The sequence below is a fragment of the Brevundimonas sp. genome (genome assembly GCF_016742135.1).
GTDB lineage: Bacteria > Pseudomonadota > Alphaproteobacteria > Caulobacterales > Caulobacteraceae > Brevundimonas.
In genome coordinates this window covers 332,926-388,261 of the sequence record NZ_JACVCG010000003.1, presented here as the reverse complement: position 1 = coordinate 388,261, position 55,336 = coordinate 332,926, and the positions used below count along the sequence as shown (strand labels likewise).

General features: G+C 67.8%; 50 protein-coding genes, 1 tRNA gene and 1 pseudogene (1 of these 52 cut by a window edge). 22 read left to right on the top strand and 30 right to left on the bottom strand.

The features are described 5' to 3' along the window. The first annotated feature begins 82 nt into the window (after positions 1-82). The gene (locus IBJ06_RS08745) at positions 83-2,263 is read left to right on the top strand and encodes a M3 family metallopeptidase (protein WP_292159289.1); all 2,181 of its coding nucleotides are present in this window, start codon (positions 83-85) and stop codon (positions 2,261-2,263) included. 94 nt (positions 2,264-2,357) lie between these two features. Here the strand turns inward: IBJ06_RS08745 and ppc are convergent, their stop codons facing one another. Next, positions 2,358-5,081 carry a phosphoenolpyruvate carboxylase gene (ppc, locus tag IBJ06_RS08740; RefSeq protein WP_292159287.1) on the bottom strand — a complete coding sequence of 908 codons (2,724 nt, stop codon included), beginning with the start codon at positions 5,079-5,081 and terminating at the stop codon, positions 2,358-2,360. A 308-nt stretch (positions 5,082-5,389) separates the two neighbouring features. On the opposite strand from ppc, the gene ffh reads away from it, so the two are divergent. From ffh to rimM, 3 genes are all read left to right on the top strand, one after another. Then, complete coding sequence (ffh, locus tag IBJ06_RS08735) at positions 5,390-6,913, top strand: signal recognition particle protein (protein WP_292159285.1); 1,524 nt, start codon at positions 5,390-5,392, stop codon at positions 6,911-6,913. A gap of 28 nt (positions 6,914-6,941) precedes the next feature. Continuing rightward, positions 6,942-7,502 carry a 30S ribosomal protein S16 gene (gene rpsP, locus IBJ06_RS08730; protein WP_292159282.1) on the top strand — a complete coding sequence of 187 codons (561 nt, stop codon included), beginning with the start codon at positions 6,942-6,944 and terminating at the stop codon, positions 7,500-7,502. An 86-nt stretch (positions 7,503-7,588) separates the two neighbouring features. Continuing rightward, positions 7,589-8,113, top strand: coding sequence for a ribosome maturation factor RimM (rimM, locus tag IBJ06_RS08725; RefSeq protein WP_292159279.1), 525 nt, complete (start codon positions 7,589-7,591; stop codon positions 8,111-8,113). A gap of 5 nt (positions 8,114-8,118) precedes the next feature. Here rimM and IBJ06_RS08720 read toward each other — a convergent pair whose 3' ends face one another. Next, the gene (locus tag IBJ06_RS08720; RefSeq protein ID WP_292159277.1) at positions 8,119-8,937 is read right to left on the bottom strand and encodes an enoyl-ACP reductase; all 819 of its coding nucleotides are present in this window, start codon (positions 8,935-8,937) and stop codon (positions 8,119-8,121) included. A gap of 158 nt (positions 8,938-9,095) precedes the next feature. Between IBJ06_RS08720 and IBJ06_RS08715 the strand changes: the two genes are divergently transcribed. Further along, a complete protein-coding gene (locus IBJ06_RS08715) occupies positions 9,096-9,683 on the top strand; it encodes a hypothetical protein (protein ID WP_292159275.1) in 588 nt (195 codons plus the stop codon). 2 nt (positions 9,684-9,685) lie between these two features. Here the strand turns inward: IBJ06_RS08715 and fabB are convergent, their stop codons facing one another. The 3 genes from fabB to IBJ06_RS08700 form a co-directional block, all read right to left on the bottom strand. After that, complete coding sequence (fabB, locus tag IBJ06_RS08710; RefSeq protein ID WP_292159273.1) at positions 9,686-10,903, bottom strand: beta-ketoacyl-ACP synthase I; 1,218 nt, start codon at positions 10,901-10,903, stop codon at positions 9,686-9,688. 80 nt (positions 10,904-10,983) lie between these two features. Beyond that, positions 10,984-11,514 (bottom strand): 3-hydroxyacyl-[acyl-carrier-protein] dehydratase FabA, encoded by a 531-nt coding sequence (gene fabA, locus IBJ06_RS08705; protein WP_292159271.1) that lies wholly within the window; start codon positions 11,512-11,514, stop codon positions 10,984-10,986. Positions 11,515-11,592: 78 nt separating this feature from the next. Beyond that, positions 11,593-12,135, bottom strand: a complete 543-nt coding sequence (locus tag IBJ06_RS08700) for an SH3 domain-containing protein (protein WP_292159269.1) — start codon at positions 12,133-12,135, stop codon at positions 11,593-11,595. A gap of 80 nt (positions 12,136-12,215) precedes the next feature. Between IBJ06_RS08700 and IBJ06_RS08695 the strand changes: the two genes are divergently transcribed. Together IBJ06_RS08695 and IBJ06_RS08690 are read left to right on the top strand one after the other, a co-directional pair. Further along, positions 12,216-13,202, top strand: a complete 987-nt coding sequence (locus IBJ06_RS08695) for a D-glycerate dehydrogenase (RefSeq protein WP_292159267.1) — start codon at positions 12,216-12,218, stop codon at positions 13,200-13,202. 60 nt (positions 13,203-13,262) lie between these two features. After that, positions 13,263-15,308, top strand: coding sequence for an alpha/beta fold hydrolase (locus tag IBJ06_RS08690; protein ID WP_292159265.1), 2,046 nt, complete (start codon positions 13,263-13,265; stop codon positions 15,306-15,308). Positions 15,309-15,311: 3 nt separating this feature from the next. Here the strand turns inward: IBJ06_RS08690 and moeB are convergent, their stop codons facing one another. Both moeB and IBJ06_RS08680 read right to left on the bottom strand, forming a co-directional pair. Beyond that, positions 15,312-16,046 carry a molybdopterin-synthase adenylyltransferase MoeB gene (moeB, locus tag IBJ06_RS08685; protein ID WP_292159263.1) on the bottom strand — a complete coding sequence of 245 codons (735 nt, stop codon included), beginning with the start codon at positions 16,044-16,046 and terminating at the stop codon, positions 15,312-15,314. Positions 16,047-16,094: 48 nt separating this feature from the next. After that, positions 16,095-16,523 (bottom strand): BLUF domain-containing protein, encoded by a 429-nt coding sequence (locus IBJ06_RS08680; protein ID WP_292159260.1) that lies wholly within the window; start codon positions 16,521-16,523, stop codon positions 16,095-16,097. Between the two features lie 159 nt (positions 16,524-16,682). Between IBJ06_RS08680 and hslV the strand changes: the two genes are divergently transcribed. The 6 genes from hslV (at position 16,683) to IBJ06_RS08650 (ending at position 20,721) form a co-directional block, all read left to right on the top strand. Then, the gene (gene hslV / locus IBJ06_RS08675; protein WP_292159258.1) at positions 16,683-17,264 is read left to right on the top strand and encodes an ATP-dependent protease subunit HslV; all 582 of its coding nucleotides are present in this window, start codon (positions 16,683-16,685) and stop codon (positions 17,262-17,264) included. Beyond that, positions 17,261-18,571, top strand: a complete 1,311-nt coding sequence (hslU, locus tag IBJ06_RS08670) for an ATP-dependent protease ATPase subunit HslU (RefSeq protein ID WP_292159256.1) — start codon at positions 17,261-17,263, stop codon at positions 18,569-18,571. The genes hslV and hslU overlap by 4 nt, the downstream gene beginning before the upstream one ends. A 156-nt stretch (positions 18,572-18,727) precedes the next feature. Continuing rightward, entirely contained in the window at positions 18,728-19,438 is a 711-nt protein-coding gene (locus IBJ06_RS08665) for a hemolysin III family protein (protein ID WP_292159254.1), read from the top strand. 75 nt (positions 19,439-19,513) lie between these two features. Next, the gene (gene phaR, locus IBJ06_RS08660; protein WP_292159252.1) at positions 19,514-20,185 is read left to right on the top strand and encodes a polyhydroxyalkanoate synthesis repressor PhaR; all 672 of its coding nucleotides are present in this window, start codon (positions 19,514-19,516) and stop codon (positions 20,183-20,185) included. Then, positions 20,182-20,568: a hypothetical protein gene (locus IBJ06_RS08655; RefSeq protein WP_292159250.1), complete on the top strand. Its 387-nt coding sequence runs from the start codon at positions 20,182-20,184 to the stop codon at positions 20,566-20,568. The genes phaR and IBJ06_RS08655 overlap by 4 nt, the downstream gene beginning before the upstream one ends. A gap of 27 nt (positions 20,569-20,595) precedes the next feature. Further along, positions 20,596-20,721, top strand: coding sequence for a hypothetical protein (locus IBJ06_RS08650; RefSeq protein ID WP_292159248.1), 126 nt, complete (start codon positions 20,596-20,598; stop codon positions 20,719-20,721). Here IBJ06_RS08650 and IBJ06_RS08645 read toward each other — a convergent pair whose 3' ends face one another. Further along, positions 20,722-21,147 (bottom strand): hypothetical protein, encoded by a 426-nt coding sequence (locus IBJ06_RS08645; RefSeq protein ID WP_292159246.1) that lies wholly within the window; start codon positions 21,145-21,147, stop codon positions 20,722-20,724. A 114-nt stretch (positions 21,148-21,261) separates the two neighbouring features. Next, entirely contained in the window at positions 21,262-21,990 is a 729-nt protein-coding gene (locus tag IBJ06_RS08640; protein ID WP_292159244.1) for a glycosyltransferase family 2 protein, read from the bottom strand. Between the two features lie 101 nt (positions 21,991-22,091). Here IBJ06_RS08640 and IBJ06_RS08635 point away from each other — a divergent pair, with 101 nt between their 5' ends. The 3 genes from IBJ06_RS08635 to IBJ06_RS08625 are packed head-to-tail and all read left to right on the top strand — an operon-like array spanning position 22,092 to position 25,122. Further along, entirely contained in the window at positions 22,092-23,771 is a 1,680-nt protein-coding gene (locus tag IBJ06_RS08635) for a glycosyltransferase family 39 protein (protein ID WP_292159242.1), read from the top strand. Further along, positions 23,768-24,679, top strand: a complete 912-nt coding sequence (locus IBJ06_RS08630; RefSeq protein ID WP_292159240.1) for a hydroxymethylglutaryl-CoA lyase — start codon at positions 23,768-23,770, stop codon at positions 24,677-24,679. The genes IBJ06_RS08635 and IBJ06_RS08630 overlap by 4 nt, the downstream gene beginning before the upstream one ends. Beyond that, a complete protein-coding gene (locus IBJ06_RS08625; RefSeq protein ID WP_292159238.1) occupies positions 24,676-25,122 on the top strand; it encodes a hypothetical protein in 447 nt (148 codons plus the stop codon). The genes IBJ06_RS08630 and IBJ06_RS08625 overlap by 4 nt, the downstream gene beginning before the upstream one ends. 4 nt (positions 25,123-25,126) lie before the next feature. Here IBJ06_RS08625 and IBJ06_RS08620 read toward each other — a convergent pair whose 3' ends face one another. Both IBJ06_RS08620 and putA read right to left on the bottom strand, forming a co-directional pair. Beyond that, a complete protein-coding gene (locus tag IBJ06_RS08620; RefSeq protein ID WP_292159235.1) occupies positions 25,127-26,020 on the bottom strand; it encodes a hypothetical protein in 894 nt (297 codons plus the stop codon). Between the two features lie 4 nt (positions 26,021-26,024). Further along, on the bottom strand, positions 26,025-29,183 hold the full coding sequence (gene putA, locus IBJ06_RS08615; protein WP_292159233.1) for a bifunctional proline dehydrogenase/L-glutamate gamma-semialdehyde dehydrogenase PutA: 3,159 nt from the start codon (positions 29,181-29,183) through the stop codon (positions 26,025-26,027). A gap of 148 nt (positions 29,184-29,331) precedes the next feature. Here putA and IBJ06_RS08610 point away from each other — a divergent pair, with 148 nt between their 5' ends. Together IBJ06_RS08610 and IBJ06_RS08605 are read left to right on the top strand one after the other, a co-directional pair. Further along, complete coding sequence (locus IBJ06_RS08610) at positions 29,332-30,420, top strand: glycosyltransferase family 1 protein (RefSeq protein ID WP_292159231.1); 1,089 nt, start codon at positions 29,332-29,334, stop codon at positions 30,418-30,420. Positions 30,421-30,585: 165 nt separating this feature from the next. Beyond that, positions 30,586-31,044 carry a class I SAM-dependent methyltransferase gene (locus tag IBJ06_RS08605; protein WP_292159229.1) on the top strand — a complete coding sequence of 153 codons (459 nt, stop codon included), beginning with the start codon at positions 30,586-30,588 and terminating at the stop codon, positions 31,042-31,044. Positions 31,045-31,057: 13 nt separating this feature from the next. On the opposite strand, the gene IBJ06_RS08600 is transcribed toward IBJ06_RS08605, so the two are convergent. From IBJ06_RS08600 to IBJ06_RS08565, 8 genes and pseudogenes are all read right to left on the bottom strand, one after another. Next, positions 31,058-32,110 (bottom strand): substrate-binding domain-containing protein, encoded by a 1,053-nt coding sequence (locus tag IBJ06_RS08600; protein WP_292159227.1) that lies wholly within the window; start codon positions 32,108-32,110, stop codon positions 31,058-31,060. Positions 32,111-32,146: 36 nt separating this feature from the next. Further along, positions 32,147-32,971, bottom strand: coding sequence for a phosphonate ABC transporter, permease protein PhnE (phnE, locus tag IBJ06_RS08595; RefSeq protein WP_292159425.1), 825 nt, complete (start codon positions 32,969-32,971; stop codon positions 32,147-32,149). A 174-nt stretch (positions 32,972-33,145) separates the two neighbouring features. Next, positions 33,146-34,006: pseudogene (phnD, locus tag IBJ06_RS08590) on the bottom strand (phosphate/phosphite/phosphonate ABC transporter substrate-binding protein); the annotation flags it as partial. Further along, entirely contained in the window at positions 34,003-34,812 is an 810-nt protein-coding gene (gene phnC, locus IBJ06_RS08585; protein ID WP_292159225.1) for a phosphonate ABC transporter ATP-binding protein, read from the bottom strand. The pseudogene phnD and the gene phnC, both read right to left, overlap by 4 nt. Positions 34,813-34,988: 176 nt before the next feature. Next, positions 34,989-36,770 (bottom strand): PAS domain-containing protein, encoded by a 1,782-nt coding sequence (locus IBJ06_RS08580; protein WP_292159223.1) that lies wholly within the window; start codon positions 36,768-36,770, stop codon positions 34,989-34,991. A gap of 209 nt (positions 36,771-36,979) precedes the next feature. After that, the gene (locus tag IBJ06_RS08575) at positions 36,980-37,660 is read right to left on the bottom strand and encodes a TMEM175 family protein (RefSeq protein ID WP_292159221.1); all 681 of its coding nucleotides are present in this window, start codon (positions 37,658-37,660) and stop codon (positions 36,980-36,982) included. 124 nt (positions 37,661-37,784) lie between these two features. Beyond that, positions 37,785-37,859 (bottom strand) — tRNA-Gly (locus tag IBJ06_RS08570). Between the two features lie 118 nt (positions 37,860-37,977). After that, positions 37,978-38,760, bottom strand: coding sequence for an SDR family oxidoreductase (locus IBJ06_RS08565; RefSeq protein ID WP_292159220.1), 783 nt, complete (start codon positions 38,758-38,760; stop codon positions 37,978-37,980). 59 nt (positions 38,761-38,819) lie between these two features. Between IBJ06_RS08565 and IBJ06_RS08560 the strand changes: the two genes are divergently transcribed. After that, positions 38,820-39,218, top strand: a complete 399-nt coding sequence (locus IBJ06_RS08560; protein ID WP_292159218.1) for a YkvA family protein — start codon at positions 38,820-38,822, stop codon at positions 39,216-39,218. On the opposite strand, the gene IBJ06_RS08555 is transcribed toward IBJ06_RS08560, so the two are convergent. Together IBJ06_RS08555 and IBJ06_RS08550 are read right to left on the bottom strand one after the other, a co-directional pair. After that, the gene (locus IBJ06_RS08555) at positions 39,215-39,937 is read right to left on the bottom strand and encodes a 2OG-Fe(II) oxygenase family protein (RefSeq protein WP_292159216.1); all 723 of its coding nucleotides are present in this window, start codon (positions 39,935-39,937) and stop codon (positions 39,215-39,217) included. The two genes, IBJ06_RS08560 and IBJ06_RS08555, sit on opposite strands and share 4 nt — an antisense overlap. Continuing rightward, positions 39,934-40,935 carry an NADPH:quinone oxidoreductase family protein gene (locus tag IBJ06_RS08550; RefSeq protein ID WP_292159214.1) on the bottom strand — a complete coding sequence of 334 codons (1,002 nt, stop codon included), beginning with the start codon at positions 40,933-40,935 and terminating at the stop codon, positions 39,934-39,936. Before IBJ06_RS08550 ends, IBJ06_RS08555 begins: the two co-directional genes overlap by 4 nt. Positions 40,936-41,064: 129 nt before the next feature. Here IBJ06_RS08550 and IBJ06_RS08545 point away from each other — a divergent pair, with 129 nt between their 5' ends. Next, positions 41,065-41,940: an isoaspartyl peptidase/L-asparaginase gene (locus IBJ06_RS08545; protein WP_292159212.1), complete on the top strand. Its 876-nt coding sequence runs from the start codon at positions 41,065-41,067 to the stop codon at positions 41,938-41,940. Between the two features lie 2 nt (positions 41,941-41,942). Here IBJ06_RS08545 and IBJ06_RS08540 read toward each other — a convergent pair whose 3' ends face one another. The 3 genes from IBJ06_RS08540 to IBJ06_RS08530 form a co-directional block, all read right to left on the bottom strand. Next, positions 41,943-42,767, bottom strand: coding sequence for a serine protease (locus tag IBJ06_RS08540; RefSeq protein WP_292159211.1), 825 nt, complete (start codon positions 42,765-42,767; stop codon positions 41,943-41,945). Between the two features lie 9 nt (positions 42,768-42,776). Further along, complete coding sequence (locus IBJ06_RS08535; protein ID WP_292159208.1) at positions 42,777-43,220, bottom strand: DUF350 domain-containing protein; 444 nt, start codon at positions 43,218-43,220, stop codon at positions 42,777-42,779. A 1,147-nt stretch (positions 43,221-44,367) separates the two neighbouring features. Continuing rightward, the gene (locus IBJ06_RS08530) at positions 44,368-44,691 is read right to left on the bottom strand and encodes a metalloregulator ArsR/SmtB family transcription factor (protein WP_292159206.1); all 324 of its coding nucleotides are present in this window, start codon (positions 44,689-44,691) and stop codon (positions 44,368-44,370) included. A gap of 85 nt (positions 44,692-44,776) precedes the next feature. Here IBJ06_RS08530 and IBJ06_RS08525 point away from each other — a divergent pair, with 85 nt between their 5' ends. Next, positions 44,777-45,772 carry a hypothetical protein gene (locus IBJ06_RS08525; RefSeq protein ID WP_292159203.1) on the top strand — a complete coding sequence of 332 codons (996 nt, stop codon included), beginning with the start codon at positions 44,777-44,779 and terminating at the stop codon, positions 45,770-45,772. Between the two features lie 6 nt (positions 45,773-45,778). Here the strand turns inward: IBJ06_RS08525 and rlmN are convergent, their stop codons facing one another. From rlmN to glmS, 3 genes are all read right to left on the bottom strand, one after another. Continuing rightward, positions 45,779-46,933: a 23S rRNA (adenine(2503)-C(2))-methyltransferase RlmN gene (gene rlmN / locus IBJ06_RS08520; protein WP_292159201.1), complete on the bottom strand. Its 1,155-nt coding sequence runs from the start codon at positions 46,931-46,933 to the stop codon at positions 45,779-45,781. Positions 46,934-47,035: 102 nt separating this feature from the next. Continuing rightward, positions 47,036-47,914, bottom strand: a complete 879-nt coding sequence (gene galU / locus IBJ06_RS08515) for a UTP--glucose-1-phosphate uridylyltransferase GalU (protein ID WP_292159199.1) — start codon at positions 47,912-47,914, stop codon at positions 47,036-47,038. Positions 47,915-47,933: 19 nt separating this feature from the next. Next, positions 47,934-49,748 (bottom strand): glutamine--fructose-6-phosphate transaminase (isomerizing), encoded by a 1,815-nt coding sequence (gene glmS / locus IBJ06_RS08510; protein WP_292159197.1) that lies wholly within the window; start codon positions 49,746-49,748, stop codon positions 47,934-47,936. Between the two features lie 195 nt (positions 49,749-49,943). Here glmS and glmM point away from each other — a divergent pair, with 195 nt between their 5' ends. Beyond that, the gene (gene glmM, locus IBJ06_RS08505; protein WP_292159195.1) at positions 49,944-51,293 is read left to right on the top strand and encodes a phosphoglucosamine mutase; all 1,350 of its coding nucleotides are present in this window, start codon (positions 49,944-49,946) and stop codon (positions 51,291-51,293) included. Here the strand turns inward: glmM and IBJ06_RS08500 are convergent. The 3 genes in view from IBJ06_RS08500 to IBJ06_RS08490 are tightly spaced (at most 45 nt apart) and all read right to left on the bottom strand, a layout consistent with a single transcriptional unit that may run on beyond the window. Beyond that, positions 51,290-52,570, bottom strand: a complete 1,281-nt coding sequence (locus IBJ06_RS08500) for a cystathionine gamma-synthase family protein (RefSeq protein WP_292159193.1) — start codon at positions 52,568-52,570, stop codon at positions 51,290-51,292. The two genes, glmM and IBJ06_RS08500, sit on opposite strands and share 4 nt — an antisense overlap. A 10-nt stretch (positions 52,571-52,580) precedes the next feature. Beyond that, positions 52,581-53,882 (bottom strand): FAD/NAD(P)-binding protein, encoded by a 1,302-nt coding sequence (locus IBJ06_RS08495; RefSeq protein ID WP_292159190.1) that lies wholly within the window; start codon positions 53,880-53,882, stop codon positions 52,581-52,583. A 45-nt stretch (positions 53,883-53,927) separates the two neighbouring features. After that, positions 53,928-55,336: the 3' portion of a phosphomannomutase/phosphoglucomutase gene (locus IBJ06_RS08490; protein WP_292159187.1), read on the bottom strand. It continues 40 nt past the right edge of the window; 1,409 of the gene's 1,449 nt are visible here — the last part of the coding sequence; the start codon falls outside the window, past its right edge; it ends in the stop codon at positions 53,928-53,930.

Genomic DNA, 55,336 nt, shown 5'->3' with positions numbered 1-55,336 from the left:
CGAAAGCCATTACACGGCGTTCATGTGACGCCGGGCCCGCGGTAGCCTAGGGTATCGCGACACAATTCAAGGGAGCCATTTCATGGACAGACGCCAGCTTCTCGTTGCCGGAGGCAGCCTTTTCGCCCTTTCCGGCTGTGCCGGTATGGGCATGGGTGGCGCAGCCGCCACCGGCCTGAGCCCCGAGGCCTTGGCCCGTGACGCCGCCATCGCACGCGCCGTCCTGCCGCAGCAGACTCCGCGTGCGGAACTGCTGCAGCCGTGGACCGGCCCCTATGAAGGCGTGCCGCCCTGGCCGTCCGTGACCGCCGAGAAGCTCAAGGCTGCCATCATCGAGGGCATCGAGCTGCAACGGGCCGAGATAAACGCCATTGCCGACAACCCCGAGCCGCCCACCTTCGCCAACACCATGGTGGCCATGCAGATGGCCGGAGAGCCGCTGGGCCGCGCGCTCAGCCTGTTCGGCGTCATGACCTCCAACATCGGCTCAGCCGACTATCAGGCCGTGCAGCGCGAGGTGTCGCCCCTGCTGTCGGCCGCCAGTGACGAAACCACCTTCAACGCCAAACTGTTCGCCCGCATCAAGGCCGTGGCCGACGGTGCCCGCGCCGCAGGCCTGAACGCCGAACAGACCCGACTGGCCGAGCGCAGCCGCGACAGCTTCGTCCGCAACGGGGCCGCGCTGGATGCTGCCGGCAAGGCCGAGCTGGGCCGCATCAACACGGCCCTGTCCAGCGCCTTCACCAGCTTTGGTCAGAAGGTTGTCGCCGATGAGAACACCTGGACGGTGCTGACCGACGAGTCCCAGACCGCAGGCCTTCCGGCGTCGAACAAGGCGGCGGCGGCGGCCGCCGCCCGCGAGCGGAACATCGCGGGCTGGGCGATCGTCAACACCCGCTCCAGCGTCGATCCCTATCTGAGCTTTGCCGATGACCGCGCCATGCGCGAGGTGGTCTGGCGGAAATTCGTCAACCGCGGGGACAATGGCGACGCCAACGACACCAACGCTACCATCGCCGAGATCGTGAAGCTGCGGGCCGAGCGCGCCCGCCTGCTGGGCTATGCCCACCATGCCGAGTGGCGCATGCAGGACACCATGGCCAAGACGCCCGAGGCGGCCATGGACCTGATGATGCGGGTCTGGGAGCCGGCCAAGGCGCGCGTCACCGAAGAGGTCGCCGACATGCGCGCCATCGCGGGTCACGACATCGAGCCCTGGGACTATCTCTACTATGCGGAGAAGGTCCGGAAGCAGAAGTACGACCTCGATCAGAACGAGCTGAAGCCCTATTTCGAACTGAACGCGGTCAAGCGTGGCGCCTTCTATATGGCCGAGCGCCTGTATGGTTACACCTTCACCCCGGTGCCCGCCGGATCGGTGCCGGTGTTCCATCCGGACGTCGAAGTGTTCGAGGTCAAGGACAAGGCTTCGGGCCGCCACATCGGCCTGTTCTATTCCGACGACTTTGCCCGCCCGGGCAAGCGGTCGGGGGCCTGGATGACCAGCTATCGTCTGGGCTGGGCCTATGACGGGGGCGGCAATCAGCTGGTCTCGAACAACAACAACTTCATCAAGGCCGAGGCCGGCCAGCCGCTGCTGATCTCGCTGGACGACGCGGAGACCCTGTTCCACGAGTTCGGCCACGCCCTGCACTATCTGTCCTACAAGGTGACCTATCCCTCGCTGGGCGGGACCCCGCGCGACTATGTGGAATATCCATCCCAGGTGCACGAGCACTGGGTGCTGTCGCGCCCGATCCTCGACGGCTTCATGAAGCATGTCGAAACGGGCCAACCCATGCCGCAGGAGCTGGTGGACAAGATCGAGGCGGCCGCCACCTTCAACCAGGGCTATGCCACGGTCAGCTATCTGTCGTCGGCCCTGGTCGACATGGACCTGCACACCCGCGCCACTCCGCCGACCGACATCGATGCCTTCGAGCGGGAAAGCCTGGCACGCTTTGGCATGCCGAAGGAGATCGTGATGCGGCACCGCCTGCCGCAGTTCAATCACCTGTTCACCTCGGACGCCTATTCGGCGGGCTATTACAGCTATCTGTGGTCGGAAGTGATGGACGCCGACACCTGGGCCTATTTCGAAGAGTCGGGAGATGTCTTCAATCCGGAGATCGCCAGCAAGTACAAGGCGATCATTCTGGCCGAGGGCAACACCACCGACCGGGGCGAGGCCTATCGCCGCTTCCGTGGTCGCGATCCGGATGTCGCCGCCCTGCTGCGCGTGCGCGGCTTCCCGGTCAACTAGGGACGCTAACGCTCGCCGCGCGGCGGCTCGCTGCTTGAGCGTGATGAGCGTGAAGATACGGGGCCGGGGGAGCGATCCTCCGGCCCCTTTTCTGTCAGCCGCTGTTCCGGAGGCCGGCCGCAATGCCGTTCAGGGCCACGAGGATGCCCTCGCGCACGGCGGGGTCGTCGTCACCGGCCCGGCGGCGGCGGATAAGCTCGACCTGCACATGGTTCAGCGGCTCGATATAGGGCAGGCGCAGCTGGATCAGACGGGCCAGTTCAGGCTGTCGCTCCAGCAGGCTGGTCTGGCCGGTCAGGCGCATGACGGCATCGTGGGTCAGCTGCCATTCGGCGGCGATCCGGCCATGGATGTCGTCGGCCAGCGCCCGGTCGGGCACCAGGCTGGCATAGCGGCGGGCCACGGCCATGTCCGACTTGGCCATGACCATCTCCATGTTCTGGATCAGGGTCGTGAGGAAGGGCCAGTCCCCGACCAGACCCTTCAGCGTATCGACCTCGGCGTCATCCAGAGTGGCCAGCGCCGAGCCAAAGCCGAACCAGCCGGGCAGCATCACGCGCGACTGGCTCCAGCTGAACACCCAGGGGATGGCGCGAAGATCCTCGATCCGCGTCGAGGCACTGCGCGATGCCGGGCGCGAGCCGATCTTGAGCTCGGACAGTTCGGAAATCGGTGTGGCGGCGCGGAAATAGTCGATGAAGCCGTCGGTCTCGTAGACGAGGGCGCGATAGGCCTGCATCGACGCCTCGCTGAGGCGCGAGATCAGCGCGCCGTGCCGCTCGGCCGGACCTTCGCCGCTTTCCCTGCGCAGTGAGGCCAGGATCACGCCGCTGGTCAGGGCATCCAGATTGCGGCGGGCGACGCCGGGCTCGCCGTATTTGTTGGCGATCACCTCGCCCTGTTCGGTGACGCGGATGCGGCCCTCGACCGTGCCGCGCGGCTGGGCCACGACCCCGGAGAAGCTGGATCCTCCGCCCCGACCGACCGCGCCGCCACGGCCGTGGAACAGCTGCAGGCCCACGCCCGCCTCGCGCGCCACGTCGCGCAGCGCCCGCGAGGCGTGGTTCAGCTCCCAGGTCGAGGTGAGGTAGGAGCCGTCCTTGTTGGAGTCGGAATAGCCGATCATCACCTCCTGCACACTCCGCGCGCGGGCCAGCGCCAACGGCGCGGGTTCGGCCATCAGGGCCCTGAGGGTGGCGGGGGCGGCCTGAAGGTCGGTGATGGTCTCGAACAGGGGCACGGCCTGGATCGGACAGGTTTCCGGCCTTTGCGGGTCGAACAGGCCGACCTCCTTCAGTACCAGATAGACCTCCAGCAGGTCGGACGGGCTTTCGGTCTTGGAAACGATGTAGGTGCGGATGGCGTCCGGGCCGAAGGTCCCGATCGCGTCGGCGGCCGCCATCAGGATGGCGCGCTCCTTGAGGGTCTCCTCGGCATAGTCGGGGGCCCCGGGGACGAACAGGGGGCGACGGCTGGCCAGTTCGGCGCGCAGCAGGGCCATGCGCCCGGCTTCGTCGCGCGTGTCATAGTCATCGGCGACGCCCGCCACCCGGAACAGATCGGCGACGACCCGCTCGTGCACATCGGCATTCTGGCGCATGTCGAGCACCGCCAGATGGAAGCCGAAGGCCTCGACCCGGTCGATCAGCCGCGACAGGGCATCGTCGGTAAAGGCCCTGGCATCGGTCGCCAGCAGGGAGTCGCGCAGGACCTTCAGGTCGGCGATGAAGGGCTCCGGGCGGCCGTAGGGCTCCGCCGCGAATCCGGCCGGCCGCGGGGGCGGCGATCCGACCTTGGACCGATAATCCGCCGCCAGCCTCGCATAGATGTGGCTCAACGCCCGGCGAAAGGGCTCGCCCTCGCGATGCGGCGAGGTATCACCCGAGGTGTCCGACAGGGCCATCAACGCCGGGCCGGGATCGATCAGGGCATCGGACAGGCTGAGTTCGGCACCCAGGGCGTGAACCGACTCGAGATAGGCCCCGAGCGCCGCCCGCGTCTGGGTGCGGAAGGCCGCCTCCATGACCGAGGCATCGACATTCGGATTGCCGTCGCGGTCGCCGCCCACCCAGCTGCCGACCGTAAGAAAGGGCTTGAGCTCCGGCGCGTTAAGCCGCGTCCGCCAGGCGTTCAGATGCTCGGGCACCGCCTCCAGAAACACCTGCTCCAGAAAGGAGACGACGGTGTCGATTTCGTCCTGGACCACCAGCCCTGAGGTGCGCACCAGTCGGGTGGCCCACAGCAGGAAGACCTGCCGCCTGAGCGCCGGGCCGGGCCCCTGCCCCTCACCCCGCCCGTCCAGCAGGGCCGACAGGGCGGCGATCCGGTCCAGCACGCTCTTGCGCCGGACCTCGGACGGATGGGCGGTCAGCACCGGCGAGATCAGCCCCCGGGCCAGGATGTCGATCACGGCCTTGCGGTCCGCGCCATCCCCGGACAGCCAGGCGAGGGCGGCTTCGGGCGTGTCCTGGCGGTCATCAGGGGCCGCCCTGTGCCCCTCAGCCTCGCGGGCACGCCTGCGGGCCTCACGGTCCTCGGCGACATTGGCCAGCAGGGAGAAAACGGCAAAGCCATGCGTCAGGCCGACCGCCTGCTCCGAGCTGAGCCCGGCCAGCAGGCGCTCCAGTTCCGAGGCGTCGCGCGTGTCGGCTCCATCACGGTGATAGGCAACCGATGCCCGGCGGACGGCTTCGATCCGGTCATACAGATCCTGTCCACCCGCCTCGCGGATGACGTCGCCCAGCACCGCGCCCAGCAGGCGAACCTCCTCGCGCAGGAGGTCCGGAGTTCCGGAATCGCGGGACTGGGCGTCGGTCATGGGCTCTCCTCGAAGATCGACGATAGGCGCGCCGGGTCCATGAAGGACAGGCGGCGCGTCACTGCGTAACGGAATTTGTGCGGTTCCGTGCCCTGTGGCCCTGCGGAAGGGGCCCCGACTTGCCCTTTTCCCGGTTTTCCGCCATACACCGCCGCTTCCGGCGCAAGTTGACCTCGCGCCCTCCACCCGGACGACCCCCGCAGGCTACGCGGGATGAGCCGGGAGAGGCCCCCAGCCGACGTGATCGTCCGCTGGGGTCGATCTCGTTTGGAGGCCCTGGGTCATGAACGCCATGACTTGAGGTTCTGATGTTCGAGGCTCTGAACGAGCGACTGACAGGCGTCTTTGACCGGATCACCGGTCGCGGCGCCCTGTCCGAAAAGGACATTGCCGAGGCGATGCGCGAAGTGCGCGTGGCCCTGCTGGAGGCAGACGTCGCCCTGCCGGTGGTCAAGGACTTCATCGCCTTCGCCAGCGAGAAGGCCAAGGGCGAAGAGGTCATCCGTTCGGTCAAACCGGCCGATCAGGTGGTCAAGATCGTCTATGACGGCCTGATCGAAATGCTGGGCGGAGAGGCGCCGGTCGGCATCAATCTGAACGCCACCCCGCCCGCCGTGATCCTGATGGCCGGCCTGCAGGGCTCGGGCAAGACCACCAGCTCGGCCAAGCTGGCGCTGCGTCTGACGAAATTTGATCGCAAGAAGGTCATGATGGCCTCGCTGGACACGCGACGTCCGGCGGCCATGGAACAGCTGGCCAAGCTGGGCGAACAGATCGAGGTCGCGACCCTGCCGATCGTGGTGGGCGAGAGCGCGGTCCAGATCACGCGGCGCGCGCTGCAATCGGCGAAGCTTCAGGGCTTTGACGTCCTGATCCTCGACACAGCCGGTCGCATCACCCTCGACGAGGGGCTGATGAATGAGGTGGCCGAGGTCGCGGCGGTGTCGAAGCCGGTCGAGACCCTGCTGGTCGCCGACAGCCTGACGGGTCAGGACGCGGTGCGCACGGCCAAGGCCTTCCACGAGCGGCTGCCGCTGACGGGTCTGGTGCTGACCCGCGCCGACGGCGACGGGCGCGGCGGGGCCATGCTGTCTATGCGGGCCGTGACCGGCCTGCCGATCAAATACATCGGCTCGGGCGAAAAGGTCGACGCGCTGGACGTGTTCGACGCCCGGCGCGTCGCCGGCCGCATCCTGGGCCAGGGCGATATCGTGGCCCTGGTCGAGAAGGCCAGTCAGGATCTCGATGCCGCCAAGGCCGAGGCCATGGCCAAGAAGCTGGCCAAGGGCAAGTTCGACCTCGACGACCTGGCGGCCCAGCTGCAGCAGATGAAGCAGATGGGCGGCCTTCAGGGCATTATGGGCATGCTGCCCGGTGTGGCGAAGATGAAGGCCCAGATGGCCGAGACCGGCGTCGACGACCGGATGATCGCGCGCCAGCAGGCCATCCTCAGCTCGATGACGAAAACCGAGCGCAAGAAGCCGGATCTGCTGAACGCCAGTCGCAAGAAACGCATCGCCGCCGGGGCCGGCGTCGAGGTGCAGGACATCAACCGCCTGCTGAAACAGCACCGCCAGATGGCCGATATGGTCAAATCGCTGGCGCGCGGCGGTCCGAAGAAGATGCAGCAGATGGCCGCCATGCTGGGGGGGCTCGGCGGCGGACCCGGCCAGCCCGACATGGCCCGGCTGAAGGCCATGGGGGGCGGGCGGATGCCCGAGCCCTCGGCTGACGAAATGAAGGCCATCCAGGACCGGCTGTCCGGTCTGGGTGGCGGCATGCCCCCTGGTGGACTGCCCGGCCTGCCCGGTCTGCCCACCAAGAAATCCTGACCCTTTTCCCTAAAGAAAGAGACTGAAAATGCTGAAGATTCGTCTGTCGCGTGGCGGCACCAAGAAGCGCCCCTACTATCACATCGTGGTCGCCGACAGCCACGCCCCGCGCGATGGCAAATTTATCGAGCGTGTCGGCACCTACAACCCGATGCTGCCCAAGGACGGCGACAAGCCGCGCGTCACCCTCAAGGCCGACCGCATCTCGGAATGGCTGGGCAAGGGCGCCCAGCCGACCGACCGCGTGGCCCGCTTCATCAGCCTGAGCCAGGACGAAGCCCTGGTCGGCAAGGTCAAGTGGACCCAGGGCAACAACCCCAAGAAGGGTGAGCCGGGCAAGAAGGCCCAGGAACGCGCCGCAGAGCGCGCCCAGCGCGAAGCCGACCGTCTGGAAGCTGAAGCCGCTGCCAAGGTCGAGGCTGCCGAAGCCGCCGCCCGCGCCAAGGAAGAGGCCGAAGCCGCCAGGAACGCTCCGGCGGAAGAAGCGCCCGCCGAGGAAGCTCCGGCTGCCGACGCCGCCGCTGAGGAGGCTCCCGCCGAGGAAGCCGCTGCAGAAGAGGCCCCCGCCGAGGACAAGGCCGAGGGCTGATCGAGGCACAGGGTTTGATCAGGGGGCGGTGTCCGGGTGGCACCGCCCCTTTTTCATGGCCGGCCGGCTAATGTAGAGGCTGAGGGATGACGACAGACAGACTGATCCTGGTCGCCCAGGTGGGCGGATCGTTCGGCGTGCGGGGCGAGGTGCGGATCACCACCTTCACCGCCGAGCCCATGGCCCTGCTCGACTACCGGACCCTGTTGCGGGCCGACGGCTCCACGGGCCTGACCCTGACCACCGCCCGGCCCGACAAGAAGGGCATCGTCGCCCGTGCGGAGCAGATCAGCACCAAGGAGGACGCCGACGCCCTGCGCGGCCTGAAACTGTTCATTCCGCGCGACCGCCTGCCCCCGCCCGAGGAAGACGAATTCTATCTGGCCGATCTGATCGGTCTCGAGGCCCGCGACGCGGCTGACGTCGTAATCGGCACGGTGCGCGCGGTGCTGAATTTCGGCGCCGACGACATGCTGGAGATCACCCCGGCCGGCGGCGGCCAGACCTGGTACCTGCCCTTCACCCGCGAAGCGGTGCCGGAGATCCACTCCGCCGACGGCTGGCTGCGGGCGCTGCGCCCCGCCGAGGTGGGCGAGCGCGAACCGGACTGAGGCCCCTACTCCTCGGCGTCGCCCAGACCCATCATGTGGAAGCCGGCGTCGACATGGACCACTTCGCCCGTGGTCGAAAAGCCGAGGTCGGAGCACAGCCACAGGGCGGCGCCGGCGACGCCTTCCATCGAGGTGTCTTCCTTCATGGCCGACATGGCGCGGCCCTGGGCGATCATGCCGCGACCGCCCGAGATCCCTGCCAGCGACAGGGTGCGCATGGCGCCCGCCGAGATAGCGTTGACGCGGATACCCTTGGGCCCCAGGTCACGGGCGATATAGCGGGTCGCGGCCTCAAGCCCGGCCTTGGCCACGCCCATGGTGTTGTAGTTGGGAATGGCCCGCTCGGCGCCGAGATAGGTCATGGTGACCATCGACCCGCCGTTCGGCATCAGTTTCGCGGCCCGGCGGGCCACATCGACGAAGCTGAACACCGAAATGTTCATGGCCAGCAGGAAGCTGTCGCGGGTGGTGTTGTCTACGAAGCTGCCCTGCAGCTCATTCTTGTTGGCGAAGGCGACCGAATGGACGACGAAGTCGATCGTGCCGAAGGTCTTTTCCAGCTCGGCGAAGGCGGCGTCCATGGAGGCATCGTCGGTGACGTCGGCCTGGACGATCAGTTTGGCACCGACGCTCTCGGCCAGCGGACGCACCCGGCGCTCCAGCCCATCCCCCAGATAGGTAAAGGCCAGCTCGGCACCCTGGGCGGCCAGTTGCTGGGCAATGCCCCAAGCGATGGAGTTGGCGTTGGCGACGCCGAGGATCAGGCCCTTCTTGCCCTTCATCAGGTCGCCGGTGGGGAAGGTCCAGCCGCTGTCGGAAGCCATGGTCATCTCCTCGGAAATCAGGCGGCGAGGGTTAGCAGGGCCTCTGCCGGGGGGGAAGTATCAGTTTCGGTCAGGGCGTCGTCGACGCGTCTGGGCTTATGGGTTTGGACGGCGAAACAATCCTGCCAGAATGAGGGCAGAGAAAGCGGAGTTCCGGGATGCGCCTCGTGATGCTTCTGTTCGCCTTGGCCGTCTTCGGTCTGGCTGGCCCCGACCTGGCCCGGAGCCAGACCGAAGCCGAGACGACCCCGACACGCCCCCGGATCGCCGTCACGGTCGTCACCCTCGACGCGGTGCGCCAGGTCCAGACGAGATATGGCCGTGCCACGCTCAGCCTCCTGGGGGACCCACGCTGGGGACGGTTCGATTGGGCGGAACCGCCCTTTCCGCCCGATACCTTTGCGTCCTGCGAGGATGACAGGGCGGGCGGTCTTCTGGACTACTGCATTCGCTTCTATCTGACCCGTGCGGACATTGCCGATGAGGCCTCACCCACCGTGGTGGTGGTCTTCGACGACCACGCCCCGGAACGTCCGGATGGTCTTGGCGGAGAGATGAGAGTGACCTGTTACGGTCGGGGCGTCCTGCCCGCCGACCCCGTGGCACAGGACACCTGGCTTTGGCCCACGGCGAGCCGTATGCACGGCACGCGCCACTGGGACCGCGACGTCGATGCCCTGGCCCGATGCATTGCCGCCGCCGCGTCCGAGACCTGGATCGGCCTTCGGCAACCCGACGTCAACTGACGTCAGACCTTCGACAGGATCAGGGTGCCGTTGGTTCCGCCGAATCCAAACGAATTGGACATGACGTGGGTCAGTTCGCCGTCGTGCCGCTGGCGCAGGATCGGCATGCCCTCGAACTCGGGATCCAGGTTTTCGATGTGGGCGCTCTCGGCGGCAAAGCCGTTCTGCATCATCAAAAGGCAGTAGATCGCCTCCTGCGCGCCCGCCGCACCGAGGCTGTGGCCTGTCAGGGACTTGGTCGAGGAGATCATTGGCAGACGATCCCCGAAGACGTTGCGGACCGCGCCCATTTCCTTGGAATCGCCCACCGGCGTCGAGGTGCCGTGCGGGTTCAGATAGTCGATCCGCGGGTTGCCGGCCATTTCGAGCGCGATCTTCATGCAGCGCTCAGCCCCCTCGCCCGACGGGGCGACCATGTCGTACCCGTCGGAATTGGCGCCATAGCCGGTGACCTCGGCGAGGATGGTCGCGCCGCGCGCCCTGGCCCGTTCATACGCCTCCAGCACGACGATGCCGGCGCCGCCGGCGATCACGAACCCGTCGCGCGCCACGTCATAGGCGCGTGAGGCGACCGAGGGCGTCTCATTGAAGTTGGACGACATGGCGCCCATGGCATCAAACAGGTTCGACATGGACCAGTGGATGTCCTCGCAGCCCCCGGCGAAAACCACGTCCTGCTTGCCCCAGGCGATCTGTTCGGCGGCGGCCCCGATGCAGTGGGCGCTGGTCGCGCAGGCCGAGCTGATCGAATAGTTGATGCCCTTCATCTGGAACCAGGTGGCCAGAACGGCCGACGGGCCGGAAGCCATGGCCTTGGGCACGGCGAACGGCCCGATCCGCTTGGGTGAACCCCTGTCGAGTGTGGTCTGGGCCGCCTCGAGGATCACGCGGGTGGAGGGGCCGCCCTCGCCGACGATCAGGCCGATGCGGTCGTCCCGGATTTCCTCTGCGGTCATCCCGCTGGAGGCGAGCGCCTCTTCAAAGGCGACGTGGGCCCAGGCCGTCCCGTCGGCCAGAAAGCGCGCCGCGCGGCGATCGACCAGTTCGGTCCAGTCGCCGATCTTCGGCGGGGCCCAGACCTGGCTGCGGAATCCATGGGCGGTGTGGTCCGGGGCGGCGACCACGCCCGAGCGGGCCTGTTTCAAGGAGTCGGTGACCGCAGCGGCGCCGGTCCCGATCGATGAAACGATCCCCAATCCTGTAACTACGACGCGCCGCATGCTGATTTCCTGATCCTGTCCGTTATTCCGCCGCGTAATCCGCGATCCTTCCGGGGTATTCTGTGGGGCTATGACCCCGACTATTCAGCCCTGGTGTCCTGGCCGCCGAACAGGCCAACCCGCATGTCCGTGGCCGTATAGATAGGGACGCCATCGGCTTCGAGAACCCCGTCGGCGATGCCCATGACCAGGCGGCGGTTGATGACCCGCTTCAGGTCGATCTTGTAAACGACCTTTTTGACGTCCGGCTGCACCTGGCCCGTGAATTTGACCTCACCCACGCCGAGCGCGCGTCCCTTTCCGGGACCACCGATCCAGCCGAGGTAGAAGCCGACCAGCTGCCACATGGCGTCCAGTCCCAGACATCCCGGCATGACGGGGTCGCCGATGAAGTGGCATTTGAAGAACCAGAGGTCGGGATGGACGTCCAGCTCGGCCTCGACATAGCCCTTTCCGTGCGCGCCGCCGTCATCGTTGATCCGGGTGATGCGGTCGAACATCAGCATGGGCGGGGCCGGCAGCTGGGCATTGCCCGGGCCGAAAAGCTCGCCCCGGCCCGAGGCGAGCAGGGCTTCATAGTCATAGGAAGACTGGCGTTCAAACTGACTCAAGACGGCCTCCTTGGGCTGAGCGGCGGGCGTGGCACGTGAAATCGCCCCGGTCAACCGGCAACGGCCCGACCGAGGCCGTCAGGGCCTGCGAGGCGCGGGCCCGGCGGGGCGGTTGGGTTCGCACAGGGGGGACGCCTGGGTGCCGAAGACGGCACCTTCGCGCACCCAGCCCCGTACCCGGCCCGAGCGGACCTCGCACCAGCCCTCGTCGCAGTCGGTGATGGGCACCAGGGCGTGGGGGGACAGGCGCGCGCGAATGCCCGCGTCATCGCGGCGCGCCGAACGGACCTCAATCGCCGTATCGCCCCGGTTTAGGACCGTGCGGCGGCCCGACGTGGTGCTGCGGTGAACCCAGACCAGTGACCCCTCGGGATCGCAGATCTTGCGCCACTCAAAGGTCTCGGCGACCACCTGGACCGGCAGGCCGGAGACGCGATAGGTCCACAGGATCTGGTGATCCAGCCCCGGGCCCTTGCGGGCGTGGACCTGGCTGGCCTTGAGGGTGATCCAGCGCGGCACGGGATAGCTGCTGGGGGTCGGCCGACCGTCCGGCCGCACGGCCTGTCCCGACAGCATCAGCGCGAGACCGAGAGCAGCGGCCGTGACACCGGCGAGCCGCATCCCCCTTTGGCCTGGGGTCCGGGGTTTGCTAGACACCCTTTCCATTCCGCCTTCGCCCTCCAGTTCCAAAGTCCCCGCCAATGTCGAGCCGCAGGCTTAAGGTCGTGTTAACCAGACGTCTGCCGGACGCTGTCGAAACGCGCATGCGCGAACTGTTCGACGCCGAACTGAACCTGACGGACCGGCCGTTCGACCGGGCGGCGCTGGAGGAGGCCGTCGGCCGGGCCGAGGTTCTGGTGCCGACCATCACCGACCAGATCGACGCGGATCTGCTGGGGAAGGCTGGTGAGCAGTTGAAAATGATCGCCAATTTCGGGGCGGGCGTCGACCACATCGACGTCGAGGCGGCGGTCGGGCGCGGCCTGATCGTCACCAATACGCCGGGGGTGCTGACCGAGGATACGGCCGATCTGGCCATGGGGCTGATCCTGGCGGTCAGCCGGAGACTGGTGGAAGGCGCAGGCGTTGTTCAGAAAGGGGAATTTTCCGGCTGGACGCCGACCTGGATGTGCGGGCGCAAGCTGTGGGGCAAGCGACTGGGCATCATCGGCATGGGGCGGATCGGCCAGGCCCTGGCCCGTCGGGCCCGCGCCTTCGGCATGCAGGTGCACTATCACAATCGCAAACCGCTGAGCCCGATGATCGTAGAGGATCTCCAGGCCACATACTGGGACGACCTCGACGCCATGCTGCACCGCATGGACATTATTTCCCTGAATTGTCCGGCGACACGCGACACGCACCATCTGATAGACGCGCGGCGGTTGGGCCTTCTGGCGCCGCACGCGATCCTGATCAACACGGCGCGGGGTGAGCTGATCGACGAGGCGGCGCTGGCCGAGGCGGTCGGCAGGCGTACGTTGGGCGGCGTGGGGCTGGATGTGTTCGAGCAGGAGCCGTTGGTGCACCCCGGTCTGCTGAACCGGCCCGAGGTGGTGCTGATGCCGCATCTGGGGTCGGCGACGATCGAGTCGCGTCAGGACATGGGCGACCGGGTGATCGCCAACATCATGACGTTCCAGAATGGCCACAGGCCCCCCGACCGCGTCATCCCGGCCATGCTGTAACGCTTGACGGGTCCCGGCCCGCGTGGTCGGTTTCCCTGAGTTGTTTCGGGGGGAAAATCGATGAAGTCCAAAGACGTGGCGACCCTTGCGGTCCTGTCGCGGCGTCGGCTGCTGGCAACCGCTGCGGGGTTGGGCGGCGCGAGCCTGCTGGGGCTGAGGCCCTCGATGGCGCGGGCCGCAGCCGGTCGGCAGACCCCCACCCCCTATCCGGTCGCCGCCTTCTTCACGCCCGCCCGCACACGCGCAGCGACCCTGTCGCCGGGCGGGACGCTAATTGCCGTACTGGACCAGCTGGGGACCGAGGACGAGCCACATGGCGTGATCGACGTGCTGGACGCGAACGATCCGGAAGGCGCGCGCAAGCGGATCGACCTGGGGCCCACCGAGGTCGAGAGCCTGGAATGGGCCAATGACGAACATCTGCTGGTGCGGGTAGCGGTCACGGTCAGGGTCGGCCCGCAGGCCGTGACGGGCTCGAACCGCCGGACCACCGCTCAGGAGGTTACCTCGAAGCGCCTGCTGTCGGTCAGCGCGGTGACAGGCGAAATGGCCGTCATGTTCCAGGACGACCGGCGCCGGCTGCGGGCCTCCCGGGACCTCGGCTATGTAGTGGACCTGCTGCGCAACGACCCCGGCCATGTGTTGATGGCCGCATGGGAGCGCGACGGCATGCTGGGCCTGCACAAGGTGAATGTCGCGACTGGATCGGCCACCCGGATCGAGCGCGGCAGTTCCGGCACAATCGGCTGGGAGACCCAGGGCGGGGTTCCGGTCATCCGCTATGACGTCAATCCGCGCGGGACGGTACTGACGGTATCAGGCCGGGCGCAGGGCTCCAGCGCCTGGCGACCGATCCGTCGCAACCGGATCGGCGACCTGCCCGAGTTCGAATGGGTGGGCGAGGGCGACACGCCCGGGACCATTCTGGTCACCGCGCGCGTGGAGGGCGAGGACACCATGGCGGTCCGTGAAATGGACCTGACGACGCTCGGCATGGGTGCGCCCATGGCCCGGCGGGAGGGTCGCGACGTGATGCATGGCGTGACCGACGCCGCGGGCCGCTATGTGGCGGCGGCCTTCTATGGCGAGCGTCTGGAGTACGATTTTGTCGATGCTTCGCTGGGCGCGCACCACCGGGCGCTCAACGCCTTCATGGACAATGACTGCGACGTCTATCTGAACGACCTCAGCCGCGACCATAACCGGATGGTGGTCGGCGTAACCGGCCCGCGCGAACCGGGGGCCTGGTATTTCTATGACCGGGAGGCCCGGGCCATCGTCAATCTGGGCGCCATTCGCCCGCTGGATTTCGAGCGGCTGGGCCTGACCGACACCCTGACGGTGACCACGCGCGACGGGGCCTCGATCGAGGCCTATCTGACCGCCCCGCCCGGGGGCCGGCCGGGCCCGCTGGTGGTTCTGCCCCATGGAGGGCCCGAGGTGCGCGATCTGCGCACATGGGATCGCCAGGTTCAGGTGCTGGCCGCCCAGGGCTGGTGGGTGCTGCGGCCCAATTTCCGGGGCTCGGGGGGCTACGGGATGGCCTTTGCCCGTGAAGGCTGGGGCCGTTGGGGCGACCGCATGCAGGAAGACGTCGAGGACGCCATCGATCACGCCATCGCCCTCAAGGGTCTGGATGCAGGCCGCGTGGCCATCATGGGCACCAGCTACGGCGGCTATGCGGCACTGATGGGGGCTGTGCGGCGACCCGACCTGTACAAGGCGGCCATCGCCATCTGTGGCGTGGCGGACCTGCTGGAGATGCTGGAATGGGAACGGCGGGAGGACGATACCGAGGGGCGGCTGGTCTATGATTTCTGGACCAAACGCATCGGCGATCCGGCGACCATGGCGACCGGGCTGGCCTCGGGCTCACCCCGCCGGCGGGCGGCCGAGATCGCCTGTCCGGTCCTGCTGGTGCACGGGGTAGACGACCCCGTCGTGCCGGTCATCGAATCGCGCCGGATGAAGGAGGCCCTGGACCGGGCGGGCAAGGCAGCCGAGCTGATTGAGGTGGAAGATGCCGGGCACGCCGACTGGCCGGCCGCGAAGGAGCAGGAATTGTTGGAACGCTATATCGCGCTGCTGAAACAGGCCTTCGCCTGATCCTCAGCCGCAGACGGGGCAGGCGGGGTCGGCCGCGATACGCACGGTGCGGGACTGTCCGCTCAGGGCGTCGTGGATCCAGAGGCGCCCGGTCAGCGGATCGCCCGCGCCGGTCAATCGCTTGATGGCTTCCAGCGCCGCCAGACTGCCGATCAGGCCGGCCAGGGCCCCGACCACGCCCACGCGGGCGCAGGTTTCCGCATCGGGCGGTATATCCGGCACGAGGCAGCGATAGCAGGGCCGACCCTCGAACACGGCGACCTGCCCGCTCCAGGCGCCCAGAGCGCCCGAGACCAGCGGCACCCGGGACGCGACGCAGGCGGCATTCACCGCCATCCGCGTTTCGAAATCGTCGGTCCCGTCGATGACCAGATCCCAGCCGACTACGCGCGCCTGGGCGGTCTCACGCGACAGGCGCTCGGCATAGGTCCGGACTTCGACATGCGGATTGAGAGCAGTCAGCCGCCGGGCCGAAACCCCGACCTTGGATCGGTCCACATCGCCCGTGTCGAACTGGATCTGGCGCTGCAGGTTCGAGAGAGAGACCGTGTCGTCATCCACAAGGCCCAGCGTACCGACCCCCGCCGCCGCGAGGTAAAGAGCGGCCGGACCGCCGACGCCGCCCATGCCGACGATGAGCACACGCGCCGCCTTGAGCCGCTGCTGGCCCGGCCCGCCGACATCGGCCAGCACCAGATGGCGGGCGTAGCGTTCGATCTCGTCTTCGGAAAAGGTCACGGCCCTGTTTAGGCCGCCGTGGGCACCGACGCGACCCGGATTGTGCACCTAGCCGTCGGTGCCGGTCCGCCCGGCATGGGTGTCATCGCCGCGGGCGCACTCGGCCAGAAGGGCTTCGGCCCGATCAACCGGCACATGGCCTTCCGACAGGGCCAGCAGGTCGAGGCCGGTGGACCAGGTTTCGAAATGGCAGTGGGCCATGGGCGCATAGAACAGACGGGCGGCGACCGGACGATCCGCGAGGATCGACAGATTTTTATGTCGTGGATCGGTCCTGAGACGGCCGAGCAGGCGATCAACATCCGCCCGCGCGCCCTCGATGACCTGGACGATGCGTCCCCGGTCCAGTGCAATGGCCCCGGTCAGGTGATCGCGACGGTTGTTGGCCTCGGACACACCCAGAACCTGGGCGACCGAAAGCAGACTGGTACCGAGCGAGCCCATGGCCTCGCTCACATAGGTGACGCGATGGAGCATTGTTCTTCCTGACCGGGGAGAATTGCGAAGACAAGGACGCTACACGGAATTGAATTCCAATGTAACGGGTTACATGGGCAATTTTGTGGCCGTCATTAGTCTGTTACATTTCAGAACCTTGAGCTTGCGCACGCTCAAACGCGGCCCCATTTGGGCGGCATGAGCCACGCAGACTCCCTCCTCCCCTCCCATTCCGGCCCGGGCTGGCACGGCACCACCATCCTGGCCGTGCGCAAGGGCGGCACGACGGTCATCGCCGGCGACGGCCAGGTCTCGATGGGGCCCACCATCGTCAAGGGGGCCGCGCGCAAGGTCCGGACCCTGGCGGGCGGGCGGGTCGTCGCGGGATTCGCGGGTGCGACCGCCGACGCCTTTACCCTGCTGGAACGGCTTGAGGCCAAGCTGGAACAGTATCCGGAGCAGCTGGCCCGCGCCTGTGTCGACCTAGCCAAGGATTGGCGCACCGACCGTTATCTGCGGCGGCTGGAGGCCATGCTGCTGGTCGCCGACAGGACCTCGATCTTTACGGTCACGGGGGTCGGCGATGTGCTGGAGCCCGAGCATGGAGCCGCCGCTGTCGGCTCCGGCGGCAATTTCGCCCTGTCGGCCGCCCGGGCGCTGATCGAGAACACGGACCTGGACGCCGAGGCAATCGCCCGAAAGGCCATGGCCATCGCCGCCGAGGTCTGTGTCTACACCAACGGCAATCTGACGGTGGAGCGGCTGGGAGGTGCCGAATGACCGACCTCTCTCCCCGCGAAATCGTCTCGGAGCTGGACCGCTTCATCGTCGGCCAGGCGGACGCCAAGCGCGCCGTGGCCCTGGCGCTGCGCAACCGCTGGCGGCGCAAGCGCGTGCCCGACGAGCTGCGCGACGAGGTAACACCCAAGAATATTCTGATGATTGGCCCCACCGGCGTCGGCAAGACCGAGATTGCCCGACGGCTGGCGAAGCTGACCGGGTCGCCGTTCCTGAAGGTCGAGGCCACCAAATTCACCGAGGTCGGCTATGTCGGCCGGGACGTCGACCAGATTCTGCGGGATCTGGTCGAGGCCGCGCTGATCCTGGTCCGCGACCGCCGCAGGGACGAGGTGCGCGCCCAGGCCGAGCGCGCGGCGGAGGACCGGATTCTGGATGCCCTGGTGGGGCCCGGCGCCCAGAAGGCCACGCGTGACGCGTTTCGCGCCCGACTGCGCAAGGGCGAGCTGGACGACAAGGAGATCGACCTGGCGCTGGCCGATACCGCCTCTCCCCTGCCGGGGCTGGACCTGCCGGGCATGAGCCCGGGCGGCAATGTCGGCATGATCAATCTGACCGAGATGCTGGGCAAGATGAGCGGCCCGCGCACGAAGACGGTGCGGCTGTCGGTCAAGGCGGCCCACGCGCCCCTGATCGCCGAGGAATCGGACAAGCTGCTCGACACCGACAGTCTGGCGCGCGAGGCGGTGCTTCTGGCAGAGACCGAGGGCATCGTCTTCATCGACGAGATCGACAAGGTCGCCGCGCGACAGGATCGAGGCGGCGCCGATGTCAGCCGCGAGGGCGTTCAACGGGACCTCTTGCCCCTGATCGAGGGGACGACGGTGACGACCCGTTATGGCCCGGTGAAATCCGACCATGTGCTGTTCGTGGCGTCGGGCGCGTTTCATGTTTCCAAGCCCAGCGACCTGTTGCCCGAGCTTCAGGGGCGGCTGCCGATCCGGGTCGAGTTGAAGGCCCTGACGCGCGACGACTTCAAGCGCATCCTGACCGAGCCCGAGGCCAATCTGATCCGCCAGAATCAGGCCCTGCTGGCGACCGAGGATGTGACGCTGGAGTTCACCGACGATGCCATCGAGGCGCTGGCCGACGCCGCCGTCGCGGCCAACGGGGCCATCGAGAACATCGGGGCGCGGCGCCTGATCACCGTGGTCGAGCGGGTTCTGGAAGAGACCAGCTACAAGGCTGCCGACCTGTCCGGCCAGACGATCCGCTTTGACGCCGACGCGGTGCGCGAGCGGCTGGGCAACCTGACCGGGGACAGCGATCTGAGCCGCTACATCCTTTAGGCCGTACGCCCGTTTCCTGTGGCGTAACTGCCGCAGGCGGGAGTCTTGTCGGTCGGGATGGAGAGGATTCAGGGTCCAGTCATTTCATCGTCCTAATGTCGGCCACAGTGACTGTCTCGATGCGTCTTCTGTAACGGCCTGAAGAAAGCACGGCCCATGACCCGGACACTGCCCGCCCTGATCCGCCGCCTGATGCAGCCCGATGAGCTGGACATGGCCGAGCACTATGAGACGCGGGGCGAGCGGCTGGCCGATCTGTGGGTGCATCTGATCGGCCTCGGTCTGGCCGGGATCGGCGGCATCGTGCTGGCAATCCTGTCATCGTTTTCGGAAGGCGGTGCGGGCCTGATCCTGGCGACCGCCGTCTATGCCCTGTGCCTGATCGCCATGCTGACGGCATCGACCGTCTATAATCTGACCCATCCCGGCCCGGCCCGGCCGCTGCTGAGGCGGCTGGATGAGGCCGCCATCTTCCTGATGATCGCCGGCAGCTATACGCCCTTTACCACCCAGAGGTTCGAGGGGGCCTGGTCGACGGGTTTCACCCTGCTGATCTGGACGCTGGCGCTGGCGGGCGTGGCCGCCAAGCTGGTGCTGCCGCGGCTGTCCGACGCGATCTGGAGCACGGTCTATGTGATCTTCGGCTGGCTGGCCGTGCTGGCGCTCAAACCCATGCTGGACACGGTACACCCCGCCGCCCTCACCCTGCTGGTGATCGGCGGGCTGGTCTATACCTCGGGCGTGTTCGTCTTCATCAGTCCCAAGGTGAAGTTCCGGCGGGCCATCTGGCATGGATTCGTGGTGGCCGGGGCCGGTGTGCACTGGGCCGCCGTCCTCGTCGGCGTGGTGCTGGTGCCGGCCGGCTGAGGCCCGGCGCTGAAGGCTGGCGTAAACCGCCGGACCGGGCGATAGTGGCTCCGGTTTCATGACAAGGACATCAGCGTGACGGATGCCAGGCCCGGTGGCGACACGGTCGTCATCAAGAAATATGCGAACCGGCGGCTCTACAATACCGCCACCTCCTCCTATGTGACGCTCGACGATCTGGCCGCCATGGTGCGCGAGGGGATCGACTTCGTCGTCTATGACGCCAAGACCAATGATGATCTGACCCGGACCATCCTGACCCAGATCATCTTTGAGGAAGAAAGCCGCGGCGAGGCCTTGTTGCCCGTGCAATTCCTGCGGCGGCTGATCGGTTTTTACGGCGGCCAGATGCAGGGTGTGCTGCCCAGCTATCTGGAAATGTCGCTGGATTCCTTCTCGAAGCAGCAGGAACAGTTCAGGGCCCAGTTGAACCGGGCGTTCGGCACGGGGGCGGGGGCGGGCCTTATGGAGGATGCCGTCCGCCAGAACATGCTGATGTTCCAGAAGGCCATGACCCTGTTCCCGGGCTTCAACAGCTTTGCGCGCGCCGGAACGACCGACGGGACCCCCGAGGCGTCCGAGCCTGCACCCCGGGCGACAGCGTCGGAGACCGCCCCGGGCAGCGACGCGGCACTGGACGAGATGCGCCGCCAGATGGACGAGATGCGCGCCCAGATCGACCGTCTGGCCCAGGGTGCGGGTCAGGGCGCCGGTCAGGGCGGCAAGGGCGGATCGGATCCGGCATGACCGGGCGCATCCCGCCCGTCGGTCCCACTCCGCCTGTCGCGGCCGTCGGGCAGGACCGGCGCGAGGGCCGGCGTCGCGGGGACGAACGTCGACAGGCGGATCGCCGGGCCGAAGGGCGCGCCCTGGTGCTCGGGGAAAGCCCTGCCGGGACCCCGGACGAAACTGCCGATCCCGCGGCAGCCCCTGCCGCTTCCCTGCCCCTGCCGCCGCTCGGGACGGGAACGTTTGAGGCCCAGATGCTGGGCCAGACCGGGGCCAGAAAAGGCCTGAGAGGCGGCCCACCGGTTCTGGAAGCCGCACGTTCAGCCTATCTGGGCAATGAATATTCCGGGTCGAACGACCGCCGCCCACCTCCGGGCAAGACGGGCAAGACCGAGGTCTGACGACCGGCCAGCGCTGCGGCATGACCCTTGCTGGAGGCGGGACCCCTGTCCCGTCCCGGAGCCCGGATCATGTCTCTGCCCAGTCTGTTTTCCTTCGCCGCCCGCACCGTCGACGTGCTGGTCGTGGCCCTGGTGTTCAGCGTGTTCGGCTGATCACGCGCCGCTGAAATCCAGATCCTTGCGGGCCGCGATGATCGTCACGATGAAGCCGGCCAGCACATCCAGCATGACCATTATGGTGATCAGGAAGAAGGTCGAGGTGGCAAAGCTGGGGATCAGCAGGAACTGCACCAGGCAGACCACGAACAGGATCATCGACAGGGCGTGATTGATGATCGCCACCTTCTGGCTGGAGGTCGATTTCAGCAGCTCGAAGAACAGGAAGATCAGGCCGAGAAAGAGGACCATGTCCCCCACGCCGACGCTCCAGCGCACGCCGGAGGCCATGGGCAGGGAAAAGACCGCCTGTCTAAGCGCGGGATCGGCGCCCAGCGTCGGATCACCCCCCATAAGGCCCGTCAGAACGACGACATTATAGAGCAGCCACGGCACGACCAGCAGCGGTACAGCAATCCACATGGCCTATCCCCTCATGCTCCGGCGCGGATCTCTGATCCAACTCTGACGCCGGTTAACCTTTACGGCAAGTCTAACCCTGTTCCGTCGGCTGCGCCATCACGCGCGGGCCGGGCGTCAGGCTTCGGTGATCTGGCCCGGGTTCCGGGCCCGCGATTTCAACCACATGACGCCCAGAAGGTCGGAGAGGCTGGCCATCAGCCTCTCCCAGTTGGTGTATTTTGACCGTCCGGAATCGCGCGCCCGGTGTGCGATGGGCAGATAGCGGTTCTGGTAGCCCTCGCGGATCATCAGGGCCGGCAGATAGCGGTGGATGTGATCGAAATAGGGAAGCCGCAGAAAGGCGTCGCGCCGGAACGCCTTCAGCCCACAGCCGGTATCGTCGGCGTCGTCACCCAGCAGGCGCTTGCGGATGCGGTTGGCCCAGCGCGACGCCCACAGCTTGGCGCCGGTGTCCTGACGCCGCTGGCGGACGCCGCCGACCAGGGCCACCTCGGGCGGGGCGGCCAGCAGGGCATCGACCAGTTTCGGCGCCTCGGACGGGGGGTTCTGGCCATCGCCGTCCAGGGTCACCACCACCTCTCCGCGCGCCGCGAGAATGCCCGTGCGCACGGCGCGGCTCTGGCCCGCATTGGCCCCGTGCGACAGGACGCGGAGCGCCGGAAAGCGCGTCTTGAGGTCCTCCAGGATAGCCAGCGTCTGATCGCGACTGGCGTCATTGACCAGCACCATCTCGTACGCCCGGCCGGAAAAGGCCTCGGCGATCTCGGTGACGAGGGCTTCGACCGCCCCCGCCTCGTCATGCACGGGAACCACTACGGAAATGCGGGGAAGCGCGGCTGTCATGGCCGTTGTCTAGCCCGTTTCGCGACCAAGGGGGAGGCCACGCGCTCACGGTCGCGCGAGACGGCTGACGCGATCCGAAACCGCGTGATAGAAGCGGCACCATGACCGGTTTCGATCTTGCTCATCGACTGCGCGGCTGGCGCGGCCTGGCTTTCGCGGCGCTCGTGGCATTAGTCGCGGGCCTGCCCAGCCTGATGCTGCTGCCGCCGCTGGATCGCGACGAGAGCCGTTACGCCCAAGCCACCTCGCAGATGCTCGAGACCGGCGACTATGTCGACATCCGCTTCCAGGACGAGCCGCGCTGGAAGAAGCCGATCGGTATCTACTGGATGCAGGCCGTCGCAGTGGCCGCAACCGGCAGTCTCGAGGCGCGCAACATCGTGCCCTATCGCCTGCCGTCCCTGTTGGGGGCCATGATCGCCGCCATCGCCTGTGCCTGGGTCGGGTCGGCCGTGTTCGGCACTCGCACAGGCGTGCTGGCCGGTGCGATCATGGGGGCCTGTTTCCTGCTGTCGACCGAGGCCGGAATCGCCAAGACCGACGCCGTGCTGGCGGCCTGTGTGACCGCCGCCATGGCCGCCCTGATGCGCATCTACCTGGCCGTTCGCGCCAATGACCCGCCCAACCGGGGCCACAAGCTGATCTTCTGGGCGGCGCTGGGCCTGTCGATTCTGGTCAAGGGGCCGATCGGCCTGATCGTCATCGTGCCCGCCATCCTCGCGCTGTCGCTCTGGGACCGGGACATTCGCTGGCTGCGGCCGCTGGGCTGGGGCTGGGGGCTGGCGCTGGTGGCGCTGATCGTCGGACCGTGGGCGCTGGCCATCACGGTCGCGACCGACGGGGCCTTCTGGCGCGAAGCCATCGCCGGCGATCTGGCGCCCAAGGTGGCGGGCGGCCACGAAAGCCACGGCGCGCCTCCGGGTCTTTACCTGTTGCTGCTGCCGTTGCTGTTCTTCCCGGCGACCCTGCTGCTGCCGGCCTCCGTGTCGACGGCCTGGCAGCGGCGCGCCGAACCGGCCGTCCGTTTCCTGATCTGCTGGCTGGTGCCGGCCTGGCTGATCTTCGAGCTGACCCCGACCAAGCTGGCCCACTATACCCTGCCGACATTCGGGGCGCTGGCCCTGTTGGCGGCGGTCGCGATGACGCGCCCCATCGGTCGGCTGTCCCGACGTCTCGGGGCGGTGCTCGGCCTGATTGCCGCCGGTCTGATCGTGGCCATCACCGTCTATGGCGTATCGAACTATGCCACCTCGACGGCCCAGACCTGGGCGGCCATCACCATGGTCACGGCCGTGGCGGCGGCGGCCATCGGCGGCTTCCTGCTGCTGAACAAGGCGCCCGTCGCGGGACTGGTCGCGGCGCTGGCGCTCGGCATCGTCAGCCATGCCGCCCTGTCCGGCACCATCCGTCAGCTGCGCCCCCTGGCCATCGCGCCCCAGCTGACCCGGGTGCTGGAGGAGGCCAATCTGCACCCGCGTCAGGGGCTGACCACCAGCCCGGTGGCCATCACCACCTTCCATGAACCCAGCTTCGTCTTCCTGACCGGGCGGGCGACCCAGCTGACCGATGCCGAGGGCGCGGCCCGGGCCCTGGCCGAGGGACGCCCGGCCATCGTCGAGGCGCGCGACGCAGAGGCCTTTGCCCAGGCCGCGGCCCGACGGGGCGTGACCGGGCGGGCCGTGGGCCAGGTGACGGGCTATAATTACTCGACCGGGGACGAGGTGGATCTGACCGTCTATGCCCCGCCCGGCCGCGAGGTCATTCCCGGACCGGCCCGATGAGCCGCCCCATCCAGATCGTCGAGGTCGGCCCCCGTGACGGCCTGCAGAACGAGAAGACCGTGCTTGAGCCCGCCGTGCGGGCCGAGCTGACCCGACGGCTGGAGACCGCCGGAGCCCGCCGGATCGAGGCGGTCAGCTTCGTCCACCCGAAATATGTGCCGCAGATGGCCGGGGCCGAGGAAGTCATGTCCGCCCTGGCCCCCGAGCCGGGCCGCAGCCGCATCGGTCTGGTGCTGAACGGGCGGGGCTATGACCGGGCCATCACCACGGCGGTCGATGAGGTCAATATATCGGTCGCCGCCACCGACGGGTTCGGCCTGAAGAATCAGGGGCTGGACCGGGCCGGGCAGCGCGCCATGGTCGAGGCCATCGTCGCCCGCCGCCACAATGCCGAACCGGGGGATGCGGCCCCCTCGCTGTCGGTGACCCTGTCGTGCGTCTGGGGCTGTCCCTTCGACGGCGAGGTCAGTGTCGATCAGGTCGCCGACATGGTCGGGGCCTATGCCGCCCTCGGCATCCGCGAGATCGCCCTGGCCGACACCATAGGCGCCGGCGACCCCTGGGCCGTGACGAAGAAGGTCGAGGCAGCGCGCAAGGCCGCGCCCGAGGCGACCCTGCGCCTGCATTTCCATGACACGCGCAACACGGGCCTGGCCAATGCCCATGCGGGGATCGAAGCCGGGGTCGACTTTCTTGATGCCTCGGTCGGCGGCATCGGGGGCTGTCCGTTCGCGCCCGGCGCCACCGGCAATATCGCCACCGAGGATCTGGTCTATATGCTGGAGCGCGCCGGGTTCGACACCGGCTATGACCTCGACGCCCTGATCGAAACCGCCCGCTGGATCGGGGAAAAGATCGGCCGCCCCGCCCCCAGCGCCCTCAGCCGCGCGGGGGGATGGCCGGGGTGAGGTTTGACACCCCGTCAGCACGGGCAGAGATTGCCGCCATGGGTGTTCAGGAAACCATTGCTGTCTGGACGGATCGCGAGCCGACGCTCGACGAGGAACTGACCGCGCTGGGAGAGGAGCCGGTCGAGATGGCCAATCTGCCGCCGGAATGGACGGGCGTTCTGGCCGTCATCTTCATCTCGACGGCCATGGGGCAGCACGGACCGCGCGTGAAGCTCTACCTCAAGCCGGGGCGCGGTCAGCCCAGTGCCTCCATTTCCATCAGTCCGAACCCGCGCGTGCTGGCCTCCAGCCTCGATGAGCGCGACCTCAGCCGACTGGCCCCGAAGGCCCTGGAATGGGTGGCACTGAACCACGAGGCCCTGACCACCTTCTGGTTCGAGGGCGAAAGCTGGATGGACGACCGGGTGACGGCGTTCAAACAGGGGCTGAAGCGGGTTTAGGGGGCTACGTCTTGAAAGCGCCGAGGGAGACCGCGCCCGTTTGCCACGAACGCGTCAGGAACCGGTTCTCCGAGATCATGCAAACGTCGAAGGGCCGACGGAGAACACGACTGCGCCCGATGACCTCGAATGTCTTCGGATCGAGCTGGAGGACGTCACGGCTGAAGGGTCGTGCAACGGCCAGGACGCTGCCCCAATCATAGTTTCCTATGAACTGTGCCGCATTGGGGGGCTTGGGCGGCTGCAGCACGGCAGAGGTCTGGATAAGGCCCCGCGTCGCGTCGACCAGACACATGGCGTCATAGTTCCTGGCGGCAAAAGTGGTGTCCGAAAGCCGCTTGAGGTTCCCGACACCGCCATGCCCCGGCAGCTGGATCTCGTCCAGCTTCTGACCCGTGTGCGTGTCGAGCGTCACAAGTGTGCTGCTACGGGCAACGGCGACGAGAACGACACCCACAGCGGGCATCGCCAGACACTCGGTCGGTCCCTGATAGCCGAAGTCGTAGTCACCTTCGAAGAACCAGTTGAGCTTGTGTCGGGTCACCGTTTGGGCCGGTCCGTCGACGATGATCAGATCCGTGTGATTCCGCTTGCCCTTCACGAGAAGCGGAAGGGGCTCGATCCACAAGGCGCTGTCGCCATCGAATCGCCAGTCGCCGTCCGCCGTCCAAAGACGGCTGAGCTCAACGTCTGGTTCGGCACACGCCCGGATAGATATGCCGCTGCTATCCACAACGCGCATCAGTCCTTCGCCGTGCTGCCAGACGCGCACCGATCCGCCGCCCGGGACGGAAATCCAGCGCTGTCGCCGCGCCTTCGTGTCCCACAGCCAGATCCCGGCGCCTTTCCCGAATCCCGTGCTGTCGAAGACCGTAGCAGTGGCAGGGTCGAGGAACATTGCCCTACAAATTCATCAGCGCCGGGTCGCCGCCCTGGGCGGCGATGTTGTTCGAGATGGCCTTTTCGGCGGCATAGCGGATCAGGCTGTTGGGGCCGCCGGCCTTGGGACCGGTTCCCGACAGGCCCTCGCCGCCGAACGGCTGGACGCCGACCACCGCGCCGGTCATCGAGCGGTTGATATAGACATTGCCGGCGGGGACCAGACGGATCACCTGATCGGCGAAGGCCTCGATGCGGCTGTGGACGCCCAGCGTCAGGCCATAGCCGCGCCCGGCCAGCCTTTCGGTGACCGACTTCAGCTCGTTCGGGCCATAGCGATAGATGTGCAGGATCGGGCCGAAGACCTCCTTCTCGAGGAAGTCGGGCGTCGGAATCTCGGCGATCACCGGGGCGAACAGATCGCCGCGCGCGGCCTCTTCCGGCAGATTGCCCCTGGCGAGGATTTTGCCCTCCTTTTCCAGCCGGGCAACGTGATCCTCAAGGATTTTGCGGCTTTCGGCGTCGATCACGGGGCCGACGTCGGTCGACGGATCGGCCGGGTCGCCGATGACCATGGCATCCAGCGCGCCCTTCAGCCCGTCGATCAGCACCTGGGCGCCGTCCTTCGGGACATAGAGGATCCGCAGGGCCGAGCAGCGCTGGCCGGCCGAGCCGAAGGCCGAGACCAGCACATCATCGATCACCTGCTCGCGCAGGGCGGTGGTGTCGACGAACATGGCATTCAGCCCGCCGGTTTCGGCGATAAAGGGCAGGATCGGGCCGGGGCGGGCGGCGATGGCCTTGTTGATCGCCCAGGCGGTTTCGGTGCCGCCGGTAAAGGCCACGCCGTCGATGCCCGGATGGGAGACCAGTTTCGCCCCCACCGTCTCGCCCCGACCCGGCAGCAGGGCCAGAAGGTTCGGGTCCAGCCCACAGCGGTGATAGAGGCGCACGGCCTCGGCGGCGATCAGGGGGGTCTGTTCGGCGGGCTTGGCCACCACGGCATTGCCGGCAGCCAGCGCCGCTGCAACCTGGCCGGTGAAGATGGCGAGCGGGAAGTTCCACGGACTGATACAGGCAAAGACGCCCCGGCCGTGCAGGACCAGCTTGTTGGTTTCGCCCGCCGGGCCGGTCAGGGCTTCCGGCCCGCCGAAGTCGCGCTCGGCCAGCATGGCGTAATAGCGACAGAAGTCGGCGGCCTCGCGCACCTCGGCCACGCCGTCGTTCAGCGTCTTGCCCGCCTCACGGCTCAGCAGGGCGACCAGACGGTCCAGGTCAGCCTCGAGGCCGTCGGCCATGGCGCGCAGCACATGGGCCCGGGCATGGCCGCCCTTGCGGTCCCAGGCAATCTGGGCGCGACCGGCGTTGGCGATAGCGGTGTCGATGTCCTCGGGCGAGGCCTCGGACACATGGCCCAGAATGTCGTCGCGCCGATAGGGGTTAGTTACGTCTTCGGGATTGATCCCGGCCTGCATCCGGCCATTGATGATCGGCCCGGAGGTCAGCTTTTCGCGGTCGACCAGCTCCAGCGCCTGGAGGTGGGCGTCGCGGTCTTCCTGGCGGGAATAGTCGCGTCCGGACGAGTTCAGGCGGTCACCGTACATGTCTCTGGGCACCGGGATCTTGGGGTGGCGGTCGGGCTGGGCCTCGACCAGGGAAATGGGATCGGTCGCAACGGTCGCGGCGGGCACACGCTCGTCCATCAACACATGGACGAAGGAGGAGTTGGCCCCGTTCTCGAGCAGACGCCGGACCAGATAGGGCAGCAGTTCCTCGTGGCCGCCCACGGGGGCATAGGCCCGGACCACCGGACGATCCGCCTTCCAGGCGGCTTCGGCGGCGTCGTACAGGGCTTCGCCCATGCCATGCAGGCGCTGGAACTCGACCCTGACGTCGGCGCGCCTGGCCATGCGATGCACGGCCGTCAGCGACACGGCATTGTGGGTGGCGAACTGGCCGTACAGATGCGGGGCCGCATCGATGATGGCCTGGGCGCAGACCAGATAGTTGAGGTCGGTCGCAGCCTTGGTCGTATAGACCGGGTAGTCGGGGCGTCCCATGACCTGGGCGCGCTTGATCTCGGTATCCCAATAGGCACCCTTGACCAGACGCACCATCAGGCGACGGCCCGAGGTCCGGGCCAGTTCGGCCACACGACCCACCACCTCGGGCGCCCGCTTCTGATAGGCCTGTACCGCCAGACCCAGCCCCTTCCAGGTGCCCAGATCGGGATCGTGCGCCAACCGGTCGAGCAGCTTCAGGGAAATAACCAGCCGATCCGCTTCCTCGGCGTCCATGCAGAAGTTGAGGTCGTATTCGGCGGCGATCAGGGCCAACCGCTTGACCCGGGGATACAGCTCCTCCCAGACGCGGGCGCTCTGCACCGCCTCATAACGGGGCGACAGGGCCGACAGCTTGACGGATACGCCGTGGCCGGTCTGGGGCCCCTTCGACTCCGGACGCTGGGCGCGGCCCTTGCCGACCGCGTGGATGGCGTCGGCATAGATTTTCTCATAGCGTTCGGCATCGGTCGTGGTGCGCGCGCCTTCGCCCAGCATGTCGAAGCTGCACAGCCACTTCTCGCGATTGGCGCGCTTGAGGGCACCGCCGATCGTGCGCCCGACGACGAACTGCTCGCCCATCATGCGGACGGCGGCGGCGACCGCCTGACGGATGACCGGTTCGCCGATCCGGCCCGCCACCCGCCGGAGGAAGCCGGGCAGGTCGCGACGCGCATCCTCATCGACCTCGACCAGCTTGCCCGTCAGCATCAGCCCCCAGGTCGAGGCGTTCACGAACAGGCTGTCGGACTGGCCCATATGGCTGGCCCAGTCGGCCGATCCGATCTTTTCCGCGATCAGCCGGTCGCGCGTATCCTCATCGGGGGTGCGCAGCAGGGCCTCTGCCAGACACATAAGGGCCAGACCCTCGCGCGTGCCCAGCGAGAACTCCTGCAGGAAGCTTTCGACCACGCCCTCCAGACGGTGATCGCGGCGGGCGGATTCGACCAGGGCGACGGCCTCGTCGACCACCGTCGAGCGCTCGTCCGTCGATAGCGGCACCCGGCCCAGAAGGTCGCGTACGGCGGTCGTCTCATCGACGTATTTGGCAGAGTCCAGCGCGTCCCAATTCTGGGACAGGAGGCTTTCGTCAAACGGGGAAAGGGGATCGCTCGCGGCCATCCGGCCCCCTTAGCGACTTCTTTCGGGAAACGGGAGAGGCGTAATGAAGTCTTTGCGGCCACCCCGGGCCACGATCCCGGCTCGCCTTCGACAACGCTTCGGGGTAAGTCTCGGTCCCTCACGGATATAAAGGCTGCAGCGGCCCTCCATGCGCATCATTCTGGCCACCGACGCCTGGGAGCCCCAGGTCAATGGCGTCGTCCGAACCCTGACCCGAACCGTGGCGGAATGCCGCGGCATGGGCCACGAGGTCGAGGTCATCGAACCCAGCCAGTTCAAGACCATTCCCTGCCCCACCTACCCCGAGATCCGGCTGGCGCTGGGCGCCGAGGAGGAAATCCGCGAGCGGCTGCGGGCGTTCGAGCCGGACGCGGTTCATATCGCCACCGAAGGGCCGATCGGCATCGCCACGCGGCGCATCTGCGTGGAGTGGAAACTGCCCTTCACCACCAGCTATCACACGAAATTCCCGGAATACATCTCGGCCCGTTTCCCCGTCCCGGTACAGGTCGGCTATGCCTATATGAAATGGTTCCACAAGCCGTCCGGCCGGCTGATGGTGGCGACCCCGACCCTGCGCGACGAACTGGTCGAGCACGGGTTCCGCAACGTCTCGCCCTGGTCGCGGGGCGTGGACACCGAACTGTTCAACCCCGATCTGCCGCGTATCTATGACGAACTGGGCGGCAAGGACTGGCCCCGTCCCTTCTGGCTGAATGTCGGCCGGGTGGCGGTCGAAAAGAACATCGAGACCTTCCTCGAACAGGACCTGCCCGGCACCAAGATCGTGGTCGGCGACGGCCCTGCGCGGGCCGAATTGGAACAGAAATACCCGGAGGCCAAATTCCTCGGGGCCCGCTTCGGCGAGGAACTCGCGCGGTGCTTCCGCGACGCCGATGTGTTCGTCTTCCCCAGCTGGACCGACACCTTCGGGCTGGTGATCCTGGAGGCCATGGCGACCGGCACGCCCGTGGCCGCCTTCCCCGCACATGGCCCGATCGACATCATCCCGGGATCGGGGGCCGGGGCCATCGATGACGATCTCAGGAAGGCCTGCATGGCCTGCCTCGATCTCGATCGGGCCGAGGTCCGCGCCTATGCAGAAAAGTTCAGCTGGCGGGCCTCGGCCGAACAGTTCGTCGAGAACCTCGAACCCTATCCCGAACCGGAGCGGGGCCGGTTCTGGCGTCGCCTGCGCCGCATAACCCGGCTGCGCCGCCGGTCGCAGGCCGCCTGACGGTATGCCCCGGGATAATGCCGCGCGGTTCTCGGCTGTGTATGAGCAGCGACTCTGGGGCTCACCGGAATCCGCTTCGGGCCCGGATCCGAACGCACCGCCCCGACGGTCCGCCACGCCCTCAACGTCCTGGACGCGGTGATCCGCGCGCACGACATCCGCTCCATGGCCGACATTCCCTGTGGCGATTTCAACTGGATGCCGGAGCTGCTGGCCGACCACCCGGGCCTGGTCTATGTGGGCTATGACGTTGTCCCGGCGCTGATCCACGACAACCGCCTGCGCCATCCCACGCACGACTTTCAGCCGCTGGACATCACAAAGGACGCCCCGGCGCGCGCCGATCTGGTTTTCAGCAAGGACATGCTGAACCACCTCGACGAAGCCGATGTCTGGGCCGCGCTGGCGAACATGGTCGCTTCGGGGGCCGACTGGCTGCTGGTCACCACGAATCGCGGCTTCGACAATGTCGATCTGGAGCCGACCCAGCCTCACGCCTCGCGGCATCTGAACCTCGAGGCCCCGCCCTACAGCCTGCCGGAGCCGGTGTCGGGCGATCACTATCTGCTGCTGTACCGGATGGCGGACGTCGCGCGGCGGCTGGCCGAACGCGCGACGTCCTGATCGGTCGGGCGCCCTATTCGGCGGGACGGGCCATCGGCGTGTGGGCGCGAGCGATCTTGCGCTGGGCAGCCAGCTCGGCTTCGGGCAGCGGCACCAGACCCCGGTCCTGCAGATACCCGCCGGGGCCAGACGCCGCGTCCGAGACGAATTCGGCGATGAACTGGTCCAGACCCGGCGTCACGCCGATATGGGCCTTCTTGACATAGATATACATCGACCGGCTGATCGGATACGCGCCCGATGAAATGGTCTCGAGCGTCGGATAGACGCCGTTGACGCTGGCCGCCTTCACCGATTCCGAATTCTGTTCGAGGAAGGAATAGCCGAAGACGCCGACCGAACCGGGCGTACGCGTCAGGGTCTGGACGATGGCGTTGTCATTCTCGCCCGCGTCAACCCAGACCTGGTCCTCGCGCAGGGTATGGGCGCGGGTATCGAACGCGCCCTTGTCGCTCTCCGACAGGGCCGCCAGCGTCGGATTGGCCATGGCCGCCGGCGTCATGCCCAGCTCCAGCCAGGAATCGCGCGTGCCCGAGGTGGGCGGCGGGCCATAGACCAGGATCCGGGTCGACGGCAGGCCCGGGCGGACCTGGTCCCAGCGGGTGTGGGGGTTGGCAATGAAGCCGTCACCGCCCGGCACATCCTTGGCCAGGGCCAGATACAGATCCGCGCCCTCGAAGGCGAAATCGGCCCCGGTACGTGCCGTGGCGATCACAAGGCCGTCAAAGCCGATCTTGATCTCGATGATCTCGGTGACGCCATTGGCGGCGCACATGTCGTACTCGGACGCCTTCATCTGGCGCGAGGCATTGGCGATGTCCGGCGTATGCGCACCGGTCCCCCGACAGAAGGCCTGAATGCCCCCGCCGGTGCCCAGGGCTTCCACCCGGGGCATGGCCCCGCCGGTATTGCGCGCGAAATTCTCGGCGACCCGGGTCGTGAAGGGGAAGACCGTCGAGGACCCGGCGGCCCAGATGCCGTCGCGGGTGGACGAGCCCCCCTGATCGCCGCAGGCGGCAAGGGCCAGCGCCGACAGGGCGGCGACGGCCAGAAAGCTGAGACGCATGAAACAACCTCGTATGCGGATGACAGGCTGACGCCCTTAAAGCAGACGTTTGCGCATGGCTTGTGACAGCATGTCGATCAGGGTCACCGCCACGATGATGATGATGGCGATGGTCGAGACCGTATTGTAGTCGAAGGCCTGCAGGCTTTCGAACAGCACCTGGCCGATGCCGCCCGCGCCGATCAGGCCCAGCACGGTGGCCGCGCGGCTGTTCGATTCGAAACGGTAGAGGGCAAAGCTGGTCCACAGGGGTGCCACCTGGGGGATCACGCCCCAGGCGATTTCATGCAGACGCCCGGCCCCGGTGGCCTTGACCCCGTCGATGGGGCCGGAGTCGATCGATTCCACCGCTTCCGAGAACAGCTTGGCCAGAACGCCCGCCGTATTCAGGCCGATAGCGAGCACCCCGGCCAGCGGCCCCAGACCCACGGCCACAATGAACAGGGTGGCGCTGACCAGATCGGGAATCGACCGCAAAAGGTCCATCAGACGCCGGACCGGCCAGACCAGCCAGGCGGGGGCCAGATTGCGCGACGCCATCAGGCTGAGCGGCACGGCGAGGAACACCGCGAGGAAGGTGCCCCAGAGGGCGATCTGGACCGTCAGCCACATCTGGCCGACCAGAATCTTCCAGTCCGAGAAATCAGGCGACAGGAAATCGCGGCCGTAGTTGCGCATGTTCTCGGTGTTGGAGAACAGATTGCCGAGGTTCGGCATGTCGACCCGGCCGAAGCTGGCGATCAGGATGATGGCCAGACCGCCCCATAGCAGGATGTCCAGCGACCAGGCGGCCGTCGATTTCTCGGGCGGCGGCGGCACCGTGGCCGGGTCCCGCGACACGGGCGCGGCCGGGCGACGCATATTGGCGAGCAGGGCGAAGACGATCAGCAGGCCGATCAGGCCGAACGGCCCCCACTGGCGCGCCATCTGGACCAGATTCACGGGCGCCGGCGGGGCCACCTCGGGGGGCGTACCCTCGCGGCGGGCCTGATCGGCCTTCATTTCGCGGATCGGGTTCAGATAGCTGTTATCGGCAGCCCGGAACTGGGAATAGTTCAGCCTCTGCATGACCCGACGCTGGCGATCGGCCTCGGGGCCGAACCCCTGACCATAGCCGGTGAAGAATTCGGCGATCTCGAGCTTGAGCCAGCGGGGCAGGTCACCTTTCACCAGAATGCCCGACTCCGGGATCGGCGGCGATTCCCAGATGACCTCGATCTGGGAAGCGATCTGCGGATTCTGACGATTCAGGAAGACGGTGTTGACCGAGTTGGAGGTCGCAACATCCACCTGGCCGTTGGCGATGGCGAAAGAATTGGCCTGGTGGTTGGCGGATCGGACCGTGGAAAAGCAGGTCCGGGGATCAATGCCGCGCGGGCTGAAGAAATAGGTCATCGGCGCCAGCGTGCCCGAGGTCGACTGGGCGTCACCGAGGCCGAAATTCAGCGAGCGATCGCACCGCTCGACGTCGGCAAGGGTGATGCCGGAACCCCGCCGCACGACCAGGGTAGAGACATAGGAGTCCTTGCCCTCGAGATCGACGGTCCGGGCGATGACCTCGGCCCCGGCGCGGTCGATGGCCTGGACCGCCGGCAGGGCCGAGAACCAGCCGATCTGGGTCTGGTTGGCGCTCATCGCCTCGACCAGCACCGAATAGTTGGAGCCGAAGCGGGCCTCGACCGGAATGCCCAGGGCCCGCTCCAGATCCTCCAGAAGGGGTGTCCACAGCGGCCCCGAGGACGCCTGGCCCTCGGCCGACAGGACCGAAAAGACCAGCTTCTTCGGCGCATCGGGTCGGGTGGGGGCAGTCTGGGCCTGAACGGGCAGGCTGAGCGAGAGGACAGCCACAGCCGCGGCGAGGGCCGGGACCACACGGGCGAGAAGCGCGCGGATCATACCTTGGTCTCCCAGAAGGCATCCTCGAACTCGGGGCCGTAGATCTCCACCAGCCGGTCGTGATCCAGACCGGTCGAGGGCCCGTCATAGACCAGCTTGCCGGCCTTGAGCGCGATGACCCGGTCGCAATAGCGCAGCGCATAGTCGACCTGGTGGAGGGTCACCAGCACCCCCATACCGTCGCCCTTGTTCAGCTCGACCAGCATTTCCATGACCTTGCGGGCCGAGACGGGGTCCAGCGAAGCCACCGGCTCGTCGGCCAGGATGGCGCGGGCCCCCTGGACGATGGCGCGGGCGATGGCACCGCGTTGCTGCTGGCCACCCGACAGGGTGTTGGCGCGCTGCGCGGCATAGTCAGCCACGCCGACGCGGTGGAGGGCCGCCATGGCGCGCGTGCGATCTTCCTGCGGCCACAGCCCTAGCAGACCCTTCCATGCCGGAATGCGGCCCAGCGCCCCCAGCATGACATTGCTGAACAGGCTCAGCCGCCCCACCAGATTGAACTGCTGAAAGATCATGCCCAGCCGCGAGCGGGCACGACGCACGGCCCCGGTCGTCCGGCCATTGACCTGGACCGTCTCGCCGAACACCTCGATCCGCCCCCCGGAATCGATGTTCACCAGCCCGGTAATCGAGCGCAGCAGCGTCGACTTGCCCGAGCCCGAGGGGCCGATAAGGGCGACCATCTCGCCCGGTTGAACCGACAGGGAGACGCCATCCAGCGCCTTGCGGGTGCCAAAGGTCTTGGACACGTCCCGCACGGACACAAAGCCGGTCGGGTCGGCGGAAGCAGCGGAGGAATTCATGAGCGGGCTGTTCGTGGTTAGACGGACGCCCGGGACGTGGCGCAGCCTGCGCACGGGCAGGCCTTAATGGCAGGCGACGGCCATGCCGTCCAGACCGGACCGGCCGGATCGGCCCTTTACCGCTTCGATCCGCGACCGCTCGTCGCGGGATCGGGCCATTTGAGCTTTTTTCCGGGTCAGCCCGCGCCAGTCTGCTCCGCCGAAACAGGCTGATCCGCCGGCGCCTCGGGCAGGGACAGGCTGACCTCGGCACCGCCTCCCGGCGCGCGGTCGATCGACAACCGGCCCCGGACCTGCCGTGCGAACGCATGGGCCTGGGCCAGGCCCAGACCCTGGGCCCCCGGCCTGGTGGTAAAGAAGGGCTCGACCGCGCGGGCCCGCGCCTCATCGGAAAAACCGGGGCCGCTGTCACGCACCGACAACAGCCAGCCGCCTTCCATCTTCGGCTCCAGACGGACAGCGACCGAGCCCTGCCCGTCGACCGCCTCGATGGCATTGGCCACCAGCGCCCGGACGGCGCCGTCGAACATTACGGGGTCCAGCCGCACCGGTGCCGGTTCGGCCGGAACCTCGACCATCAGATCGACGCCGGGGCCGACCTGGGTTCGCAATTTTGTTTCCAGCCCCCGCAGGAGCACCGCGACATCCATGATCTGAACAGGCGAGTCATCCTCACCCTCGCTGAAGGCCCCCAGGCGGCGGGTCAGGGTCTCGCCCCTTTGGCCGGCGGCCAGGGCCGCCTCACCCAGCCGACGAATCCGGGAGGGGTCGTCGGCCTGCTTCAGCATCATGTCGAGCGCGCTGGTCATCACCCCGATCAGGGCGTTGAGGTCGTGGACCAGTCCGCCGGTCAGGCGGCCGACGTCGGCCAGCCGCTGGCTACCCTCGCGCTCAAACCGGGCCTCGGCCTCAAGGCGGCGCAGGGCCTCGCGTTCGCCGTCCAGCTCGGCCCGCACAGCCACCAGTTCGGCCTCAAGTTCGGCCTGGCGCGCCGTCGCGGCATCCAGCTCCGCGGGATCGATCTGCGGCATGGCCCCGACCGGCTGCCCGGCCTCCGCTTCACGCCGCTCTCCCGCCAGCAGAAGGGCCTCGGCCCGGCCCTCTTCGTCGGTCAGAGGCAGCATCCGCCAGCGCACCTCGCCCGCCTCGATGACCGGGGCCTCTTCGGGAGAGACCCTGAGAGCCATGCGCATGGCCTGATGGGCCGCGCCGCGATCGGCCTCAGCGAGGAAGGCGTCGACAAACGGCCGACCGACCGGGGCCGCTGCATCCTGCACCAGGCTTTCCGCGACCGGGTTCGCTTCACGCACCTGACCGTCCGCATCGACGACGACGAGGGCGCTGGAGGCGGCCTCGAACACACGCCGCACATAGCCCGGATCCGCGACCGGCTCGGCCGCAGGTGTTTCGATCTGGGGCGTGGTCAGACCTTCGGTCTCGACGATGGCGGCCATGGAGCCGACCACCTGGCCGTACTCATTCTCGATCGGCATGGCGGTGACCGAGACCAGCATGGTCTTGCGGGTCGCCGGATTGGCCAGCAGGTGCTGGAAGCCCTTGACCGTCTGGCCCCTCAGCGCACGCGCGCTCGGCAGAAGGTCGGGCGGGACGGGCCGACCGTCGGGGAAGGTGATGCCCCAGGTGGCCGAATGGAACCGCAAGCCCAGCAGCTCGGCATCGCGCCGGCCCAGCAGCTGGTGGGCGGCCCGGTTGGCAAAGACGAACTTGCCCTGGTTGTCCGTCTCGACCAGTGCCACAGGCACGGCGTTCAGGGTTTCGAACAGGCGCTTGTCGGCGCTCTCGGCGGCCTTCTGCACCAGATCGAGCTCGGAGGAGGTCGAGACGTGGCGGACCCTGTGGGTCACGGCATGCCACGCACTGAACAGGGCCACACAGACCGAGACGCCGGTCACGGCCCACAGCACCAGGGTCCAGTTCACCTCACCTTCCAGAAACATCGACGGCCTTGATCCCGTTTTGAAGCAGTTGCGCGGTTCGGACACGACACCGTGCAAGAGGCGAACCGGTTCCGCGTCCGCTCCCCCGCAAGGCGACTAGACCGCCGCCGCGGCCGGGTCCAGCGACCCGTGGTCACGATCGGGCGAGTTCGCGGCGGGCTCGGAAAATCCCGGGTCCGGTCGGCGGGGGATCCTGGAGGTGCCGGCCTCTAGGTCCCGTCCTGTCCGGGATCGGTCGGCCGACTGATCCGCCAGTAGTAGAGGCCGATGCCGGCCGGGATCAGCCAGTAGGCGAAGCCGGGCAACCAGGGCATACGCGCCAGAAGCGGCAGTGCGGCCAGTCCGGCCGAAACCAGGCCCGTTGCTGCGCACAGGACCCAGATGTCGCGGGCGCGGACCAGCGCCATACGGGCGGCGGCATCGACCGCATCCGGCCGGGCCACATGATGCAACAGGGCATAGAGGCCGCTCAGAACCGCAAACCCCAGCCCATAGACGACATAGATGCCCCGAAGGTCTCCGAGCGTTGAAATCCGGTCGCGCCCGGGGATCAGCCCGCCCGTGGCCCAGCTGGCGCCGGTTTCCGCCAGCAGGCGTAGCGGAAAGACATAAATCAGCACCGTGAAGACGATCATCAGGCTGATGAGGGTGATGGCACCGTCGCGCGCGGCGGTCATGCGCCCGAAGCGCCGGTGAGCCGACCAGAACAGGGCCAGCAGGGCAAAGCCCACGGCAAAGGCTGGAATCCGGCCCAGTGCCGCGCCCATGTCTGCATAGCTGCCGAGCGGTTCGGAACCGGAAATGACCAGAAGGGTGAGGGCAAAGGCGAAAGACGCGTCCACGAAGGCGTCCAGACGGCGCGCCGCGACCTCATGCAAGGATTCAGACATGCCGGCCCCTCCCCGGCAGGGAGGGTGTTCCGCAATGCTCCGGGGATCAAGAGGCTGCGGACAGCCGTCGGGTGGCCGAAACGAAAAAAGCCCGGCGCGGGCCGGGCCTCTTCCGATCTGCGACTGGAGCGGGCGAGGCGATTCGAACGCCCGACCCTCACCTTGGCAAGGTGATGCTCTACCCCTGAGCTACGCCCGCGCTTCAGTCGAGGCCGGGCGTATAGCCGAGCACGGGCGGTGGCCGCAAGAGGGAGAACGCAAATTGCTACGATCCCGCGCTCAGGCAGCGAGCGTTCGCGACGCGAGCGGTAGCGCGCTTATCTCGGCGCCAGCCGAATAGCGCCGTCGAGCCGGATGCACTCGCCGTTGATATAGACGTTCTCGGCCAGATGCAGGGCCAGGGCAGCGTAGTCGGCCGGGGTGCCGAGGCGGCTGGGGAAGGGGATGGCCGCGGCCAGGGCGTCCTGGATCTTCTGGTCCATGCCGGCCATCATCGGCGTCCACATGATGCCGGGCAGGATGGTGTTCACCCGCACCCCCTCCTGGGCCAGATCGCGGGCCACCGGCAGGGTCATGGCATAGACGCCGCCCTTGGAGGCTGAATAGGCCGCCTGGCCGATCTGGCCGTCCTGGGCCGCAACCGAGGCGGTGTTGATGATCAGGCCGCGCTCGCCGTCGGCCATGGGCTCGGCGGCGACCATGCCCAGCGCCGACTGGCTGAGCACGCGGAAGGTCCCGAACAGATTGATGCGGACAGTGCGCTCGAAGCTGTCCATGTCATGGGCGCGCAGTTCGCCCGTGTCGCGCTTGCGGCTGACGGTCTTCTGGCCGGTGGCAATGCCGGCGCAGTTGACGGTCAGGCGTTCCTGACCGTGGGCGGCGCGGGCCTTCTCGAAGCCGGCCGCGACATCGGCGTCCGAGGTGACGTCGACCTTGCAGAAGACCCCGCCGATCTCGGCCGCGATCGTCTCGCCCGCCTCTTCGTTCAGGTCGAACAGGGCGACCCGCACCCCTTTCGCCGCCAGCGCCCGGGCCGTGCCCTCGCCGAGGCCGGAGGCGCCGCCGGTCACGACAGCGGCGATGGAGGAGTCGAGTTTCATGGGGAATCCTTTGTCAGATCGGGATTGAACCGGAGGGGGTCTGCGACGATTTAGGGGGCATGGTCCGTCCTGCCAAATCCTCATCGTCCGAAATCGCCCGGGGCATGGCCCTGATCCCCCGCATTGACAAGGTGGATGAGGTCCGCGTCGAACGCCGGTTCTGGCCCCGGCTGCGGCGTAACCTGGCGCGGATCCCCTTCGCCGACCAGTTGCTGAGCGTCTATTTCGCCGCGCGCGACCCCGAGACCCCGACCCGCGCGAAGGGCATGATGCTGGCCGCCCTGGCCTATTTCGTGCTGCCGGCCGATGCCATCCCGGACGTTCTGGTCGGCATCGGCTTTACCGACGACGCGGCCGTGATCGCGGCGGTGATCGCCATACTGTCGGCCCATATCCGCTCCCGCCACCGTGAGGCCGCCCGTCTGGCGCTGGCCGAAATGGCCCGCAGCCGGGACTAACCGCCTGGCGGGCGCGTCCGCCACCAGCCGGTGATGGAATAGCGCGGCGCGCCGGCGAACGGAGCCACCATGGAGACGGCATGGTCCTGGGGAACCCGGAACAGGTTCAGCGTGCCGAATGACGGAGTGAAGGTCTCGGTCACGGCCCCCTCCCCGTCGAGGAACATCAAGAGGCCGCCCCATTCCGCCCGCCAGCGCGGTGACAGGTTCAGCACATAGGCATAGAGCCGCCCGGCATCCTCATGCGAGTCTGTGTGGCCGTTGAGGAAATGCCCCGGCAGGTAGCGCGTCGGCTGGGCATCGACGTAGGTGATCCGGTCGTCGCCGGTCAGGTGGCGGGCCATGGCGAGGAAGGCCTCGCTGTTGAACAGGTCGTGCAGCTCGAACAGGACCGGTGGCAGCGGCAGGCCCATGGCCCGGGCCTGGCCCAGCTTGATCCGGTCGAAGATGAACTGGAAGCCTTCGGTCGCCTCCTCATGAGCCATACCGTAAAGCCGGGCCTGCTCGGCCAGCGGCTCGGCTTCAAATACGGCGACCGGCACATCGGCGTTGTAGGGGTTCTGGATGGCGCGGTTCCAGACCATGTCGGGCCCGGTCAGGGCCTCGTGCAGGACTCCCGCCCCCTCACCCAGCAGGCCGGGGACCCGGGCGCGGCCGGTGGCGGCCAGCCGCGCGGCCGCACTCGTCAGGTCAAGGTCCGGGGCGAGGGCAAGGGTCACGGCCCGACCGTCACCACGATCTTGCCCATGGCCGAGCGGTCGCCCAGGGCCTGAATGGCCTCATGCGCCTTGTGCAGGGGGAAGGTGCGGCTGACGCGCGGGCGGATCCTGCCCTCGCTCCACAGCGTCATCAGGTCGGCCATATTGGAGGCGTGGCCCTTGGGGTCGCGCATGACGGCGGCGCCCCAGAAGACGCCGATCACGGCCACTGACTTCAGCAAGGTCAGATTGAGCGGCAGGGACGGAATGCCGGCGGGGAAGCCCACCACGAGGTATCGCCCGCACCAGTCCATGGCCCGGAGCGCCGGTTCGGCATAGTCGCCGCCGACCGCGTCATAGATGACATCGGCGCCGTCGCGCCCGGTAGCCAGTTTCAGCTCGCCCGACAGCTGCTTCTGCGCCGCCTTGTCCATGGGGCCGGAGGGATAGATCAGGCCGTTGTCGGCCCCCAACTCGAGCGCGAACTGGACCTTGTCGTTGGTGGAGGCGGCGGCCACCACGCGCGCGCCCATGGCCTTGCCCAGCTCGACGGCGGCAGCGCCCACGCCGCCGGCCGCGCCCAGCACCAGCAGGGTCTCGCCCGCCTGCAGCTTCGCGCGGTCCTTCAGCGCATAGTAGCTGGTGCCATAGGTCATGATCAGGGCGGCGGCCGTCTCGAAGTCCATCTCCTTCGGAATGGGGATGACGCTGGCGGCGGGCACGGCGATCCGCTCGACCAGTCCGCCCCAGCCGGGCACGGCGATGACCCGGTCGCCCTTGTGGATGCCCTTGACGCCGTCGCCGATCGCCTCGACCACGCCCGCCACCTCGGCGCCGGGGGCGAAGGGCCGCTCGGGCCGGAACTGGTATTTGTCCTCGATGATCAGGGTGTCAGGGAAGTTGATGCCCACGGCCTTGACCTCGATGACCACCTCGCCGGCCTTGGGCGTCGGGTCCGACACCTCCTCGACCACCAGGGTTTCCGGGCCACCGGGGGCCTTGGACAGGACTGCGCGCATGAAGAACCTTTCGGCGTGGGAGAGGGCGGGCAGGGTGACGGCTTGCCACCCCGGTCCCCGGGACGGTAACGCTCCGGCCCCGAACTGGAAAGACAGGAACCGGCCCGACCGGTCCGCGGAGACCCCGAGATGATCCGACCCGCCCTGATCCTGCACGGAGGCGCCGGTGCCCGGCGCAGCCGCGACTATGCCGCCGAGCGGGCCGACATGGCCGAGGTGGTGCGCGCCATGCAGGCCCGGCTGGAGGCGGGCGAGGCCGCACTGGACGTCGCCGTCGAGGCGGTCTGCCTGCTGGAGGACTCGGGCCTCTATGTCGCCGGGCGGGGTGCCTCGCCCAATCTGGACGGGGACTATGAGCTGGACGCCAGCCTGATGGACGGGGCCACGGGCCGCGCGGGGGGCATCGCCGCCCTGCAGGGCTTTCGCAATCCGGTCAGGGCCGCGCGCGCCGTCATGGACCATACCCCGCACGTCCTGCTGGTCGGCGAGGGCGCGCGCCGCTTCTGCGAGGGCCAGAAGCTGGAGCCGGTTCCGGGCGGCGATGACTGGTTCACCCGGGCCGGACAGGGCGAGGACAACCATCCGCCCGGGACACTGGCGCACGGCACGGTCGGCTGCTGCGTGCTGGACACAAAGGGGCGGCTGGCGGCGGCGACCTCGACCGCCGGGGTGTTCGGCAAGCTGCCGGGCCGGGTCGGCGACACCCCCCTGCCCGCCAGCGGCACCTGGGCGGACGGCCATGCCGCCATCTCCTCGACCGGTCAGGGCGAATACTTCATCCGCACGGCGGCGGCGGCCCAGGTCGCCTGGCGCGTCGCCTCGGGCCAGACGGTGGCCGAGGCCGGGCAGGCCGTGATCGACGCCATCGGCACCCTGGGCGGGGACGGCGGTCTGATCGCGCTCGACCGCGAGGGGCACCACGCCGACCCCTATAACAGCCAGGGCATGAAGCGGGCCTGGCTGACCCCCGGCGGCGAGATCGGCGTCGCCGTCTTCGACGACTGAGATCAGGCCGGCAGGCAGACCACCTGGGCGACGCGCAGGTCGCGGCGGAGGGCGTCGGCGACCCGGCCGTAGTTGACCAGGGTGACAGGCTCCGGGAGGGGCCGGGCATCCCGGTCGGGCATGCCCCGGATGGCGGGCCCGAAGGTGTCGGGGGCGGTGGTGTAGACCCGGCCCCGGCGCGGCGCCTCGGCGATGGTCACGCCCAGCACCCGGCCCTGACGATCCAGCACCGGCGCGCCGGAGAGGCCCGACAGGGTGCCCTTCAGCCCCGCCGTCCGACCGACCTCGGCCCAGGCCAGCACGGGCTCGTCGCGCTCGCCCCGGCCGCGCACCCGGAAGGTCTCGCGGCCCAGCAGGCGCGAGGTGACCTCACCGGCCCGGCCCTGGGGATAGCCGGGGTGGAAGCCACGCTGGCCCTTGCGGAGCTGCGGGTTCTCGACCACCGCCAGCGGATCCGGCCCGCCCTCGGTGATCAGAACGGCGATGTCGGCCCGGGGCGCGAGGCGCAGGCTGGCTGCCACGGCACGCCCCCCGCCGACCATCAGCGCCGGCTTGCGGCAACCCTCGACCACGTGGCGGGCCGTGACCCACCGGCCCTTGCCCGCGATCGAGAAGGCGGTGCCCGAGGCGGGCTGGAAGGGAATGTCCGGCGCATTCAGGGTGATCGCCGGATCGAAGGGGGTGATGGGCCCCAGAAGCGCGCCCTCGACCCTGTCCGGGGCGGGCGGCGGCGGCGGGGTATAGACTTCCTCGCGGCGGTCCAGGGCCCAGATCAGGATCGCTATCGACAGGAGACCGTAGAAGGCCCAGTCGGTCAGTCGGCCCATGCGCGCCCCCTAGCCCGCGAGGGCCGCGCCGAGGATCAGGGCGGTCGCCAGCTTGGCCCCGACCAGCAGCACGGCGGCCGAGACCTCGCCGTCGCGAATGCGCTGCGGTAGGCCGGTCAGCAGCATGTCGACCAGGCGGAAGACGAACAGCTGCAGCACCACGGTCGCCACGCCCCAGATGACGATGTCCCGGATCGAGGTCGAGACCGACAGGCTGATGGCCAGCGGAATGGCGAGGCCTGTCAGCACCCCGGCAAAGGCCACGGCGGCGGCGGAGTTCCCCTCGCGGATCAGGGCGACCTCCTTCCAGGGGGTCAGCAGGGCATAGAGGGTGGCCCCGACCACCAGCAGGGCGATGGTCACCGCCAGATGGATGATCAGCACCGGAAAGCCCCGGGCAAAGGCCTGGACTTCGGGACTGGTCAGGACGCTGGAGAGGGACGAGGAGTCCATGGAAGGGGTATGCGGGGCCTGTGGATCACGGAGGAAAAACCGTCCCCCGTCCTTGCCCCAATCCAGCCCCAATCCGCAAGCGCCGCGGGGCCACAGTCTGTGACGAAAGGTTACGGTCTGAACCGTCTGAACCGTCTGAATTCGGGAAAAGACCGTCTGAATGGTCTGAATGGTCTGAATCGTCTGAAATGGCGCTCCTCATCACCTCTCCGCTTTGCGGGGAGGTGGCGCGGCGCGGCAGCGCCGTGACGGAGGGGGCGGCGTGGAGGCTGACGATTGTGCGCGCTCCTGTGTTCTGACGGCGGCGGCGCCCCCTCCACCCTCCTTCGCCCTTCGGGCTTCGGACGGTCCCCCTCCCCACCTTCGGTGGAGAGGTGATGTGCGGAAGCGCCTCTCGCCCGGGGGGCAGAGGATGGAGGGCAGGCGGAGCGCCGGGCCTTCGCCCGGAGTGACTGAATAAATACCGTTTCGACGAAGACAGACGCCCCGCGCAGACGGTTTTCCAGGAGCTTGCGTCGGGTGGCGGTGTTATCGCCTTACCGCAGCGCCCCCGGCGGGCAGGGGTGTCCTGCGACACCTCCCGGGCGATCGAGTATCCCCCTCGACCCAGTGTTTTGGGGCCTACCGTTCGCGCCGCGGGCGCTCACTGCTTGAGGCCCGAGGTCTGATCGGCGGTGTCCCGGCAACCCCGCTCCATCCGCTCCCGCCGCCATAAGGTCGCAGGCCTTACGAGCCCTCCGCGCGACGGGACGCTCTGAGGATTGCACAGCTCGCGACCTGGTCGGGAAGAACGATGCGAGACACGGAAGGGGCGTTGAAAGGGTGGGGGAATTTGTGGGCGGCTATCATAGTTGCTGCCTTCGACCCATCGTCATCCTCCGACTTGATCGGAGGATCGGTCCGGGCAGGCGACCAGCCGTTGCGGGTGACACCGATCCTCGGGTCAAGCCCGAGGATGACGAGGATTCCGTCTCCTCCCTGACGAAGTCGGGGAGGTGGCGCGGCGGCAAAGCCGACGTGACGGAGGGGGTCTTGAGGGCGTGCGCGCGGTGAAGAACCCCTCCACCCTCCTTCGCCCTTCGGGCTACGGACGGTCCCCCTCCCCACCTGCGGTAGGGAGGAGACAGGCGCGGACTGCCCCAGGGCGTTAGTCCGGCGGGGACCGGGGCGGCTTGGCCGCGAGGGCGGCGCTTTCCTTCTTGAGGGGGCGCGAGACGGGGCAGACCTCCTGCACATAGCCGTTCAGGGTGTTGGCGAGCGCGTCGGCCACCAGCCGGTAGTGGACGAACTGACCCTTCTTCTCGCTGGTGACCAGCCCGGCATTCTCGAGCACCGACAGGTGCTGGGACACGGCCGGTTTGGAGATTTCGAACCGGCCCGCGATCTCGCCCGCCGTCAGGTCGGCATGAGCCAGATAGGCCAGAATCTTGCGCCGCACGGGGCTGGAGAGGGCTTCGAACACACGTTGCATCCCTGAGTATTTAAGCGATTTGCTAAGGGCTTGCCAGCGGCATTCGTGTGTGTAAGCTATTACTTAATTACCAAAGGGCGAGAGCATGAAGCGAACCACCTCAATTCCTGTCTGGCCGCTCATTGCCGCGTACGCGGCCGCGATCCTCGTCAGTGCGGCAACAGGCTCGGGTTTCGCCCCTCGGGTCTTGCCGATTGCGATCATCTTCACGGCGATTCTGGCTTCGATTTTCGGGATACCTGCCTATTTCGCCTTCCGCTCGCGTTTGCCCGCCGCCTGGTGGGCGCCACCCATCGTGGGTTTTGCGATCGGCGCGGTGCCGGCCTTTCTCCTGGCCGTTGCTGGAACACCCGACTTCGCTTCTTCCGGTGGCGTCGTCACGGTTCAGGACGGAGCGCTTACCCCGGCCGGCTGGGAGCAGGCCATGACTTTCAGCCTCATGGCCGGATTGCCCGGCGGGGCAGGCGGATTGGCCTTCTGGGCCGTGCTGAAGGCCTCCGGTGCTCTTGACGAACCGGCCTCCAAAACGTGGAGGCGCCATTTGGCAACCGTCGTTCTTGGGTTTGCTGCAATCGGAACCGTGGCAGCCTTCATGACGCCCACGCTGATTATGGATCGCTCCTGCCACAACCCCATGCGAGACGGCCGAACATCTCTCAGGCCCGAACTCTCGGCTGCGCTTGATGTTGGCCCTTCGGAATGGCCAATCGTCGAAGCTGTTATGGAAGCGTTCGCCAAGGAACACGACTGGTCATTTCGGAAGCACATCTCCGGAAATGTAGACACCTACGCCGCGTTCCAGATGTCGGCCTGCAGCGAAGACGGAACCTACTTCATGGTCTTGCAGCACCACGCCAACCCCGACGCATTTCCTCGTCGAGAGGCGGAGGCGGGGCCTGACACCCGGTTCAACTATCCCATGAGGGTTTCGATCAATCAGCCGCAAGGCGGGAACAGCTGGCGAGGGCCGGCCCACAACCTCCTTGATCGATTGGAGGAGCGTTTTGGCGATCGGATAACCTACTCTGACGGCAAAGGTCGGACCGTGCCGCGCGAAGAGGCTGAACGCGGAGCAGAATAGGGGGCGTCAGGCCGCGTCCTGCTCCGCCTTTCGAAGCGTAGACGCCCGGACCTTTTCGCTTTCGGACTTGAGCTGGCCGCAGGCGGCGAGGATGTCGCGGCCGCGGGGGGTGCGGATGGGGCTGGCGTAGCCGGCCTTGTTCAGGATGGCGGCGAAGCGTTCGATCGTCTTCCAGTCCGAGCATTCATAGTCAGTGCCGGGCCAGGGATTGAACGGGATCAGATTGATCTTGGCCGGAATGCCCTTGATCAGATTGAGCAGGGCGCGGGCCTCCTCGGGGCTGTCGTTGACGCCCTTCAGCATGACGTATTCGAAGGTCACGCGGCGGGCATTCGACAGGCCGGGATAGGCGCGGATGCCGGCCATCAGCTGGTTGAGATCATACTTCTTGTTCAGCGGGACGAGCACGTCGCGCAGGGGGTCGTTGGTGGCGTGCAGGCTGATGGCCAGCATGGCCTGGGTGCGCTCGCCCAGGGCCTGCAGCTGGGGCACCACGCCCGAGGTCGAGACGGTGATGCGGCGCCGCGAGAGGGCGATGCCCTCATTGTCCGAAATGATGTCGATGGCGTCGGCGACGTGGTCGAGATTGTAGAGCGGCTCGCCCATGCCCATGAAGACGATGTTCGACAGGCGGCGGTCTTCCTTGGGCGAGGGCCATTCGCCGAGGTCGTCCCGGGCGACCTGGACCTGGGCCACGATCTCGGCCGCGGTCAGGTTGCGGACCAGCTTTTGCGTGCCCGTGTGGCAGAAGGTGCAGTTCAGGGTGCAGCCGACCTGTGAGGACACGCACAGGGCGCCGGCCCGGCCCACATCGGGAATATAGACCGCCTCGATCTCGATGCCCGGAGCGGTGCGGATCAGCCATTTGCGGGTGCCGTCGTTCGACACCTGGCGCTCGACGATCTCGGGCCGGGCGAGGGTGAAGGCGGCGGCCAGTCTGGCCTGCACATCCTTGCCGATGTTGGTCATCAGCGAGAAGTCGGTGACACCGTAGTGATGGATCCAGCCCCAGAGCTGGCTGGCGCGCATCTTCGCCTTTTCCGGCGGGCAGATGTCGGCGTCGATCAGGGCCTGACGCAGGCCCTCGCGCGTCAGCCCCGAGAGGTTGACGGGCGCTGTGGCTTGCGGCCGGGCGCGGGAAAGATCGAGCGTGATGCTCACGGGAGCAATCCTGTCGAAGGGGGCGGGACGGGCGGAAAGGCGGGGCTTATACCACAGAACCCGTCACGATTAAGGCCCCGGGGCCCCACCGGGGCCAGAGCCCTACAGCAGGGCCGAGATGGCCTCTCGCGCCGCCTCGCCGAGGTCGGGGCGTTTCAGGGCCAGGGCGACATTGGCGCGCAGCAGGCCGATCTTGTCGCCACAGTCGTGGGTCACGCCCTCATACTCATAGGCGGTGAAGGCCTGGTCCTGCATCAGGCGGGCCATGGCGTCGGTCAGCTGGATCTCGCCGCCGGCCCCGCGACCCTGCGTGGCCAGCAGGTCGAAGATCTGCGGCTGGAGGATGTAGCGCCCCGAGATCGACAGATTGGAGGGGGCCTCGCCGCGCGGGGGCTTCTCGACCATGCCCTTCATCGAGATGCGGCGGCCATGGCGCTCGGCCGGATCGACGATGCCGTATTTGTGGGTGTCGGCCTCGGGCACCTGTTCGACGCCGATGACATTGCCGCCGACCTCGGCATAGACGTCGGCCAGCTGTTTCAGGGCACCGGGCTGACTGTCGACGATGACGTCGGGCAGGATGACGGCAAAGGGTTCGTCGCCGATGATGTCGCGGGCGCACCAGACAGCGTGGCCGAGACCCTTGGGCTGCATCTGGCGGGTGAAGCTCATCTCGCCGGCCTGGGCCAGTTCGGCATTCATCATCTCGAGGATGTCGGTCTTGCCCTTGGCCTCCAGCTGGGCCTCCAGCTCGATCTGGTGGTCGAAATAGTCCTCGATGGCCTGTTTGGCGCGGCCGGTGACGAAGACGATGTGCTCGATCCCCGCCTCGCGCGCTTCCTCGACGATATAGCTGAGGATCGGCCGGTCGACGACGTTCAGCAGCTCCTTGGGCGTGGTCTTGGTGCCGGGCAGCACCCGGGTGCCGAGGCCGGCGACGGGGAGGACGGCCTTGCGCAGGCGGGCGGGGGTGGCGGTCATGGACGGCTCCTGGACGGGATCATTCAACCGTGACGGACTTGGCAAGGTTCCGGGGCTGGTCGACGTCGGTGCCCTTATGGACGGCGGTGAAATAGGCCAGCATCTGGACCGGGATGGCATAGACCAGCGGCGCGATCAGCGGATGACAGTCCGGTGCCTCGATGCGGGTGATGCCGGTGCCGTGCGGCGTGGGGGCCTTGAGCGGCGCGACCATGACCACCGGGCCGCCGCGCGCGGCCACCTCCTGAAGGTTGGAGGCGGTCTTCTCGAACATCTCGTCCAGGGGGGCGAGGGCGACGGTGGGGGTTTCCTCGTCGATCAGGGCGATGGGGCCGTGCTTGAGCTCGCCGGCGGCATAGCCCTCGGCGTGGATATAGCTGATTTCCTTGAGCTTGAGCGCGCCTTCCATGGCCAGGGGGAACATGGGGCCACGACCGAGGAACAGCACGTCGGTGGCGCGGGACAGCTCGTGGGCCACCTCGCGCATGCGGTCTTCCATCTGCAGCGCCTCGGCGATCAGGCGCGGCGATTCGAACAGGGCCTGGACCAGCCGGGCCTCCTCGTCTGCGCCGATCCGGCCGCGCGCGACACCGGCGGTGACGGCCAGCGCCAGCAGGGCGGCGACCTGGGCGGTGAAGGCCTTGGTCGAGGCGACGCCGATCTCGGGACCGGCATGGGTGGGCCACAGGTACCGGGCCTCCCGCGCCATGGACGAGGTGTGCACATTGACGAGCGCCGCCGTCGGCAGGCCCAGACCCTTGCACCAGGTCAGGCAGGCCAGGGTGTCGGCGGTCTCGCCCGACTGGCTGACGGCCACGGCGAGGGTGTCGGGCATCAGGGCCGGCGAGCGATAGCGGAACTCGGACGCGATCTCGACGTCGCAGGGCAGGCCGGCCAGTTTTTCAAAGGCATAGCGGCCGATCTGGGCGGCATAGAAGGCGGTGCCGCAGGCCACGACCTGGATCCGGGTGATCGCCTTGAAATCGACGTCCTGCTTCAGGGCCCGGCCGTTGACGAAATCCAGATAGGCCGAGAGCGTGCGCTGGACGCTGTCGGGCTGTTCGTGGATCTCCTTTTCCATGAAGTGGCGGTATTCGCCCTTCTCGACCTGGGCGGCGGAAGCGGAGACGGTGACCACCGGGCGCTCCACCGGGGCCCCATCGACGTCGAACATGCGCGCGCCGGTACGGTCGAGGGCCACATAGTCCCCCTCTTCCAGATAGCTGATCTTCTGGGTGAAGGGGCCGACGGCCAGGGCGTCGGAGCCCAGATACATTTCGCCCTCGCCCCAGCCGACGACCAGCGGGCTGCCACGCCGCGCGCCCAGGATCATGCCGTCCTCGCCCTCGATCAGCACGGCCAGGGCATAGGCACCCGTCAGCCGGTCCAGCACGGATTTGAAGGCGACCACAGGGTCATTGCCGTCCGAGAGGGCACGGTCCAGGAGGTGGGCCACGACCTCGGTGTCGGTCTGGCTCTCGAAGGTGTTGCCGAACGCCTCGAGTTCGGCCTTGAGGTCAGCGAAATTTTCGATGATGCCGTTGTGGACCAGGGTCACGCGGCCCGCCTTGTGCGGGTGGGCGTTCACCGTCGTGGGCGCTCCGTGAGTGGCCCAGCGGGTATGGCCGATGCCGACGGTGGAGGACAGGGGCTCGGCGTGGAGCACGGCCTCGAGCGCCGCGATCTTGCCCTTGGCCCGGCGACGCTCGATACGCCCGTCGACCAGGGCGGCGACGCCCGCCGAGTCATAGCCGCGATACTCCAGCCGCTTCAGGCTTTCGATCAGCCGGGGCACGGCCGGACCGGTGCCGGTGACGCCAATGATGCCGCACATAGGTTCGTCCCCTATCCAGGATCGTCAGAAAACCATGGCTTTACGCACGGCCCTGTGACGGTCTAAGCCCACTCCGCCCTCGGGGGGCGGCTCCCCCCTAGGCCAGGATGACGGGGCCTGACATCTAAATTGCGGTTTCGCAAGGTTTCTGTCTCTGATGTCACAACGCCGGGGGGCCAGGAGTGAGGGATATTCATGGCTGAGAGACGCTATTTCGGAACCGACGGAATCCGCGGGCGGGCCAACACCCACCCGATGACGCCGGAGGTCGCGCTCAGGGTCGGGCTGGCCGCCGGACGGATGTTCATGTCCGAGGACGACCGGCGCCACACGGTGGTGATCGGCAAGGACACCCGCCTGTCGGGCTATATGATCGAGCCCGCCCTGGTCGCCGGTTTCGCCAGCGCCGGCATGGATGTGATCACCTTTGGCCCCCTGCCGACGCCGGGCGTGGCCATGATGACCCGGTCGATGCGCGCCGATCTGGGCGTGATGATCTCGGCCTCGCACAACGGCTTCATGGACAACGGGATCAAGCTGTTCGGGCCGGACGGCTACAAGCTGTCGGACTCGGTCGAGCTGAAGATCGAGGCGATGATGGACGCCGATCTGAATGTGGACCTGGCGCCTGCCGACCAGCTGGGACGGGTGCGACGGATCGACGACAGCCAGGCGCGCTATATCGAGGTGGCCAAGGCGACCTTCCCCAAGGCGTTGAGCCTGAAGGGGCTGAGGGTGGTGATCGACTGCGCCAACGGGGCCGGATACCGGGTCGCGCCCACGACGCTGTACGAGCTGGGCGCCGAAGTCTTCCCGCTGGGGGTCGAGCCGAACGGACTGAACATCAACGCGGATTGCGGCTCGACCTATCCGCAGGCGCTCAGCGCCGCCGTCAACCTGCACCGGGCCGACATCGGCATTGCCTTGGATGGGGACGCCGACCGGGTGATCATCTGCGACGAGAAGGGCCAGGTCGTGGACGGCGACCAGATCATGGCCCTTGTGGCGCGGGACTGGGCCGGCCAGGGGCTGCTGATGGGCGGCGGGGTGGTCGCCACCGTCATGTCCAATCTGGGGCTGGAGCGCGCCCTGCTGGCGGACGGCCTGACGCTGGAGCGGACAAAGGTCGGCGACCGCTATGTCATGGAGCGGATGCGCGAGGGCGGCTTCAACCTGGGCGGTGAGCAGTCGGGCCATATCATCCTGCGCGATCATGCAACCACCGGTGACGGCCTGATCTCGGCGTTGCAGGTGCTGGCCGTGCTGGTCAAGAGCGGCCGCAGGATGAGCGATCTGGCCCGCCAGTTCGATCCGGTGCCGCAGATCCTCGAGAACGTCCGCTATGCTGCCGGCAAGCCGATGGAGGCGGCCAGCGTCAAGGCCGCCATCGCCGAGGGCGAGGTGCGACTGAAGGGTCAGGGCCGGGTTCTGGTGCGCAAGTCCGGCACGGAGAAGCTGATCCGCGTCATGGCCGAGGGCGACGACGAGGCGCTGGTCCGGTCGGTCGTGGACGACATCTGCGCGGCGGTGAAGGCCGCAGGCTAGACCGCAGCGAGGGCCTGTTCGAGGTCGACCCACAGGTCCTCGACGTTTTCGACGCCGACCGACAGGCGGATCAGGTCATCGCCGATGCCGCAGCGGACCTTGGCCTCGGTCGAATAGTCCGAATGGGTCATACTGGACGGGTGTGAGGCCAGGCTTTCCGAGCCGCCGAGACTGACCGCCAGCTTGAACAACCTCAGGGCATTCAGCATGCGGAAAGCCTCGGCCTCGCCTCCGTTCACGCGGATGGAGAAGGTCGAGCCGGGGCCCTGACACTGGGCCTCGAAGATGGCGCGCTGCTCGCCCGCGCCGCCCCCGGCGACGAGCACATCGGCGACCTTGTCATGCAGGCGCAGGCGCTCGGCCAGAATGCGGGCATTGTCCTGGGACCGCTCCATGCGCAGATGCAGGGTTTCCAGACTGCGGCTGAGTAGCCAGGCCGTATGGGGATCGGTCGCCGTGCCACAGATGGTGCGCATCTCGGCAATGCGGGCCATCACGTCCGCAGTGCCCAGACACCCCCCCGCGATCAGGTCGGAGTGGCCGCCGACATATTTGGTCAGGGAGTAGAGCGACAGGTCGGCGCCCAGTTCCAGCGGGCGCTGCCACAGCGGGCCAAGGAAGGTGTTGTCGACCGCGACGATGGGGCGCTCGGCCTGATCCAGCGCCCTGGCCTCGGCCACGGCGGCAGCGATGTCCACGACCTGATTGGTCGGATTGGACGGGGTTTCCAGATAGACGACGGCCAGACGTCCGCCCCCTTCGGCTGCCTGGGCCGCCGCATCGCGAATGGCCTGTTTCAGGACCTCGGTGCCACCCATGGCCAGCACCTGGACCACCTTGACGCCATAGCGGGGCAGGATGCGGTCGAACAGATATTCGGTGCCGCCATAGGCCGGAGCGGCATAGAGGACCGTGTCACCCGGGCGCGTCAGGGCCAGCATGGCCGTGGAGATGGCCGCCATGCCGCTGGAGAAGACCAGCGCCCGGTCGGCCTTGTCCCAGACGGCCAGCCGGTCCTCGAGGATTTCGAGATTGGGGTTGTTGATCCGTGAATAGATCAGGCCCAGCGCCTCGTCCGGCTCCCTTTCGCGCAGGCCATAGGCGACCTCGAAGAAGCGTTTGCCGTCCTCGGCGGACTTGAAGACGAAGGTCGAGGCCTGGAACAGGGGCGCCTTGATCGCCCCCTCGGACAGGGCGGGGTCATAGCCGAAGCCCATCATCAGGGTTTCAGGCGCGAGATCGCGCCCGCCGAGGGTGCGGGACTTGTGGTGGGTCATGAGGTACTCCTTACTCAGCCAATGCCTCCGCCAGGGCCTCGATCCGCTTGCGGATGTCGGGGACGGCGACGGTTTCCCAGAAGGTGGCGCGGGCGGGGGGCCCGAGCACCATGAGGGTGGGGTCGGGGGTGCCATCGGCCCCGAGCACCCGGCCCGCCTCATCCAGATCAAGGCCCAGACCGAGCGGATCCAGCCGGGCGCGACCCGACGCCAGCAGTGGCGCGGTCAGGGGATCGCGAGCGGGGTCGTGGCCCGGGCCGGAGCAGTCGATGACCCGGTCGGCCAGGACGGTGCAGGGCACGATCCGGCCCTTTGGATCGAAGGTGACGGCGACCTTGTCACCCTCGGGCACAATCGCCCGGATGCGGGCGGCAGAGAGGGTCAGGCGGTCAGCGGCGATCAGGGCATCGAGGCGGGCGGCGATGCCGGGGGCGATGCGGTGACGGTGCACGTCCCACCAAGGGCGCAGGTGGCGCACCCAACGGGCGCGCGTCGGCACGTCGGCGGCGCGCCAGATCTGGTCGGTGAGGGGGCGCAGCCCCTCCATGACGCCCCGCCAGTCGCCGGCGCGGACGGCCATGCGGGCCGCCTTCAATCGGGCCGAAGCCGGGCCATCCAGCAGTTGCGGATCCGGCGGGATCGCCCCATCCGGGCGCTCTCCGTGTGCGCGGGGTCGAAGGCCACGGCGGGACAGGGCCAGCATCTTTCCCCGCCAGCCCCGGTCGTCCAGCCACAGGGCCATGTCCACCATGGTCAGGCCGGTGCCGATGACCAGCACCAGATCGTCCGACCCGATCGCCGCCAGCGCTCCCTCCGCCCACGGATCGGACAGGATGCGTGGGTCGCCGGACGCGGTCCTCGGCGGGGGGTTGCCGGTGGCCAGAACCACGGCGCGACCGGAGATGCGGCGGCCATCGCCCAGCACAACATCCGTCCCTTCGATCGACGCGGCGCGCGCGTGGAGGCGGGTGATCAGGCCGGGGTGCTCGGTCTCGACCGCCCTCAGCCGGTCCTGAACATAGAGGCCATAGAGCCTGCGGGGCGCGAAGCCTTCGGGATCGGCGCGGTCAGTGTGGTTGCGGCCCAGCCAGTCGACGAAGTCGTCCGGGCGGCCCTCGACCGCGCTCATCCGGTTGGCGCGCACATTCAGCAGATGACCGTCGAAGAGAGTGGCATAGGCGACGCCAAGGCCGAAATCCCCGCCCGCATCGATCAGGGTCGAGGTTACGCCCCGTTCGGCCAGACGCGCGGCCGCCATGGCGCCGGAAAATCCGCCGCCGATGATGACGATCTGGTCGCTTGAGCTGGTCACCCGTCCTCCCGGTCGAGGGCCTAATGGACCGCTGCGCCGATGCGGTCAAACTTCCTGATTGTAGTCCCCGACTTCGGGATAGGCGGCCAGTCGCGGCTTTACCTCCTCATGGAAAAGCCCCCGCATGTCGGCCTCTGACGTCAGGCTTTCGACCACCACGACCAGTTCCGGCTTGTTGGACGAGGCGCGAACCAGAAGCCAGCCGCCGTCCTCCAGCTCGACCCGGATGCCGTTGACGGTGACCAGATCGCGGATACGGCGACCGAGAATGGTGCCGCCCGCCTCGGCGAGCGCGCGATAGGCTTCGCTGACCCGGTCGACCACGGTGTATTTCTGCGTGTCCGGACAATGGGCGCTCATGGTCAGGGAGGTGAAGGCGGGCGGAAGGTCCGCTTCCAGTTCCGACAGGCGGCGCCCACCCGCCCGGTCCAGCAGGCGCAGGATTTCGCGCGCGAACACAAGGGCGTCGTCATAGCCCCGGCCCAGCGGCGGGGCGAAGAAGACGTGACCGGACTTTTCAAAGCCGACGAGGGCGCGCTCGGCCGCGACCGCCCGCTTCATATGGCTGTGGCCCGTCATGCCATAGACGACGCGTGCCCCGGCCTCCGCCAGCACAGGATCGGTCCGGTAGAGGCCGGTCGACTTCACATCGACGACGAAGGTCGCCCCCGGATGGGCGGCGACCAGATCGCGGGCCAGCATCAGCCCCATGCGGTCGGCGAAGATCTCGTGCCCCCGATCGTCGACCACGCCACACCGGTCGCCGTCGCCGTCAAAGCCGAGGGCCAGATCGGCCCCCGTCTCGCGCACCCGCTCGGCCATGGCGTCCAGCATGACGCGGTCTTCGGGGTTGGGATTATAGCGGGGGAAGGACCAGTCGAGGTCGGTGTCCATTTCGATCACCTCGGCCCCCATGCGGCGCAGGGCCTCGGGCACGAAGGCCCCCGCCGTGCCGTTGCCGCAGGCGGCGACCACCCGGATGGGCCGGGACAGCCCGGGACCTGACGCGACCTCGACCTGGTAGCGGTTGGCAAAATCCTGAACCGTGACGACGCGCCCGCCGGTGCGCTCGATCCGTCCGCCCTCCAGCGCCCGAGCCTTGAGCCGTGCCATCTCATCCGGGCCGAAGGTGAAGGGCGGATGGGCCCCCATTTTCACCCCCGTCCAGCCGTTTTCGTTGTGGCTGGCGGTGACCATGGCGACGGCGGGAACGCCCAGCGCCTCGCGGGCAAAATAGGCCATGGGGGTCAGACACAGGCCGATGTCGTGGACCTCGGCCCCGCCGGCGACCAGACCCCGGATCAGGGCGGCCTTCACGTCTTCGGAATAGCTGCGGTAGTCGTGCCCGGTGACCAGTCGCGGGCTGCCCAGCTCGTGCAGAAGCGTGGCCAGCGCCAGCCCCAGGGTCTCGACGCCCTGCAGGTCCAGATCGGGGCCCAGAACCCAACGGGCGT

Excerpts from the sequence above, each read along its gene's own strand:
- IBJ06_RS08530 (WP_292159206.1), bottom strand. The coding sequence starts at position 44,691 with ATGCAACGTGTGTTCGAAGCCCTCTCCAGCCCCGTGCGGCGCAAGATT.
- IBJ06_RS08645 (WP_292159246.1), bottom strand. The coding sequence starts at position 21,147 with ATGTGGATTGCTGTACCGCTGCTGGTCGTGCCGTGGCTGCTCTATAAT.
- IBJ06_RS08665 (WP_292159254.1), top strand. The coding sequence starts at position 18,728 with ATGACCCGGACACTGCCCGCCCTGATCCGCCGCCTGATGCAGCCCGAT.
- IBJ06_RS08680 (WP_292159260.1), bottom strand. The coding sequence starts at position 16,523 with ATGCTCCATCGCGTCACCTATGTGAGCGAGGCCATGGGCTCGCTCGGT.
- IBJ06_RS08610 (WP_292159231.1), top strand. The coding sequence starts at position 29,332 with ATGCGCATCATTCTGGCCACCGACGCCTGGGAGCCCCAGGTCAATGGC.
- IBJ06_RS08690 (WP_292159265.1), top strand. The coding sequence starts at position 13,263 with ATGAAGTCCAAAGACGTGGCGACCCTTGCGGTCCTGTCGCGGCGTCGG.
- IBJ06_RS08580 (WP_292159223.1), bottom strand. The coding sequence starts at position 36,770 with ATGTTTCTGGAAGGTGAGGTGAACTGGACCCTGGTGCTGTGGGCCGTG.
- IBJ06_RS08635 (WP_292159242.1), top strand. The coding sequence starts at position 22,092 with ATGACCGGTTTCGATCTTGCTCATCGACTGCGCGGCTGGCGCGGCCTG.
- IBJ06_RS08700 (WP_292159269.1), bottom strand. The coding sequence starts at position 12,135 with ATGCGGCTCGCCGGTGTCACGGCCGCTGCTCTCGGTCTCGCGCTGATG.
- IBJ06_RS08535 (WP_292159208.1), bottom strand. The coding sequence starts at position 43,220 with ATGGACTCCTCGTCCCTCTCCAGCGTCCTGACCAGTCCCGAAGTCCAG.
- IBJ06_RS08715 (WP_292159275.1), top strand. The coding sequence starts at position 9,096 with ATGCGCCTCGTGATGCTTCTGTTCGCCTTGGCCGTCTTCGGTCTGGCT.
- IBJ06_RS08550 (WP_292159214.1), bottom strand. The coding sequence starts at position 40,935 with ATGCGCGCAGTCCTGTCCAAGGCCCCCGGTGGCCCGGAAACCCTGGTG.
- IBJ06_RS08525 (WP_292159203.1), top strand. The coding sequence starts at position 44,777 with ATGAAGCGAACCACCTCAATTCCTGTCTGGCCGCTCATTGCCGCGTAC.
- IBJ06_RS08545 (WP_292159212.1), top strand. The coding sequence starts at position 41,065 with ATGATCCGACCCGCCCTGATCCTGCACGGAGGCGCCGGTGCCCGGCGC.
- IBJ06_RS08600 (WP_292159227.1), bottom strand. The coding sequence starts at position 32,110 with ATGCGTCTCAGCTTTCTGGCCGTCGCCGCCCTGTCGGCGCTGGCCCTT.
- glmM (WP_292159195.1), top strand. The coding sequence starts at position 49,944 with ATGGCTGAGAGACGCTATTTCGGAACCGACGGAATCCGCGGGCGGGCC.
- IBJ06_RS08560 (WP_292159218.1), top strand. The coding sequence starts at position 38,820 with ATGGTCCGTCCTGCCAAATCCTCATCGTCCGAAATCGCCCGGGGCATG.
- rpsP (WP_292159282.1), top strand. The coding sequence starts at position 6,942 with ATGCTGAAGATTCGTCTGTCGCGTGGCGGCACCAAGAAGCGCCCCTAC.
- IBJ06_RS08540 (WP_292159211.1), bottom strand. The coding sequence starts at position 42,767 with ATGGGCCGACTGACCGACTGGGCCTTCTACGGTCTCCTGTCGATAGCG.
- IBJ06_RS08745 (WP_292159289.1), top strand. The coding sequence starts at position 83 with ATGGACAGACGCCAGCTTCTCGTTGCCGGAGGCAGCCTTTTCGCCCTT.
- phnE (WP_292159425.1), bottom strand. The coding sequence starts at position 32,971 with ATGCGTCGCCCGGCCGCGCCCGTGTCGCGGGACCCGGCCACGGTGCCG.
- IBJ06_RS08655 (WP_292159250.1), top strand. The coding sequence starts at position 20,182 with ATGACCGGGCGCATCCCGCCCGTCGGTCCCACTCCGCCTGTCGCGGCC.
- galU (WP_292159199.1), bottom strand. The coding sequence starts at position 47,914 with ATGACCGCCACCCCCGCCCGCCTGCGCAAGGCCGTCCTCCCCGTCGCC.
- rimM (WP_292159279.1), top strand. The coding sequence starts at position 7,589 with ATGACGACAGACAGACTGATCCTGGTCGCCCAGGTGGGCGGATCGTTC.
- hslV (WP_292159258.1), top strand. The coding sequence starts at position 16,683 with ATGAGCCACGCAGACTCCCTCCTCCCCTCCCATTCCGGCCCGGGCTGG.
- IBJ06_RS08575 (WP_292159221.1), bottom strand. The coding sequence starts at position 37,660 with ATGTCTGAATCCTTGCATGAGGTCGCGGCGCGCCGTCTGGACGCCTTC.
- IBJ06_RS08620 (WP_292159235.1), bottom strand. The coding sequence starts at position 26,020 with ATGTTCCTCGACCCTGCCACTGCTACGGTCTTCGACAGCACGGGATTC.
- hslU (WP_292159256.1), top strand. The coding sequence starts at position 17,261 with ATGACCGACCTCTCTCCCCGCGAAATCGTCTCGGAGCTGGACCGCTTC.
- ffh (WP_292159285.1), top strand. The coding sequence starts at position 5,390 with ATGTTCGAGGCTCTGAACGAGCGACTGACAGGCGTCTTTGACCGGATC.
- IBJ06_RS08640 (WP_292159244.1), bottom strand. The coding sequence starts at position 21,990 with ATGACAGCCGCGCTTCCCCGCATTTCCGTAGTGGTTCCCGTGCATGAC.
- IBJ06_RS08630 (WP_292159240.1), top strand. The coding sequence starts at position 23,768 with ATGAGCCGCCCCATCCAGATCGTCGAGGTCGGCCCCCGTGACGGCCTG.
- IBJ06_RS08565 (WP_292159220.1), bottom strand. The coding sequence starts at position 38,760 with ATGAAACTCGACTCCTCCATCGCCGCTGTCGTGACCGGCGGCGCCTCC.
- IBJ06_RS08695 (WP_292159267.1), top strand. The coding sequence starts at position 12,216 with ATGTCGAGCCGCAGGCTTAAGGTCGTGTTAACCAGACGTCTGCCGGAC.
- ppc (WP_292159287.1), bottom strand. The coding sequence starts at position 5,081 with ATGACCGACGCCCAGTCCCGCGATTCCGGAACTCCGGACCTCCTGCGC.
- IBJ06_RS08605 (WP_292159229.1), top strand. The coding sequence starts at position 30,586 with ATGGCCGACATTCCCTGTGGCGATTTCAACTGGATGCCGGAGCTGCTG.
- IBJ06_RS08500 (WP_292159193.1), bottom strand. The coding sequence starts at position 52,570 with ATGACCCACCACAAGTCCCGCACCCTCGGCGGGCGCGATCTCGCGCCT.
- glmS (WP_292159197.1), bottom strand. The coding sequence starts at position 49,748 with ATGTGCGGCATCATTGGCGTCACCGGCACCGGTCCGGCCGTGCCCCGG.
- fabB (WP_292159273.1), bottom strand. The coding sequence starts at position 10,903 with ATGCGGCGCGTCGTAGTTACAGGATTGGGGATCGTTTCATCGATCGGG.
- IBJ06_RS08720 (WP_292159277.1), bottom strand. The coding sequence starts at position 8,937 with ATGGCTTCCGACAGCGGCTGGACCTTCCCCACCGGCGACCTGATGAAG.
- phnC (WP_292159225.1), bottom strand. The coding sequence starts at position 34,812 with ATGAATTCCTCCGCTGCTTCCGCCGACCCGACCGGCTTTGTGTCCGTG.
- putA (WP_292159233.1), bottom strand. The coding sequence starts at position 29,183 with ATGGCCGCGAGCGATCCCCTTTCCCCGTTTGACGAAAGCCTCCTGTCC.